The organism is Solimonas sp. SE-A11 (assembly GCF_030345715.1).
In the GTDB taxonomy this organism is placed as follows: Bacteria; Pseudomonadota; Gammaproteobacteria; order Nevskiales; family Nevskiaceae; genus Solimonas_A.
Window position 1 is genome coordinate 112,676 of sequence record NZ_JAUASX010000007.1, and the last position, 53,770, is coordinate 166,445.

The window sequence follows — 53,770 nt, forward strand, 5'->3', positions numbered from 1 at the left end:
CCGGGGCCTTGTCGTCCGAACGACTGCAGCCGCCCACGAGCATCACCGCGGCCGCCAGGCCGCCCACCAACCAGTTGCGCATGAATCTCTCCTCGAAATGCCGCAGGCTCTATGGGCCTGTCATGGTTCTGGCACGATCATAGCCGCTGGCCCCCGGCCGCGCCGTATAATTCGCGGCCCTCAGGCGAGATTCCCACATGCCCACCCGTATCTCCGGCCGTGCGCCGGACCAGCTGCGTCCGGTTTCGATCCAGCGCCAGTTCACCCGCCACGCCGAAGGCTCGGTGCTGGTCAGCTTCGGCGACACCCGCGTGCTATGCACCGCCAGCGTGGAGGAGCGCGGCCCGTCCTGGAAGAAGGATGGCGGCGGCTGGGTCACGGCCGAGTACGGCATGCTGCCCCGCGCCACCCACACCCGCAGCCGCCGTGAAGCGGCCCAGGGCAAGCAGTCCGGCCGCACCCAGGAAATCCAGCGCCTGATCGGCCGCTCGCTGCGCGCCTGCGTCAACCTGGAAGCCCTGGGCAACTACACCGTCACACTGGACTGCGACGTGCTGCAGGCCGACGGTGGTACCCGCACCGCCGCCATCACCGGCGCCTACGTGGCCATGGCCGACGCCATCAACGCCATGCTGAAGAAGGGCCAGATCAAGAAGAACCCGCTGTTCGGCCAGGTGGCCGCGGTCTCGGTGGGCATCTCCGGCGGCCAGCCGGTGCTGGACCTGGATTACGCCGAGGACTCCGGCTGCGAGTGCGACATGAACGTGGTCATGAACGAGGCCGGCCAGTTCATCGAGGTGCAGGGTACCGCCGAGGGCCACGCCTTCCGCCGCGAGGAGCTCGACGCCCTGCTGGACCTGGCCACGACCGGCATCCGGCAGCTGATCGAGGCACAGCGTCAGGCGCTGGGCGCCTGACGCCGGGAATGGAGAATCGGGAATCGTAAAAGACGCGCTCGCCGCCACATGCGGGTATCCTTATCCCGATTCCCGATTCCCGGCTTTTGACATGCCCACCGAAGTCGTCCTCGCCAGCCGCAACGCCGGCAAGCTGAAGGAAATGCAGGCGCTGCTGGCGCCGCTGGGCTGGGAACTGCGCCTGGTCACCGACTTCAGCGACGAGGAGCCGGAGGAATCCGCGCCGACCTTCGTCGAGAACGCGCTGATCAAGGCACGCCACGCCTCGAAGGTCTCGGGCCTGCCGGCCATCGCGGACGACTCCGGCATCGAGGTGGATTTCCTCAACGGCCAGCCGGGCGTGCATTCCGCCCGCTATGCCGCCCAGGGCGCTGGCGACCGCGCCAACAACCGCAAGCTGATGGGCGCGCTGGAAGGCGTGGCCGAGCAGGACCGCGGCGCGCAGTTCGTCTGCGTGATGGTGTTCCTGCGCCATGCCGCCGACCCCACGCCGCTGATCGCCCAGGGCGCCTGGCGCGGGCGAATCCTGCACGAGCCGCAGGGTGAAGGTGGCTTCGGCTACGACCCGCTGTTCTGGGTGCCGGGCCACGACCGCAGCGCCGCCCAGCTCGATCCGGCATTGAAGAATCGCGTCTCGCACCGCGCCCAGGCCGCGGCCGAGCTGCTCGACATGCTGAGAGATTGACTGAATGAACTCCGGTGCCGCCATCCCTGGCGCGACCTCGGATCCCGATCTACCCCCGGCCCGCACATCCATGTGCGGGCGATCGCCGGGCCAGACTGCCATTCAAGGCAGTCTGGCTATTCCGGCGATCCCCCTATCGCTGTACCTGCACTTCCCCTGGTGCGTCCAGAAGTGCCCCTACTGCGACTTCAACTCCCACGCCCTGCGCGGGGAAGCGCCGGAAGACGCCTACGTCGAGGCCCTGGTCCGCGACCTGGAGCATGAACTGGGCGAGCCGGAGCAACGCCCGCTGGTCTCGATCTTCATGGGCGGCGGCACTCCCAGCCTGTTTTCCGGCCGCGCCATCGGCCGCGTGCTGGAGGCCGTGTCGAAACGGCTGGCCTTTGCCCCGGACATCGAGATCACGCTGGAGGCCAACCCCGGCACCGCCGACGCCTCGCATTTCCGCGGCTACCGCGCGGCGGGGATCAACCGCCTGTCCATCGGCGTGCAGAGCCTGGATGCGGCGCAACTCAAGAAGCTGGGGCGCATCCACGATCCCGGCCAGGCGGTGGAGGCGCTGCGGCTGGCACGCGACGCCGGCTTCGACAACGTGAACCTGGACCTGATGTTCGCCCTGCCACAGCAAGCCGAGGCCCAGGCCCTGGCCGACCTGGACGGCGTGCTGGCGCTGCAGCCGGAGCATGTCTCCTGGTACCAGCTCACGCTGGAACCCAACACCGAGTTCGCCGCCCGCCCCCCGCCCCTGCCGGACGATGACGCCGTGGCGGCAATGTTCGACGCCGGCCAAGCACGCCTGGCCGACGCCGGCTACGCTCAGTACGAGGTTTCGGCCTATGCACGCCCCGGCCGGCGTGCCCGCCACAACCTCAACTACTGGGAATTCGGCGACTACCTGGGTATCGGCGCCGGCGCCCACGGCAAGCGCAGCGGGCCGGCGGGAGTCGCTCGCCGGGCACGCCACAAGCATCCCAAGCGCTACCAGGAGCACGCCGGGACGGAAGCCGCCGTGCAGGAGCAACGCCTGCTGTCCGCCGAGGAGATGCCGGTGGAGTTCATGCTCAATGTGCTGCGCTTGAACGCCGGCGTGCCGGCCAGCCTCTGGGAGGCACGCACCGGCCTGCCCCTGTCGGCGCTGAACGCGCCCATGGCCGAGGCCCGGCGCCTGGGCCTGATGGACCCGGACCCGGCCCTGCTGCGGCCGACGGCGCTGGGGCACCGGCATTTGAACCGGCTGCTGGAACTGTTCCTCTAAGTCAGCTCGGATAAGGAAGGTCGGAGGCCGCCATGCTCGAAGAAGCCATCGTCACCTGCCCATGCTGCTGGGAAGAAATCGTCCTCGAGATCGATCTCTCCGGCGGATCAGCGGTTTACACCGAGGATTGCTCGGTCTGCTGCCGGCCGATGACGGTGCGGGTCACGGTGGACGAGGAGGGCGGCTTCGAGGTGGGAGTGGAATCCGAGGAGGGCTGAAGGGCCGATTCTGTGGATAAGCTTGCCTCCACCGGCCCTTCCCTTTACACTGCGCGCCCTTTTAGTTTTGCCGGAAGCTGTGTCATGAAAGAAGGCATCCACCCCGAATACCGCCCGGTCGTGTTCCGCGACTCCTCCATCGGTCAGAACTTCATCATCCGTTCGACCGTGAAGACCAAGGACAAGATCACCGTCGACGGCCAGGAGTATCCCCTGGTGAACCTGGATACCTCCAGCGCCTCGCACCCGCACTACACGGGCAAGCAGAAGGTGGTGGACACCGGCGGTCGCGTGGGCAAGTTCAACGCCCGCTACGCGCGCAAGGCCTGAGCCGCATCGGCTTCAAGCAAGGCCGCCCTCTGGGCGGCCTTGCTGTTTGTATCGAGCAGCAACCCACGGCAGCTGAACCCTGCCGGGCTAAACCGTTGTTCCGGCCAGGTTCCAGCCGCCGTTCCCCCACGCGTATCCAGGCAGAAGGCACTGCGCGCATGAACGACACGCTGAAAAAGTCCGCACTGGACTATCACGAGTTTCCGATCCCCGGAAAGCTCGGCATCGCCATCACCAAGCCGTTCGAAACCGCGGCCCAACTGTCGCTGGCCTATACGCCGGGCGTCGCGGAACCCGTCCGCGAGATCCAGGCCGACCCCGAAAATGCCTACCGCTATACCGCCAAGGGCAACCTGGTGGCAGTGATCTCCAATGGCACCGCCGTGCTGGGCCTGGGAGACTGCGGCGCCCTGGCCGGCAAGCCGGTCATGGAGGGCAAGGCGGTCCTGTTCAAGAAGTTCGCCGACATCGACGTGTTCGACATCGAGGTGGACGCCAGGGAACCGAAGGACTTCATCGACACGGTGGCGCGCATCGCGCCGACCTTCGGCGGCATCAACCTGGAGGACATCGCCGCGCCCAGTTGCTTCGAGATCGAGGAAAAGCTGATCGAGCGCTGCGACATCCCGGTGTTCCACGACGACCAGCACGGCACCGCCATCGTGCTCTGCGCCGGCTTGCTGAACGCCCTGGAGCTGGTCGGCAAGAAGATCGAGGACGCCCGCATCGTCTGCCTGGGCGCCGGCGCCGCCGGCATTGCTTCCATGCGCCTGGCGGTGGACCTGGGCGCCAGGCGCGAGAACATGCTGCTGGTGGACCGCAAGGGCGTGATCCACCGCGACCGCGAGGATTTCTCCTCGTTGAACAAGGAAAAGCTGGAGTTCGCCTCGGCCGCCGCCGCGGAGCGCCGCAGCCTGGCGGGCGCCCTGGCCGGTGCCGACGTGTTCATCGGCGTGTCCGGCCCGGGACTGATGAAGCCGGAGTGGCTGATGCTGATGGCCGAAAAGCCGATCATCTTTGCCCTGTCCAACCCGGACCCGGAAATCCGGCCGGAGGACGCCCTGGCGGTACGCCACGACCTGATCATGGCCACCGGACGCAGCGACTACCCCAACCAGGTCAACAACGTCCTGTGCTTCCCCTTCCTGTTCCGGGGCGCCCTGGACGTGCGTGCGCGCTATGTCAACGCCGCCATGAAAACCGCCGCCGTCCGGGCCATCGCCGCCCTGGCGCGGGAGCCGGTTCCGCAGGAAGTGCTGGCGGCCTATGGGCAAAAGTCGCTATCCTTCGGCCCCGACTACATCATCCCCAAGCCGCTCGACCCCCGCCTGCGCGACCATGTCGCCCCGGCAGTGGCCCGTGCGGCGGTGAGCAGCGGCGCCGCCCGCCTGCCCTATCCCGCGCATTACCCGGCCTGAGGAAGACTCGTCACCAGGGAAACTCTGGGGAAGCGCGTGCCGGCACGGTTCTCGCTTCAGGATTCGCCACAAAAAGATTGCGGAGCAAGCATGAGCGACGTCAGCTACAGTCTGGTCAATAACGCCACCGGTGAGAAAACCGATCTTCCGGCCATCGGCGGCACCCTCGGCCCGGTCGGCCTCGACGTGGGCAAGGTCTACGACAAGCTGGACGTCTTCACCTACGACCCCGGCTTCAGTTCCACCTGCTCGACCAAGTCGGCCATCACCTACATCGACGGTGACAAGGGCGTGCTGCTGTACCGCGGCTACCCGGTGGCCCAGCTGGCCGAGCACTGCAACTTCATCGAGGTGGCCTACCTGATCCTGAACGGCGAACTGCCGAACAAGGAACAGCTCGCGGCGTTCGACATGAACATCCGCAAGCACACCATGATCAACGAGAACCTCAAGGGGTTCTTCGGCGGCTTCAACTACGACGCCCACCCGATGGCCATGCTGACCGGCATCGTCGGCTCGCTGTCCGCGTTCTACCACGACACCACCAACAACAAGGATGCGCGGCACCGCGAGATCTTCGCGCACCGCATGATCGCCAAGATCCCGACGATCGCCGCCGCCGCCTACAAGAAGTATTACGGCCAGCCGTTCGTCTACCCGCAGAACCACCTGGACTACTGCAGCAACCTGCTGCATATGATGTTCGCCGTGCCGGCCGAGCCGTACCACGTCGATCCGGTCGCCGCCAAGGCACTGGACGTGCTGTTCATCCTGCACGCCGACCATGAGCAGAACGCCTCCACCTCCACGGTGCGCATGGCCGGCTCCACCGGCACCAACCCCTACGCCGCGATCGCCTCGGGCATCGCCGCGCTGTGGGGCCCCGCCCACGGCGGCGCCAACGAGGCCGTGCTGAAGATGCTGGAGGAGATCGGCGACGTGAAGAACGTGCCGGCCTTCATGGCCAAGGTCAAGGACAAGGCCTCGGGCGTGCGCCTGATGGGCTTCGGCCACCGCGTGTACAAGAACTTCGACCCGCGCGCCACGATCATCCGCGAGCAGTGCCACAAGGTGCTCAAGCATCTGGGCAAGGACAGCGACCCGCAACTGGAACTGGCAATGAAGCTGGAAGAGATCGCCCTGTCGGACGACTACTTCAAGGCCCGCGCGCTGTACCCGAACGTGGATTTCTACTCGGGCATCATCTACAAGGCCCTGGGCATCCCGGTGAACATGTTCACGCCGATGTTCGCCATCGCGCGCACGGTCGGCTGGGTGGCCCACTGGATCGAGATGGTGGCGGATCCGTCGATGCGCATCGCCCGTCCGCGCCAGGTCTACACCGGCGCCGGCGACCGCAATGTCACTCCGATCGCCAACCGCTAAAGGATACGAATAGGCCTACTGCGCATCCCTTGGCCGGCTGAAGGAAAAAGCCCTCCGAAAGGAGGGCTTTTCGTTTTTGCGCCTCTGCGCTTTCGTTGAGGAAGTCAGGCTGCCTGCTGCGTGGCGATCAGTTTCTCCACCTGCCTCGGATCCAGGCGCCGGAACGGCTGGTTCTCCACCGGACTCAGCGGCGCGCGGCGCTGCTCGTTCTCGGAGAACACCGCCAGATCCACGCCCACCCCTTCCACCTCGAAGCAGGCCAGCGGGATGCGCTGCTCCTTGCCGTCCGGATAGCGATAGCGGCGCTCGTCCTGGTCGAAATCGATGCCGCGGTCGTGCAGGTAGATGTCGATGGCCTCCGGCTTGTCGGCAAAGGCATGCAGCTGCAGGCGGTGGGCCTCGGTGATGGCTCCGCTGACGGCACCGCCGACCAGGCGTGGCGAGAACTCGGCCAGCTGGCGCATTACGCGCAGCGCGGTGCGGCGCATGCGCCGCAGGCGGTCGTGATAGGCGTCGCCGCCGAAGAGCCGCTGGTATTCGATCACCGCCTGCTGCACCTGGGCATTGTCCGGCAGACCGGAGCGCGCCGGCAGGCCGAGGCGTTCGGCCGCCTTCTGCTTGGCCGAACGGTAGTCGGTCACCTGCTCTTCGCAGATGATCCGCGCGGCTTCCTGCACGATGCTGTATTGCACGGCGACACCCCTGGCCCGGTGACGGGCGACGATAGCCTCAAAACAGCTCTTCCACCCCTCCGGAGGACGAACGGCCCTCTTCATCCGCGGCCGGAGCATCGGCCGCCTCGGGGATGCGGTCCTGGGGCACGACCTCGAACACGGCGTCTGCCTCATCCCCGGCAAGCTTGCCACTGCGGCGGTCGATGCGCACGCTGACCAGGCCCGAGGGCCGCGGCAGCATGCCCTGCGGCACGTCCTTGAGGGCGACCCGCATGAAGTCCATCCACATCGGCAGCGCGGCACGGCCGCCGACCTCGCCCTTGCCCAGCGGGCCGGGCTGGTCGCGGCCGACCCAGGCGGTGGCCACCAGGGTCTTCTGGTAGCCGTTGAACCAGGCGTCGGTCTCGTCGTTGGTGGTGCCGGTCTTGCCGGCCAGGTCGTTGCGCCCCAGCTCGTTGAGCTTGGCGGCGGTGCCGCGCACGGTCACGTCGTGCAGGATGTCGGTGATCATCCAGACGGTCTGGGCATCGACCACGCGCGGCGCCCCATTCTCCGGGATATCGGGCGGCGGGGCTTCGTTTTCGTTGGCAGAAGGGTCGTCGGCCGCCTCTTCCGGCGGCGGCGGCAACTGCTCGCATTCGAAGCAGGCGATCTTCGGCTGGGCCTTGAACAGCAGCTTGCCGGCGCCGTCACGGATGCTGTCGATGAAATGCGGCTCGACCAGGTAGCCGCCATTGGCCAGCGTGGTGAACCCGCGCGCCATCTCCAGGGGCGTGAAATCGCCGGTACCCAGGGACATGGTCAGGTTGCGCGGCATGTGGTCCTTGGGCAGGCCGAAGCGCGCAATGTAGTCACGGGCATAGTCGACGCCGATCGCTTCGAGCACGCGGATCGACACCAGGTTGCGCGACTGCACCAGGGCCTCGCGCAGGGTCATGGGCCCCTTGAAGTCGCCGCCGTAGTTTTCCGGGCGCCAGTCCTTCTGGCCGCGGACGCTGAAGACCACCGGCGCGTCCAGGAAGATCGAGGCCGGGGTATAGCCCCGTGCCATGGCCGCCGCGTAGAGGAAGGGCTTGAAGCCCGAACCGGCCTGGCGCCGCGCCTGGGTCACGCGGTTGAACTTGCCCTGGAAGAAGTCGTAGCCGCCCACCAGGGCGACGATCGAGCCATCCCGTGGGTCCAGCGCCACCAGCGCGCCCTGGGCCTGGGGCAGCTGGCCCAGCACCCACTCCCGCCCCTCCTTGCCGCCCGCGCGGATGCGCAGCACGTCGCCCACCGCCGGCGCTCGCTTGGCGCTGAAGGCGGCCCATTTGAAATGCTGCGGCTCCAGGTCCACGTCGCCTTCGCGGGCGCGCAGGGTCAGCTTCTGGGGGGTATAGGACAGCACCACCACCGGCAGCAGGCCAGTGACCTGCGGCCGGGCATCGAGGGCATCCACCAGCTTCTGCTCCTCGCCGGGGGCGAGCAGTGCCGGATCGATCTTGGCCTCCGGGCCGCGCCAGCCATGGCGCTCGCTGTAGTCGTCCAGCGCCTTGCGCAGGGCGGCGTTGGCGGCCAGCTGGCGCCGGGAATCGATCGTGGTGGTCACGATGAAACCCTGGGTGTAGGCCGCCTCCTCGCCGTAGCGGGCCAGGATGTCCTGCCGCACCATCTCGGCGACGTAGTAGGCATCCACCTCGGCCTTGGCCCGATAGGGCTTGACCACCAGCGGCTCCTGCGCCGCCGCCTTGAACTCCTCGGCGGAGATGTAGCCCAGCTGGTGCATGCGGCGCAGCACGTAGTTGCGCCGCTCCTTGGCACGCTCGGGGTTCGCAATCGGGTTGTCGCGCGACGGAGCCTTCGGCAGGCCGGCGATGACCGCCGCCTCCGAAAGCTTCAAGTCATTGATATTTTTTCCAAAATAGATCAGGGCCGCGGCACCGACGCCGTAGGCGCGCTCGCCCAGGTAGATCTTGTTGAGATAGAGCTCGAGGATTTCCTCCTTCTTCAGCTCCTTCTCGATGTTCAGTGCCAGCAGGATTTCCTTGAACTTGCGTCCATAGGTGCGCTCGCTGGACAGGAAGACGTTGCGGGCCAGCTGCATGGTGATGGTGCTGCCGCCCTGGGACTTCTGGCCGGTCACGGCCAGCGCGAAGGCGGCTCGCGCCAGGCCCATCCAGTCCACGCCGGGATGGTCGAAGAAGCGGTCGTCCTCGGCCGCCAGGAAGGCCTGCACCACGCGCGGCGGAAACTCGTTGTACTTGAGCAGGGCGCGGCGCTCGGCGCCGAATTCGCCCAGCAGCTTGCCGTCTGCCGAATAAATCTTCAGAGGCAAGGCCAGCTGCAGCTCGCGCAGGCTCTGGACCGAAGGCAGTTCCGGCTCGAAATACGCCCGGGCGACCAGGAAGCCGCCCCAGAGCGCCAGGACGCCAGCCACCAGCAAGCCCGCCAGGACCGACAGCAACAGCTTCCACTTCATTGAATCCCTACCTTCGGGGGTGCCAAAAACCTACAGAAATGCATTCCAGCTTATGAAGCACTATCAGATAGTTGGAGCCACTACTTATAGTTGCATCGCAGAATGTTTGCGTTATAGTAAGGCTCAATGCGGGAGGAGTCACCACGATTCCTGCAAGGGAATTCGACACGATTCCCGCTGGGGGAATGTCAACGCGAGTCTGGTGAGGCGATATGTCCATAGTGCAATCGCTGTTAGGCGGGGGAGAGCAGGCGCTCATCGGTCTGGATATCAGTTCCAGTGCCGTGAAGTTGCTTGAGCTGTCGCGCAGGGGCGAAAAATTCCACGTAGAAACCTACGCGGTTGAGCCGTTGCCGGCCAATGCCGTCGCGGACAAGCAGATCTCCGATCCGAAGATCGTCGGAGAGGCCGTCATGCGCGCGCTCAGCCGCGCCGGCACCCGCACCAAGAACGCGGCCGTGGCCGTGGCCGGGGCCTCCGTCATCACCAAGGTCATCCAGCTCCCCAAGGGCCTGTCGGAAGACGACATGGAGGAGCAGATCAAGGTCGAGGCCGACCAGTACATTCCCTATCCCATCGAGGAAGTCAGCATCGACTTCGAAGTGATCGGCGATAGCGAAAAGGCCAAGGACAACGTCGACGTGCTGCTCGCGGCCTGCCGCAAGGAGCAGGTCGAGCAGCGCGCTGCCGCGCTGGAGATCGCCGGACTCAAGCCGACGATCGTGGACATCGAAAGCTACGCACTCGAAAACGCCTGCCAGTTCCTGCAGCACCAGATGCCGGACCGCGGCGTGCGCCGCACCATCGCCGTGGTGGACGTGGGCGCGACCACCACTTCCGTGCTGATCCTCCACGATCTCAAGACCGTCTACACCCGCGACCAGAGCTTCGGCGGCCGCCAGCTCACCGAAGACATCATGCGCCACTACGGCATGAGCCTCGATGAAGCCGGCAAAGCCAAGAAATTCGGCAATCTGCCGGATGACTACCAGACCGAGGTGCTGACGCATTTCATCAGCGACATGGCGCAGCAGATCGACCGCTCACTGCAGTTCTTCTTCTCCGCCGCCTCGCAGTACAACACCATCGACCAGATCATCCTCGCCGGCGGCTCCGCCCACATCGCGGGCATCGATGCCGCGATCCAGGATCGCCTGCGCATCCCGACCGTGGTCGCCAAGCCCTTCGCCGGCATGAGCGTGTCCTCCAAGGCCAAGCCGGCCGTGCTGGCCAAGGAAGAAGCCTCGCTGCTGATCGCCTGTGGCCTCGCCTACCGCGCGTTCGACGGAGAGGTCAAATGACGACGCGCATCAACCTACTCGACTGGCGCGCCGAGCGGCGCGCCAAGCGCAAGCAGCAGTTCCTCAGCACCCTGGGGCTGGGCGTACTGGCGAGCGCTGCCATCGTTGGCCTGGCCTGGAGCACCGTCAGCGGCGCGGTCTCCTCGCAGCAGGAGCGCAACACCTACCTGCAGCGCCAGATCGACGAGACCGAGCAGAAGATCAAGGAAATACAGGAACTCGAGAAGGTCCGTGACAATCTGCTGGCGCGCATGCGCGTGATCGAAGAGCTGCAGGCCAGCCGCTCGGCTTCGGTGCACTTCTTCGACGAAATCGTCAGCACTCTGCCGGATGGCGTCAGCATTCGCGCGATCAAGCAGACTCCCGAGGGCGTCACCATCGATGGCACTGCGGAGTCCAATGGCCGCGTTTCCACCTACATGAAGAATCTCGAGGCCTCGCGCTGGTTCCAGAACCCGATGCTGGTGGTGATCAAGACCAGCGAGCAGGAACAGCTGAGGCGCGGTGATTTCCAGCTTCGGGTCAAGGCCCTGAAAGCGCCCTCGGATGCTTCCTCCCCTGCAGGCAGTGAGAGGGGCGTGCAATGAACGTCCAGCAGATCATTGCGGAACTGCAGACGCTGGATTCCCGCAATCCCGGGGGCTGGCCGCTCTGGGTCCGCATTTCCGCCTCGGTACTTGGAGGACTGCTGGTCCTGATGCTGGGCACTTATGCCTTGGTAAAGCCCGTGTACGAAGAGCTCCAGGCCGAGGAAGCTCGTGAGTTGACCCTTCGCAAGCAATTCGAGGAAAACCAGGGCAAGGCCGCGGCGTTGGACGCCTTCAAGGCACAGTTGGCCGAGATGGAAAAGGACTTCGGCGCCATGCTCAAGCAGCTGCCGAGCAAGAGCGAGGTTGCCAACCTGCTCAACGACATTTCTCAGGCTCGCGTGGCATCAAGCCTGGAGGAGGAGCTGTTTCAACCTCAGCCAGACAGCCCTCGCGAATTTTATGCCGAAATCCCGAACAAGATCATCGTCACCGGCACCTATCACGAGATGGGTAATTTCGCCAGCGCGATTGCGGCTCTGCCGCGCATCGTGACCATCGACGATGTCGAGATCACGGTACCGCCCAAGAACGACAAGGCAAACTGGCCGGAGGGCACGCTCCGCATGCAGGCACTCGCCAAGACTTATCGCTATCTCGACGAAGAAGAAGTCGCAGAGGCCGAAAGCGCGGCGGCGGCGGCCTCGAAGGGCAAGAAGCCCACGAAGGCCAAGTAAGGACCCGGAGCCATGAAGCCAGAACCGCTCAAGAAACTCCGCCCAGCTATCGCATTCCTGTCGATCGTCCTGCTGAGTGCCTGCGGCAAGGGCATGAAGGACCTGGAAGCCTGGGTGGCCGAGGTCAAGGCCCGGCCGCCGGCGCCGATCGAGCCGATCCCGCAGATGAAGCAGTACGAGGCCTTCACGTACGAAGCAGCCGGACGGCGCGATCCTTTTGCCTCGATCCAGCCATCCCGCCAGGCCAGCAACAGCGGTATCAGACCCGACCTGAACCGCAACAAGGAACCGCTTGAGGAGTTCCCGCTGGACGGCCTGCGCATGGTCGGCACCATCGACTCCAAGGGCAAGGTATTCGCGCTGATCAAGGCACCGGACGGAGTCGTGCACCGGGTCTCGGTCAAGAATCATATGGGGCAGAACTACGGCGAGATCGTCTCCATTTCCGAGGCCGAAGTCGGTCTGATGGAACTGGTGGCAGACGGTTTCGGCGGATGGATTCAACGTCCGGCGTCACTGACGCTGGCGGAAACAAAAAGTAATTAGGGAGTGACTGGCGATGTTCAAGCTCAGTGAGATGACCAAAGCGGCCTTGAGAGCTGCCTTCGCGTCGGCAGCCCTGCTGCTGGCCGGAGGGGCGCAGGCCCAGGGCGCACGCGCCCTGCAGTCGATCGACTTCACGACCCAGGACAACGATCGTGTCCTGCTGACCATGACGCTCTCCGCGGCCGCTCCCGAGCCGGTGGTCTTCACCATCGACAAGCCGGCGCGGCTGTCGCTGGACCTGCCGGAGACGCAAGTCGCGCTTCCTGAGCGCTACAAGAAGGTCAACGTCGGCAACGTACGCTCCGTCGCCGCTGCCGAAGCCAAGGGCCGCACGCGCGTCGTCGTGGAACTGGGCCAACTCACTCCCTACAACCTGCGCGTCGAGGGCAACAAGGTCCTGGTGCAGTTGGACGGCTACGCTTCGGCCGCCACCGGCAGCGATGCCGCACCCAGCACGCCGGTGGCGCGCCTCGCACCTTCGGCGGCGCTTTCGTCTCAGGCCGAGCCCATCGGTTCCGCCCTGCGCGGCATCGACTTCCGCCGCGGGGAACGCGGCGAAGGCCGCGTCGTCGTGCAGCTCGCCAATACCCGTACCCCGGTGGACGTGCGTGAGGAAGGCGGCAAAGTCATCGCCACCTTCCGCGACGCAACCATCGCCGAGCGACTGCTCAAGCGTCTGGACGTGCTCGATTTCGCCACGCCGGTGAAGTTCGTCGACGCCCGTCGCGAAGGCGGCGACGTGGTGATCAGCGTCACCCCGGCCGCCGGCATCGAATACGAGCAGGCCGCCTACCAGACGGGCGACCAGTTCACGCTGGAAATCCAGGCGCTGACGCCGGAGAAGGTCGAGCAGAAGAAGAGGGAGCAGCCGCAGTTCACCGGCGAACGCATCAGCCTGTCGTTCCAGAACATTGACGTCCGCGCGCTGCTGCAGATCATCGCCGACGTGGCCGGCACCAACATGGTGGTCAGCGATGCGGTGCAGGGCGACATCGCCATGCGCCTGCAGAACGTTCCCTGGGACCAGGCCCTGGACATCATCCTGCGCACCAAGGGCCTGGGCATGCGCCAGCAGGGCAACGTCATGCTGGTGGCGCCGCTGCAGGAGCTGGCCACCCGCGAGCGCGTGGAACTGGAATCCGCCAAGCAGAAGAGCGAGCTCTCGCCGCTGCGCTCGGAGATCATCCAGCTGAACTACGCCAAGGCCACGGACATGTCGTCCCTGGTCCGGTCGGGCAGCGACAAGCAGTCCATGCTCAGCGAGCGCGGCCGCATGTCGGTGGACGAGCGGACCAACACCCTGATCATCCTGGAGACCCGTGAGAAGATCGAGGAGATCCGCAACCTGGTGTCGCGCCTCGATATCCCGGTGCGCCAGGTGCTGATCGAATCCCGCATCGTCATCGCCGACGACGACTACTCCAAGCAGCTCGGCGTGCGCTTCGGCGTCTCCACCGTGGCGCGCAATGGCAACAACGGGGTCGTCACGACCTCGGGCAGCAACGCCGCCACCAACACCACGGTCGGCAGCTTCCTGCAGAACGGCGGCTTCCCGGTGACCCTGGGCGCGCAGGCCGACCGCTACAACGTCAACCTGCCGGTCACCGACCCGGCCGGCTCCTTTGGCCTGGCGATCCTGGGTGCCGACTACCTGGTGGACCTGGAGCTGTCGGCACTGCAGACCGAGGGCCGCGGCGAGGTCGTGTCCACCCCGCGCGTCGTCACCGCCAACGGCAAGCAGGCCTCGGTGGAACAGGGCCGTGAAATCCCGTACCTCGAATCCGCCTCCAGCGGCGCAGCGACGATCTCCTTCAAGAAGGCGGTCCTGTCGCTGCTGGTCACCCCGCAGATCACGCCGGACGACCGCGTGGTGATGGACCTGGCCGTGACCAACGACAGCCAGGGCCAGAACGTGCCCACCGGCCTGGGCGGCACTGCCCCCGCCATCGACACCCGCCGCCTGAACACTCAGGTGCTGGTGCGCAGCGGCGAGACCGTGGTGCTGGGCGGCGTGTTCAACCAGGAAAGCAGCAACGACCAGACCAAGGTGCCCCTGCTGGGCGACGTGCCGATGCTGGGCCGCCTGTTCCGCAGCGACTCCAAGAGCTCCATCAAGCGTGAACTGCTGATCTTCGTCACGCCGAAGGTCCTGCAGGAAGGCCTGCGCGTCAACTGACGGCGACATCCCGGGGCCGGCAAGCCGGCCCCGGCGTTTCCGCGGCACGCCGACTCTCTCCGCCGCATGAACAAGAAAGCGAGCATCTTCCTGGTCGGCCCCATGGGCGCCGGCAAGACTACCGTCGGCAAGCGGCTGGGGGAAACGATGTCGCTGGAGTTCATCGACAGCGACCACGAGATCGAGTTGCGGACCGGTGTCGACATCCCCTACATCTTCGAGAAGGAAGGCGAGGCGGGCTTCCGGCGCCGTGAAAAGGCCGTGATCGCCGACCTGACGCTGCGCAGTGGCATCGTCCTGGCCACCGGGGGCGGCAGCGTGCTGGACCCGGACAACCGCCAGTGCCTGGCCGGACGCGGCTTCGTCGTCTACCTGCATGCCAGCGTCGAACAGCAACTGGCCCGCACGGCACGCTCCGACAACCGCCCCCTGCTGAAGAACAGCGCCGACCGCCGCGAGGTTCTGGCGAAGCTGTTTGCCCAGCGCGACCCCCTGTATCGGGAAATCGCCGACCTGGTCCTGGACACCGACGAACGCAGCGCCAAGGCACTGGTCAAGGAAATCCAGGACCAGCTGGCAGGACCGGAAAGCTGATCGCGGGCCGCTCCCCAATGCTGCGCGGCTGTGCATAATAGGGAAAGTACCGTCAGGAATAGCCCCGTCGGACCGAGGGAGGGAGCCATGCGCATCGGAGTCGTTGTGGACGCCACCTGCGATCTGCCGCATGAATTCCTGCGGGAGCACAAGGTCGGCGTACTGCCCATCGCCATCCAACTGGGCGACGAGGTGCTCAACGACACCCGCGATCCCGACACCACGATCCGCTTCTACGCCGAGCAGCTCGCGTCCAAGGGCCTGGACGCCCACAGCGTCCCCTTCACCGCCGAGCAGATCCGCGAGAAATTCCTGACGGACATCGTGCTGGACTACGACTACGTCTTCTGCGTGACGATCACCGCCACGCGCAGCGCCATCTTCGAGAACGCCACCAAGGCCTCGTTCGCGATCCTCAACGACTACAAGAACGCGCGCGCGCGCCAGGGCGTCAGCGGCCCATTCGCGCTGCGCGTGGTCGACAGCAAGAGCATGTTCTGCGGCACCGGCGTGCTGGCGGCCGAGGCGGCCAAGCTGGCCCGCGCCGGGGTCGGCGCCAACGAGATCCGCAAGCGCCTGGACGAACTGCGCGAGAACGTCGTCGGCTACATGGTGCCCAACGACCTGTATTACATCCGCAACCGCGGCATCAAGAAGGGCGAGAAGAGCATCGGCCTGCTGACCTATGCGATCGGCTCGGCACTGGACATCAAGCCGGTGATCCTCTGCTATCGCGGCGAGACCCAGCCGGTGGCCAAGGTGCGTGGCTACAAGCAGGCCGTCGAGCGGATGTTCCGCCATGTGGCCGGCGAGATCCGGCGCGGCATCGGCACCCAGCACCTGTGCATCAGCTACGGGGGGCCGCTGGACCAGGTCGCCGCCCTGCCCGGCTATGACGACCTCGCCAAGGCGGCTCGTGAGCACAGCATCGAGATCCTCGTCAGCATCATGTCCGCGACCGCCGCGGTGAACACCGGCGGCGGCTGCGTGGCCGTGGCCTGGGGCGGAGAGCTGAACCCCTTTACCTAGCGGCAGCTTTTCCCTCGCGGCATTCGCAGCAGGAGCGTTCCGGCATGCGCAGCATCGCGTTGTACAACCTCAAGGGCGGCGTCGGAAAAACCGCCGCCTCGGTCAACCTGGCCTACCTCGCCGCGGCTCACGGCGTGCCCACCCTGCTCTGGGACCTGGACCCGCAGGGTGCCTCCAGCTGGTACTTCCACGGCGCATCGGAAGAACAAAAAGCCAAGAAGGTCTTCGAGGGCAGCACGCCCGCAGGGCGCCTGGTGAAGCCCTCGCCCTACAAGCACCTCTCCCTGATCCCGGCGGACCTGTCCTACCGCTACCTCGACATCATCCTGAAGAAGGTGGAGCCGCCGCGCGAGGCCCTCAAGCGCCTGTTAAAGCCCTTCTCGGAACAGTACGCACTGGCCGTGCTGGACTGCCCGCCAAGCCTCTCGCACCTCGCCGACAGCATCTTCGCCGCCGCCGACCGCGTACTGGTGCCGGTGGTGCCGACCTGGCTGTCGCTGCGCGCCCTCGAACAGGTGCAGGCCTACTTCAAGGCCGAGGGTTTCGATCCGAAAAAGATCCGGCCGTTCTACTCGATGGCCGACCGGCGCCGCTCGCTGCATCGCGAGCTGCTGGAAAATCCGCCGGCCGCCATGGCGCGACGCTACTCCGCCGTGGTGCCTTATGCCTCGCCCGTGGAGCGCATGGGCGAGCACCGCGCACCGCTGGCCGCCTTCGCGGGCTCGGACGATCCGGCACTGCTGGCGTATGCGGAGTTGTGGCTGGAGCTGCAGAATGACCTGGCACTTTGAGGCGAGGAGTCGCCAGCAAGCTGGCTCCTACAGCGGAATCGGAAACTGCGGCCCTGTAGGAGCCGGCTTGCCGGCGACAGAAGGGTCAGTCCCCGACCGAATCAGCCAACTGGCTCACAACGGCCACGCGCTCGGCCAGCTCTTCGGCACTGCCGGTCGTCACCGTCGCATGCCCCACCTTGCGCTGCGGCTTGGGGGTCTTGCCGTAGTGGTGGATGTGCAGGCCCGGGATCGCCGCCAGCTTCTCGTTGGCCGGGGCGTCGCCGATGAAATTGATCATCGCCGAGCGCCCGCGCAGGCCGGTATCGCCTAGCGGCAGGCCGGCGATGGCGCGCAGGTGGTTCTCGAACTGCGAGCAGACCGCGCCCTCGATGCTCCAGTGCCCGGAGTTGTGCACGCGCGGCGCGATCTCGTTGGCCAGCAGTCGGCCGTCGGCCACGAAGAACTCGAAGGCCAGCACGCCGACATAGCCCAGGTGCTCCACCACGCGGCGGGCATAGTCCTCGGCCTCGGCCTGCAGCGGATCGCTGGCCTGCGGGATCGCCACGCGCAGGATGCCGTCGCGGTGCACGTTCTCCACCACCGGGTAGAAGCGCATCTCGCCGGTCTTGCCGCGCACCGCCAGGCAGGATAGCTCCCGCTGGAACGGTACGAAGGCCTCCAGGATCAGCGGCTGGCCACCCAGGCGACTCCAGGCGGCGTCCAGGTCTTCCGGCTTGCGCAGCACGGCCTGGCCCTTGCCGTCATAGCCCAGGCGACGGGTCTTGAGCACCGCCGGCAGGCCGATGTTCTTCACCGCCAGTTCCAGCGCCTCGCGCGTGGCCACCGGCATGTAGCGCGGCACCGGTACCTTGAGCTTGTCGAACAGCTGCTTTTCGGACAGGCGATCCTGGCCCACCGTCAGCGCCACCGGCGCCGGCAGCAGCGGGATGCGGCTGGCCACGAACTCGGCAGTCTTGGCCGGCACGTTCTCGAATTCGTAGGTGGCGATGTCTACCGCCACGCAGAACTCGGCCAGGGCGCGCTCGTCCTCGTAATCCGCGTGGATGTGCTCGCCCAGCGGCGCGGCGCAGGCCTCGGTGGCCGGGTCCAGGAACACGAAGTCGAAGTCCAGCGGATAACCCGCCAGGGCCAGCATGCGTCCGAGCTGACCCGCTCCCAAAATACCGATCTTCATGGCAGCTTCAGCGGCTCGTCGTTCAGGACCTTGGCGGTCTGTTCAGCCCGGAAGCGATCCAGGCGCTTGGCCAGGGCGGCGTCGGTGGTGGCCAGCACGGCGGCGGCCAGCAGGGCCGCGTTGGTGGCGCCGGCCTTGCCGATGGCCAGCGTGCCCACCGGGATGCCGGCCGGCATCTGCACGATCGACAGCAGGGAGTCCTGGCCGCTGAGGGCCTTGGACTGCACCGGCACGCCGAAGACCGGCAGGCGCGTCTTGGCGGCGCACATGCCCGGCAGGTGGGCGGCGCCGCCGGCACCGGCAATGATCACCCGGAGCCCGCGGCCCACAGCGCTGTCGGCGTATTCGAAAAGGAGGTCGGGGGTACGGTGCGCGGAGACGACACGCGCCTCGTAGGGCACGCCCAGGTCTTCCAGCATCTGGACGGCGTGCGCCATCGTCTCCCAGTCGGACCGGGAACCCATGATGACGCCGACCAGCGGCTTAGCTTGCTTCTTGGCCACTTTCTCTGCCTGTACGGCGGGAAAGTGGCGGATTATGGCAAAAACCGTGGGCGGGAGTACTACCACCGGTCCGGCCGGCGCCGAAACAACCCGGCGCCGGCGGAAACGGGTCCTGGATCACTGGGTCAGCAGATCGAAATCCGCGTTCACCGTGGCGGTGTACTTGATCTCGCCCGGCTCCAGGCCCATCTGGCTGTTGCCGCTGTCGAAAGCCTCGGCCTTGGCCATGCCGCGAGCCATCATCGGCATCGGCGGCTGGGAGTAGCCCTCGCTGGCGTTCAGGGCGTAGATGCTGCCCAGCTTCACCTTCAGCGTGTCGGCCAGCAGCTGCGCCTTGCCGCGGGCGTCGTCGGTGGCCTTGACCAGGGCCTGGCGCGACAGCTCGCGGGCATTGGAGGCCTCCAGCACCGGCGGCGAGACGTTGTTGACGCCCACTTGGGTGGCGCGCAGCACGTAGTCACCCAGCTTGTTCAGGTCGGTCACCGTCACCGTGATGTCGCGGCGGGCGCGGTAACCGGTCAGGCGGTTGCGGCGGGACTTGTCGTCCCAGACGTATTCCGGGGTCAGGCTGATGCCGGCGGTGGAGATGTCGGCATCCTTGGCGCCCAGCTGGCGCGCCTCGGCCACATAGGCCCGCACGACCTTGTTGACCTCGGCCTCGGCGGCCTTCGGGTCGGCATTGATGGTATCGATGGCCACGTTCAGCTTGGCGCGATCCGGCCGTACCGCGACCTCGCCCTGGCCGCTGACATTGACGCTGCGCCGCTGCGGCGGCTGGTCGGCCCAGGCGGTGGCACTGGCCAGCAGGGGCAGGGACATCAGGGCAACGGCGAACTTGTTCATTTTTCGTTCTCGGGCAAGGGGGTAGATGCGCCTCAGACGGGGGGAGCTTAAACTAAGTTCCTTGTCCCCCGAGTTGTCATGAGTCAGACCTACGAACCCGTCACCCTGTCGCGCGACGTCATCGGCATCCTGATCCCCCAGGGCACCAAGGTCGAGCTTCCGGAAGGCGCCAATGGCGCCATCACCCAGGCCCTGGGCGGCAGCTTCACCGTCCAGGTCGAGGGCCACCTGTTCCGTATCGACGGCAAGGACGCCGACGCCATCGGCAAGGAAGTGCTGCGCGGCCCCGACATCTCCCCCGATGCCAGCGACGAAGAGCTCGAAAAGGCCATCTGGGACCAGATGCGTACCTGCTTCGACCCGGAAATACCGGTCAACATCGTCGAACTGGGGCTGATCTACGAGAGCAAGCTCGAGCGCACGGACGATGGACAACGCCGCGCGAAGATCCGCATGACGCTGACCGCGCCCGGCTGCGGCATGGGCGACATCCTGGTCGACGACGTCAAGACCAAGGTCACTGCCCTCCCGGGTGTGGCGGAGGCCGACGTGGAGCTGACCTTCGATCCGCCCTGGGACCAGTCGATGATGTCCGAGGAGGCCCGACTCGCCACCGGGATGTTCTAGGAACCGCCCCATGTCCGACACGCTCACACAGGGCATCCGCATCATCGTGCGCCCGCAGTACGTGGCCGACCAGTCCGATCCGGCCGCCAACCACTGGCTGTTCGCGTACCACATCACCATCCGCAACGAGGGCGAGCGCACCGTGCAGCTGCTTTCCCGCCACTGGGTCATCACCAACGGCGAGGGCCACGTGGAGGAAGTGCGCGGCCCCGGCGTGGTCGGCTACCAGCCCGTGCTGCAGCCCGGCGAACAGTTCCAGTACACCAGCGGCTGCCCCCTGGGCACGCCGGTGGGCACCATGCACGGCGAGTTCAACATGGTCGTATCGGAGACCAGCGAGTCCTTCGACGCGATGATCAACCCGTTCACGCTGGCGGCACCGCGGGCCCTGAACTAGCGGTATCCCTGTAGGAGCGGCTGTCAGTCGCTCCTACGAGCCCTGGTTTACGCAGAACCGATCTTGCCCCGCCGCAACTTCAGCGCCGTCCCCAGCTCCGCCACCCAGTAGCGCAAGAAGGACCCGAACACGCCCAGGTCCAGCCGCGGCGGCTTGCCGTCGGCCAGCCGGTAGAGTTGGTGGTAGTACCAACCCTGCCCGCCCAGCACGTTGATCAGCTTCAGCAGCAGCACCGGCGAGGTCGGCGACAGCAGGCCGCTGTCGGCCATCACCAGCTGCTTCTCGTAGGTGGGCGTCTGCTTCATCGCGCCGCTGAGCAGCTGCCTGGGCACATCCGGATGCGTGCACAGCGGGCGCCCCAGGCCGATCACGTCCACGTCGCCGCCCTGCAACGCCAGCTCCATGCCGTCCGCGGTGCGGAAGCCGCCCGTCACCATCAGCGGCATGCGTGCCACCTTGCGGATCGCCTCGGCATAGTCGAGGAAATAGGCCTCGCGCAGCTTGGTGGACTCGCGGCGCGGCGTCGCATCCTCGGCACGGCCTTCGAATCCCAACAGGCGCGGCTGCTCGTAGGTACCGCCGGAAATTTCCAGCAGGTCCACCCCTTCGCCGTTGAGCAGTTGCACCACTTGCAGGCAGTCCTCGTGACTGAAGCCGCCCTTGCGGAAGTCGTCGGAGTTCAGCTTGATGCCGATGGGGAAGTCGGCCCCCACCGCCTTGCGCGTGGCACGCACCGCCTCAATGAGAAAACGCGAGCGGTTCTGGATGCTGCCGCCCCAGGCGTCCGTGCGGCGATTGGTCACCGGCGACAGGAAGGAGCTCAGCAGGTAGCCATGCGCGGCGTGAATCTGCACGCCGGTGAAGCCGGTCTCGCGCGCCGTGACGGCCACCCGGGCAAAGCGCTGGATGAAATCGAGAATCTCCTCCTCCGCCAGTGGGCGGGGGCGGCCGTAGCCACCGAGCAGGTCCAACTGCACGTCGGAAGGCCCCATGGGGTAGCTGACCACGTAGCGCGGCGACTGGCGCCCGGCGTGCGAGACCTGCATCCACAGCTGGTTCCCGGCCACCGTGCCGGCCCGGGCCCAGGCGCGCAGCTCGTCCAGCCCGCCGTTACCGTCGATGGCGACATTGCCCGGCCGCTCCAGCACGCGGCGATCGATCATCACGTTGCCGGTGATCAGCAGCCCCGCTCCACCCTCGCTCCAGCGCCGGTACAGCGTGGCATGGCGCGGCGTCGCCCGCAGCAGCGGATCCGCCAGGCCCTCGGTCATCGCCGCCTTGCACAGGCGGTTGGGCAGCGTCACGCCGCAGGGAAGCTTGAAGGGCTGGGCCAGCAGGGCGGTCATCGTGGAATCTCCTCGTTACATACCAAATAGTATGTAACTGCTCCCCAGGATGGCAAGTCGATCCCTGTCACCCCGCGGAGTGGGTGGTAGTCTGCGGGTATCGTTCGTCAAAGGCCCGAGATCGCTTCGATGAGAGCCGCAATCCTGCTTGCCGTCGCACTGCTGGCGGCCTGCAGCACCCTGGATCGTCGCAGCTACTACCAGCCGGTCGCTGAGCCGGCGCAGCTGTCGGGGCCGGAGCGCCTGCCCTGTGGATTCGCGAACCTGGGGGGAGGCCCCACCACCTACGAGCACGACGATGGTGTCTCCAGGTTCTCCATTTCCGCAGGCCAGGATGTACATCCGTATCTGTTCGGGCCCTGGTTCATTTCCGTCATCCCCGTATTCCCGATCACCTGGATCGCCGAGCTTTTCATCGATGACCGCCTGGTGGTCCACCTTGTGCGTCATGAGGGCGGAGTGGATCCTCTGGGGGCCCGCTTCGTTGCACGCATCGGCGACAAGGATCTGCCGGCTCAAACCAGGATGCTCGGCCGGGACCGGATGGAACTGACCTTTCCCGTCAGGGATTCCGAGACGAAGGACTTCGTTCTCATGGGAGAACTGGACGGGAAGCCGCTGCTGAGCCTGCCATTCAAGCGGACCGCCCGATGGGCGTGGACCCAGTGGACGCCCAACTGCTGAACAGCCGTTGATCCCCGCGTGCGATCCCTTGCCGCCCCTCAACTGCGGTTGCCGCGTGGCGCCCAGCGGTTAATCTAGCGCTCCCCAGCACAGCCGAGAGCCGGACCATGACGCAGCTCCAGAACATCCCCGTGAAGAACATCGACGGCTCGGCCGCCAGCCTGGCCGACTACGGCGGCAAGGTGCTGCTGGTGGTCAACGTCGCTTCCAAGTGCGGCCTCACGCCGCAGTACGCTGGCCTGGAGAAGCTTTACCAGGGCCAGCAGGCGCAGGGGCTGGAAGTGCTGGGCTTTCCGGCCAACAATTTCATGGGGCAGGAGCCCGGCGCAGACGCCGAGATCAAGGATTTCTGCTCCACCACCTACGACGTGCACTTCCCTCTGTTCTCCAAGATCTCGGTCAAGGGCGCGGACCAGCATCCGCTCTACGCCGCGCTGACCGGCGCGCAGCCCAAGGCCGTGGGCGCCGAGCCCTTCCGCGAGAACATGAAGCGCTACGGCATCGACGCGCCGGATGACGGCAACGTGATGTGGAACTTCGAAAAGTTCCTGGTCGGCCGCAACGGCGAGGTGGTGGGCCGCTTCGCGCCGGACGTGACGGCGGAAGACCCGCGCCTGGTGGCGGCGGTCGAGGCGGAACTGGCGAAGAAGGCCTAGTAGAAAGCCGCGGGGAAGCGCTGTCTCAACCACAGCGCCGGCCCCAGGATCACGGCGGACACCACCGCGTCCAGCACGATCCCCGCCGGGAACCCGGCCTGCCCGCACAGCCAGGCATCCAGCGGCGCCCAGCACAGCACGCTGAGGATCAGCGCGTCGCAGCCCCAGCGCTCTCGGCGCAGCACGCCATGGCGCACCACGAAGAAGGCCAGCATGCCCCAGGCGGCAAGGGTGGGGCCAAATACGCGCGACCAGAAGCGCGCCGCCTCGGCGGACTCGGCATAGGGCATCTGCGCCAGCACGCCGGGCATCCAGGGCAAGGCGAAGGGCATGGCAAGGCCCAGGGCGACATGGCCGGCGGCGAGCAGCAGCAGCAACTGGCCCAGGCGACGCTCGGCCCCGCTCATTTCTGGCAGCCGGGGCAGAAGCAGGACGAACGCTGGCCGATCACCAGGCGCTTGATCGCCGTGCCGCAGACCAGGCAGGCCTCGCCCTCGCGGCCGTAGACGTAGAGCTTCTGCTGGAAGTAGCCGGATGCACCATCCGCCCCCGCGAAGTCGCGCAGCGTGGTACCGCCCTGCTCGATCGCCGCCGCCAGCACCTCGCGGATCTTCTCCGCCAGCAGCTGGTACTGCACACGCGTGACACGGCCGGCAGCGCGGCCCGGACGCAGGCCGGCGCGGAACAGCGCCTCGGCGGCGTAGATGTTGCCGGCGCCCACCACCACGCGCCCATCCATGACGAAGTTCTTCAGCGGCGCGCTGCGTCCGCGCGACAGCGCGAACAGGTAGTCGCCGCTGAATTCCTCGGAGAAAGGTTCCGGCCCCATGCCGGCGAGCAGTTCATGCGTGGCTTCCGCAGCCACCCAGAGCAGCACGGCGCCGAAGCGCCGCGGGTCGTGGTAACGCAGCAGCACGCCGCCTTCCAGCTCGATATCGACATGGTCGTGCTTGCGCAGCGGGTGTCCCGGCTGCAGGACCAGCAAGCGGCCGGTCATGCCCAGGTGCACGATCAGGCGATCGCCGTTGTCCAGGTGCAGCAGCAGGTACTTGCCGCGGCGCGAGGTGGACTCGATGCGCCGGCCGCGCAGCAGCGCCGGCAGGTTCTTCGGCACCGGCCAGCGCAGGCGCGCATCGCGCACCGTGACCTGCCCGATGCGACGGCCCAGGACGTGCGGCTCGACGCCGCGGCGTACGGTCTCGACTTCGGGCAGTTCCGGCATGGGGTCAGCGCCGGTTACAGCTTCGGCAGGGCCGGCGTGGCGCCGGCCGGCGGCGCGACAGCCGCCTTGCGCAGCTGCAGCAGTTCGGTCTCCAGCGCCTTCGACAGCACGTAGCGCACCTTCAGGTCCGGATTGGCCAGCACCACCTGCGGATCGCGCTCGGCGACGATGAGGCGCAGCTCGCGGCCGTCCTTGAGCGTGATCTTCACCGTCTCGCCCTGCGAACCCTCGGGCAGGTCGGCGGCCATCCACATGGCGCGTGCATCCTTCCAGGCATGGGCCAGCTTCTGCGGCGCGTCGGCGCTGATGTCCGGCTGCAGCGGCGCGGCATCCCAGCGCTTGCCGTCGGCCCCGAGCACCACGCTGACTCCGGAGGGCAGCTCGATCTTCACGATCTCCGCATCCGCCGGCACCGGCGGCTTGGCCACCAGGTCGGAATAGTCGGCGTCCAGCGCAGCGCTGGGCGGATCATCCACCAGCGCCACTTCGCCACCGGTCAGCACATAGCGCCGCGCCTCGATCGGCTCCTGCGCGCCGAAGTCCAGCGCCTCGTCGTTGAGCGTGATGCGGTAAGCCGGCGGCGCGAGGCCGAGATCGGCCAGCTTCACCTCGGCCAGCGGCAGCTTGCGCTTGGCGCCCAGCGCGGCGAGGTTGGTCAGCGCCGAAACCTCCAGCTCGTCGGTGTCGGCCTTCACCGGCTCCACGATCCTCCAGGCGCTGCCCTGCTTCTCCAGCACCACCTTCGGGTGGCCCGGATGCTCCAGCGCGATGCGCGTCAGTGCATCGGGCTTCAGCGCCGTCAACGGTACCGCCGGCTCTTCCTTCTTCTGGCTGAAGTACACGCCGGCGCCGAGACCGGCGACGGCGACCAGCAGCAGCAGGTTCAGATGCGTGCGTTTCATCGATTCGGCTCTGCTCAACGACGGCGGCGGATCATCCAGCGCGCCACGCCCCAGCCCAGCAGGCCCAGCGGCAGCAGCAGCACGAACACGGCGGCGATGGTGGTCAGCGCCCAGCCCGGCAGCAGCAGCGAGGTGTCCGGCGCCTTGGGCACGTCCACGTTCAGCTGCGCGTCGCGAGAGGCCAGCCACTGCACCAGGTTCAGGCCCAGCTGCTGGTTGCCCACTTCGCCCAGGTAGGCGTTGGCCAGGAAGTCGGCGTCGCCGATGGCGGCGACACGCTGCGTCACCGTCTTGTCACCCTCGCCCTTGCGCTCGCGCGTCAGGGTCAGGCCGACGGTCAGCGGGCCGTGGATGTCCTTGTCATCCAGCGCGACGCTGCCGCCGCTGATGTCGCCGGTCTCCAGCCAGGCGGCCTCGGAGCTGATCAGCAGCGGCGCCAGCGACCAGCCGGCGGCGGGGTTGCCTACCAGCGAGCGCGCGAAGGGGAACAGGGTGATCTGGTCGAAGCCCTGCGTCACCGGGTTCTTCGGGTAGCCCACCGCGGCGAAGAAGCCCGGGTGGCCGGTGCCGATCACCTGGTACTCCGGCATGATCGCCACGCCTTCCTGCCAGGCGATGCCCAGGGCCTGGGCCAGCGGGTCGATGCCGGCAGGAGCTTCCGGATCGGCCAGCCACAGCAGGTTACCGCCGCGCTCGACGTATTCCTTCAGCTGCTGCGCTTCACCCGCCAGTGGTTGCTTGCCCGGCGAGGCGATCACCAGCACGCTGGTGTTATCGGGGATGCGCCCTTCCTTGACCAGGTTGAGGCCGCGGACCTTCAGCCCCTTGTCGCGCAGCACCTGCGCGAAACGGCCCAGCGCCGCCGGATTCTCCGGATCATTCCAGCCACGCTCGTCGTGGCCTTCCAGGAACACCACCCACTGCTCGCCGCCATAGGCCAGTCGCTGCAGCGTGCTGGTCACCACCGGCTCGGTGGTGGCGCGCAGGCTCTCGCGGCGGCCCTGATAGTCCACCACGATCTCGCCCATCGACGAGATGTTGTACTCCTTGACCTTCTGCGGATTGGCGGAGGGATCGATGAACTCGATGCGGATGTCGGCCTTGGCGCGGGTATAGCGCCCCATGTCGGTCTCGATCGAGCGCCGCACGTCGGCGCCCGATGGCGCGAACACGGTGATGACGATCGGGCCCGGCATGGCCTGGAGCTGCTTGAGGCTGGCCTCGGTCAGCGTGTTGCGGTTGCCGGCGGTCCAGTCGAACTCGGTCTTGTAGCGTGCGCTGAGCACGCCGATCAGCACAATGGCGGCCAGGAACAGCAGGCCGCTGATGATTTGCTGGATGAGGGTCTGTTTCCTGGTCATGGTCTTGTTCTTAGTTGCGTTCCATGTCGAGGCGCTGGACGGTCAGCCACAGGAACAGGCCGCTGAACAGCAGGTAGTAGACGATGTCGGCACTGTTGAAAATGCCGCGACGCAGGCTGTCGTAGTGCCCGATCAGGGAGAGGTAGTTGAAGACGTCGCGGAACGGGATGCTGTCGTTGTAGCCCAGGATGTTGAGCAGCCAGATCACCAGCAGCAGGCCGAAGCTGCCCACCGCCGCGATGGTCGGCTCGCGCGTCAGCGATGACACGAACAGGCCCGCGGAGGCGAAGGTCATCATCATCAGGAACAGGCCCAGCAGGCCGGCGGCCACGCGGCCCCAGTCCAGGTTGGTGCTCCAGTGCAGCGACAGCGGCATGGCCGCCATCAGCACCACGATGGCCAGGATGAACCCGAGCACGCCCAGGAACTTGCCGAGCACGATCTCGGTGATCGACACCGGCGCCGAGGTCAGCAGCACCAGCGTGTTGCCCTTGCGCTCCTCGGCGAACACCCGCATGGTCATCAGCGGCATCACCAGCAGCAGCAGGATGGTGGCGAAGCCGTACAGCGAACCGGCAACGTAGTCGGACACGCCGATGGTGTCGTCCGGCTGCATGCCGGCGTTGTTGGCATAGTCCACCAGCAGGTTGATGAACACGAAACCCATGATGAACTGCACCACCGCCAGCACGGCCCAGGCCAGCGGCGACAGGAAGATGCGCTTCAGCTCGGTGCGCGCGATATTGAGGATGTTGCTCATGCGGCCTCCGCCAGCGCAGCGTCGCGCGAGGTCAGTTCCACGAAGATCTCTTCCAGCGTCTGCGCTTCGGCGCGCAACTCCAGCAGGCCCCAGCCGCCTTCGACGGCCGTCTTGGCGATCGCCTCGCGCGGATCGGCGTTGCCTTCCACCTCGATGCGGTAGCGGCCCTCGCCCAGCGCCAGCACCCGGCGCACGCCGGCCAGTGTCTCCAGCGTGCGCGCGTCCGGCAGCTGGCGGAACACAGCGGCGATTGCGCCGAAGCCTGCGGACTTCGCCGAAGCCACCGGCTCGTTGTACACCGCGCGGCCGCGGTTGATGATCATCACGCGCGAACACACCGCCTGGATCTCCGGCAGGATGTGCGAGGACAGGATCACCGAATGGTTGCGGCCCAGCGCCGCGATCAGCGAGCGGATCTCGCGGATCTGGATCGGGTCCAGGCCCACGGTGGGCTCATCGAGGATGATCACCGGCGGGCGGTGGATGATGGCCTGAGCCAGGCCCACGCGCTGCTGGTAGCCCTTGGACAGATTGCCGATCAGGCGGCGGCTGACATCCGTCAGGCCGCAGTCGCGCTTGGCCGAGGCCACGGCCTCGGGGCGCGCCTTGCGCGCGATACCATGCAGGCTGGCGCAATAATCCAGGTACTCGTCCACGGTCAGCTCGCCGTAGACCGGCGGCTGCTCGGGCAGGTAGCCCAGCGCGCGCTTGGCCGCCTTGGCGTCCTCGCGCAGCGACTTGCCGCCGATCAGCACCTCGCCCGCGCTGGGCGCGAGGTTGCCGGTCAGCATCTTCATGGTGGTGGACTTGCCGGCGCCGTTGGGACCGAGCAGTCCGAGGATCTCCCCCTTGCGCAGGGTCAGGTGGAGGCCGTCGACGGCAAGCGTCGGGCCGTAGCGTCGCGTCAGTGCGCGCGCCTCGATGAGGACTTCGCTTTCCATGGTCTCTTTCTAGGAATGTTGAACCGGGTGTGCCGGGCGCCGCTATGACTGGCGGCCCCAGACCGGAGTTCCGCGGGGTCGAGGACCGGCCGGCTACAGGCCGGCGTAAAGATTCTCGCCCCCGGGGGGCCGGCGACGGTAGCGTTTGTAGCTCCACCAGTACTGTCCCGGCAAGTGGCGGATCACATCCTCGATGCCACGGTTGAGCGCCGACAGGCCAGCTTCCCCGTCCTGCGCCACCCCTTCCGGGGCCTGCCGCAGATGGAAACGGAAGCCGCGCCCGCCCGGCAGGCGCTCGGCGTAGCAGAACCACACCGGCAGGCCGATGCGCCCGGCCAGCTTGGACACCAGCACCGTGGTATGCGCCGGGATACCGAACAGCGGCGCGAAGCCGCCCGAGCCCGGCGGCGGATCGTGGTCCGGCAGCACGCCGATCTTGCCGCCGGACTTGAGCTGCTGCAGCAGCGCCTTGACCCCCGCCGCGCTGGTCGGCACCAGGGTCGCGCCCAGGCGGCTGCGGCCCTCCAGGATCAATTCGTCCATCACGCCCTTCTGCGGCTTGTACAGCGAGGCAATGCCGCCCTGGGCGGCGCAGAGCATGCCGGCCAGCTCCCAGGAGCCGATGTGCGGGCACAGGATGATGGCGCCCTGGCGCGAGACCTCCAGCAGCTCGCGGGCGGCGTCGGGGGCGGCGATCCAGCCCTGCAGGCGGCGCTCCGGGCCGAACCAGATCGCCGGCGCCTCGAGCACGGCCTGCATGGACTGGACTAGACTCTCCCGGGCCAGTTGCCGGCGCCGCGCGGCGTCCAGCTCCGGCAGGCAGCGCTCCAGGTGCCGCAGGGTCACGGCCTTGAGGTTGTTGGGCAACCACCACAGCAGCGTACCCAGCGCAGCACCGAGGGCATGCAGCAGCGGCAGCGGCAGGCAACCGAGCGCCTTGAGCAGGAACCGGGTCAGGGATTTCATCGCCACATTATGATTGGACTGCTGCAGCGCGTCAGCGAAGCCTCCGTGACGGTCGACGGCGAGGTCATCGGCCGCATCGGCCCCGGCCTGCTGGTGCTGGTCGGCGTGCAGCCGGAGGACACCGAGGCCCGCGGCGAGCGCCTGCTGGAACGCCTGCTCGGCTACCGCGTCTTCGAGGATGAACAGGGCCGCATGAACCGCTCCCTGCGCGACACCGGCGGCGGCCTGCTGCTGGTCAGCCAGTTCACTCTGGCGGCGGACACCCGCAGCGGCACCCGCCCTGGCTTCTCCACCGCCGCCCCCCCGGACATGGCCCGCGACCTGTTCGCCTGGTTGGTGCACCGCGCCCGCCACCTCCACCCCGAGGTCGCCTGCGGCCGTTTCGGCGCCGACATGAAGGTGGCCCTGATCAACGACGGCCCGGTGACCTTCCGACTGGAGGCCTAGGGCCCGGTCCTGCCCCCAAGGGCGGCCCGGCCGGCCCAAAGGGAACCGCCGTTCACCTGTCTCCAGCCCGGCGAACAGGGGGCCATCCCTGGCGGGACACCACTTCCAGAACCCACCCCCGGCCCGGCCATCCATGGCCGGGCGTTCGGCGGGACGAATGTCCACTGGACATTCGCCTTTTGCCCGCCTCACCCGCCGGCTTTGAGTTTGCTGCACTGCGGGGTATCCTTGTCGCCCCTTTTCGCCAGCCGGCGTCAATGAACGCACGTAAAGCCAGCGTCACGCGCGACACCCGCGAGACCCAGATCCGAGTCGAACTGAACCTCGACGGTAGCGGCGAGTCCCGCTTCCAGACCGGCGTCCCGTTCCTGGATCACATGCTCGACCAGATCGCCCGCCACGGGCTGATCGACATCGTCGTGGAAGCCACCGGCGACCGGCACATCGACGACCACCACACGGTGGAAGACATCGGCATCACGCTCGGCCAGGCCTTCGACAAGGCCGTGGGCGACAAGAAGGGCATCTTCCGCTACGGCCACGCCTACGTCCCGCTGGACGAGGCCCTGTCGCGCGTCGTGATCGACCTCTCCGGCCGCCCTGGCCTGGAGTACGGCGTGGAGTTCCCGCGCGCCCGCATCGGCGAGTTCGACGTGGACCTGTTCCGCGAGTTCTTCCAGGGCTTCGTGAACCACGCCAAGGTCACGCTGCACATCGACAACCTCCGCGGCCGTAACGCGCACCACATCATCGAGACCGTGTTCAAGGCTTTCGGCCGCGCGCTGCGCATGGCCGTGGAGCGCGACACCCGCCTCGGCGACGTCATGCCGTCCACCAAGGGCACTCTGTAACAAGCCTCCAGGGATCAAGATGGCGTCCGTCGGTATCATCGATTACGGCATGGGCAACCTGCACTCGCTCGGCAAGGCGCTGGAGCGCGTTGCCGGCGGTACGCGGGTGGTCACCTCCTATGACCCGGAAGTACTGCTCAAGTGCGACCGTCTGGTCCTCCCCGGCGTGGGCGGCGTGCGCGAATGCATGCGCGAGCTGCAGCGCCTGGAACTGAACCAGATGGTGATCGAGGCGGCCCGCAAGAAGCCGATGCTCGGTATCTGCCTGGGCATGCAGGTCTTCCTGGAGTGGAGCGACGAAAACGGCGGCGTGCCGGCCCTGGGTCTGTTCCCGGGCAAGGTCACGCGCTTCCCGGACCCGCCGGAAGACGGTGGCGCCGACCGCCTCAAGGTGCCCCACATGGGCTGGAACCGCGTGCACCAGACCCGTGCGCACCCCCTCTGGGAGGGCGTGCCGGATGACGCCTGGTTCTACTTCGTGCACAGCTACCATGCCGAGCCGGCCTGCCCCGACCACGTCCTGGGCACCTCCGACTACACCAAGACCTTTGCCTGCGCCCTGGCGCGGGACAACCTGGTCGCCTTCCAGTTTCACCCCGAGAAGTCGCAGAACGCCGGGATGACGCTGCTGGCCAACTTCGTCCAATGGGACCCCTGAGCGCGTAGACACGGCTTGCGCCCGGCTAGGGTTGGTGGCAGAGTTTTTCCACACCGATCCAGGCCGCACGCTCAAAACGACGCCCCCAACGGTCTCTCTCCTCCGCTATCCCACCTGATGGTTCTCACAGCTCATGCTGTTGATTCCTGCGATTGATCTAAAGGGCGGCAAGTGCGTGCGTCTGCGCCAAGGCCGAATGGACGACGTCACCGTCTTCTCCGATGACCCTGTGGCCATGGCCCAGAAATGGGTCGACGAGGGCGCCGAACGTCTGCACCTGGTGGACCTGGACGGCGCCGTGAAAGGCGAGCCGGTCAACATCAAGGTGGTGGAGCAGATCGCCGCGGCGATCAGCATCCCCGTGCAGATCGGCGGCGGCATCCGCGACGAGGAGACCGTTCAGCGCTACCTCAACGCCGGCGTGCAGTACGTCATCATCGGCACCAAGGCCGTGAACGCCCCGCACTTCCTGCACGACCTCTGCCTGGAGTTCCCGCGCCACATCATCGTGGGGCTGGACGCCAAGGACGGCCGCGTGGCGCTCAACGGCTGGACCAAGGTCACCGGCCACGACGTCATCGAGACCGCGATCCACTGCGAGCGCGACGGCGTCGAGGCGATCATCTACACCGACATCGGCCGTGACGGCATGATGCAGGGCTTCAACGCCCAGGCCACCCGCAACCTCGCCGCCGCGATCAAGACCCCGGTCTTCGCCAGCGGCGGCGTCAGCACCATCGACGACATCCACCGCCTCAAGGAAATCGAGGGCGAGGGCGTTGCCGGCGCCATCATCGGCCGCGCGCTCTACGAGGGCACGCTCAAGCTCGCCGACGCCGTCAAGGTCGCACGAGGCTGAAATGCCGGGAATCGGGAATGGAGAATCGGGAATGGTAGAAGCCTGGCGAGGTCGCCGGCCTACCTCCTCGGCCCCGCTTGAACGATTCCCGACTCCCGATTCCCGATTCCCGTCTTAACGTTCCCATGCTCGCCAAACGCATCATCCCCTGCCTCGACATCGACCGTGGGCGCGTGGTCAAGGGCGTCAAGTTCGAAGACGTGCAGGACGCCGGCGATCCGGTCGAAGTGGCGCGCAAGTACGACGCCCAGGGTGCCGACGAGCTGGTGTTCCTGGACATCACCGCCAGCGTCGACGACCGCCCCACCCTGTTCCAGACCGTGGAAGCGGTGGCCAGCCAGATCTACATCCCCCTGACCGTGGGCGGCGGCGTGCGCAGCTGCGCCGACGTGCGCGCCCTGCTCTCGGCCGGTGCCGACAAGGTCAGCATCAACACCTCCGCCGTCGAGAACCCGGACTTCGTCACCGAGGCCGGCGACCGCTACGGCGTGCAGTGCATCGTCGTGGCGATCGACGCCAAGCGCGTCAACAAGAAGAAGGAACCGCCGCGCTGGGAGGTCTTCACCCACGGCGGCCGCCGCGCCACCGGCCTTGATGCCATCGAATGGGCCAAGACCATGGTGCGCAAGGGCGCCGGCGAACTGCTGGTCACCAGCATCGACCGTGACGGCACCAAGAGCGGCTACGACAACGAGCTGCTGGCCGCCATCTCGGCCTCCGTCAGCGTGCCCCTGATCGCCTCCGGCGGCGTGGGCGACCTGGAGCACCTCTACCAGGGCCTGGCCACCGGCGGCGCCGATGCCGTGCTGGCCGCCAGCATCTTCCACCAGGGCACCTACACCGTAGGCGAGGCCAAGCAGTATCTCGCAGGCAAGGGCGTCCGGATTCGTCTCTGAGCGACAAGGGTTACACTGTCGCCATCCTGTAACCCTGGACCGCTAGCCTGATGAACCCCGGCGACGTATTGACCCAGCTGTACGCCACCCTGGAGGCCCGCAAGACCGCGGACCCGCAGGGCTCGTACATCTCCAGCCTGTACGCCAAGGGCACCGACGCGATCCTCAAGAAAGTCGGCGAGGAAGCGGCGGAGACCATCATCGCGGCCAAGAACCCGGAGCCCGCAGCGCTGGTCTATGAACTGGCGGACCTGTGGTTCCACAGCCTGGTGCTGATGGCGCACAAGGACCTCCCGCTCACCGCGTTGACCGACGAACTCGCCCGGCGCTTCGGGCAATCCGGGCTGGCCGAGAAGGCCTCCCGCAGCAAGTAGACCTACGAGGATAGCAACATGGGTTCCTTCAGCATCTGGCACTGGCTCATCGTCCTGGCCATCGTCCTAGTCATCTTCGGCACCAAGAAGCTGCGCGGCGCCGGCGGCGACCTGGGCGGCGCCATCAAGAACTTCAAGCAGGCCATGAAGGAAGGCGAGGAAGACGCGGCCAAGACTCCGGCCCAGCTCGCCGAACAACAGAAGCAGCAGAACGCCTCCGAGCACAACACCAAGGTCTGAGCCTGCCCGCGGCATAGGCCCTGAACCATGTTCGACGTCGGTTTTTCCGAGCTGCTGGTCTGCTTCCTGATCGCCCTGGTGGTGCTCGGCCCCGAGCGCCTGCCCAAGCTGGCGCGGACGGTCGGTCGCTGGAGCGGCCAGGCCAAGGTCTACATGCGCAACCTCACCACCGAGCTGGATCGTGAGTCGCGACTGATGGAGCTCAAGAAGCAGGTCGAGGAAGCCCAGAAGCTACTGGCCGAGCAGGCGCAGGAAGCCAAGGCCGGCGTCCAGAACATGATGAAGCCGGCCCAGGAGTCCCTCCAGGACGCCCGGACCGAGGTCGAGAAGCTGACCAAGGACAACGACCCGCGGCCATGAGCGACACGGGCGCCCCGCAGGACACCGAACAACCGCTGATCGCCCACCTGCTGGAGCTGCGGCAGCGCCTGCTGTACGCCGTCATCGGCGTCATGGTGATCGCCCTGCCGCTGATGGTGATCTGGGCCAAGGACGTCTACGCCCTGCTGGCCAAGCCGATGCTGGACAACCTGGCGCCCGGCGTGACGATGATCGCCACCGAGGTCGCCTCGCCCTTCTTCACCCCGATCAAGTTCGCCGGCGTGCTGGGCCTGATCCTGGCCATGCCCTGGGTGCTGTGGCAGATCTGGGCCTTCGTCGCCCCCGGCCTGTACAAGAGCGAGCGCCGCCTGGTGGCCCCGCTGATGGCCTCCAGCACCCTGCTGTTCTACGCCGGCATCGCCTTCGCCTACTTCCTGGTGCTGCCCACGGTGTTCCACTTCACCGTCGGCGTCGCCCCCGAGGGCGTGGCGGTGACGCCGGACATCAGCAAGTACCTGGACTTCGTCCTCACCATCTTCGTCGCCTTCGGCCTCGCCTTCGAGACGCCGGTGGCGCTGGTGCTGCTGGTGAAGACCGGCTTCGTGACGCCGAAGCAGCTGACCGACAACCGCGAGTACGTCTTCGTCGGCGCCTTCGTGATCGGCGCCGTCTTCACTCCGCCGGACGTGGTTTCGCAGCTGATGCTGGCGATCCCGGTCTACCTGCTGTTCGAGGTCGGCATCATCGCCGCGCGCTGGATGGTGCCGGGGACCGAAGCGGTGGATGCGCAGCGCGAGGCGCAAGAGAAAGCGGGCGAGTAAATTCCCCGTAGCGCGGGCGCACAGCTTTGCGCCTTTTCAGTGTCCCTGAACCGTTCATCCCGAATGCCGCGCCCTCGATACGACCCGCCATGGCGGATCACTCGGGACCACCGGACCGGCGTATCGAGGGACGCGCCGAAGCAGGGGTGTCGGCGCCACCGCTCGGCTGGTCCGCGAAAGCTTTCGCCCCTCACCCCAACCCACCCGGAAGCGGGGAGAGGGAGCAAGAGACGGGAGTCAGGTCGTACTGGTGCTGCGCATCTTCTGACGCCCTGCCCTCACGCTCCGCGCCAGACTCTCCAGCGCCGGTCGCAGGATCACGTACATCAGCGGCACCACCACCAGCGCGCTGATCGCCCACACCAGGCTGCCGCCCACCGCGATCACTCCGTAGTCCAGCACGAACTGCTTCGGGCTGTGGGCGAAGCGTTCGGCCAGTTCCGCCACATCCAGCAGCGGTGCCGGCTCGCTGCCGAGCAGCCGCTCGCCAGCACGGTAATAGGGGTATAGCAACAGGATATGCACCGGCGCCAGCAGCGCGTTGACCAGCTGCATCAGCGGCTGGTTGAGCCGCAGCGCCCAGGCACAGACCGCGCACAGCGCCGTGGTGACGCCGAAGATCGGGAAGACGCTGAGCAGGGCGCCCAGCGACACGGTGAAGGCGATACGCTGCGGCGTGACGCCCTGCGTCAGCTGCGCCATCACCACCCGCTTCACGCGGGCGCGCCAGCCTTCCTTGGTCATGCGCTGTCGGGACGCAGCAGGACCTCGCGCGCACCCGCGCGCGGCGGCAAGGTCCACAGCACCTTCAGCATGTAGGCCGCCATGGCGATGTTGCCCAGCAGCAGCACGGCCGGCAGCCAGGCGATGCGCGCCACCACGCTGCGTTCGCGGTAGGCGATCCACAGCCAGAACCACAGGAAGCCGAAGTAGGCGTCGAACAGCGTGGCGATGGTCCAGGGGTTGTAGCCGGCCCGGGGGTTGTCCATCAGGTCCTGGATCGCGGGGACGATGCTGACGATGCCGGAGGCCCAAACCGAGACGCCGACCAGGCCGGCCAGCACCACCAAAGACCACAGGAACAGCCCGCCGCGCACGCTCATGACCTCTACCCCTTTTCCAGCGTCACCTGCATCAGGTCGATGCGCTCCACCCGGAAGCCGCATTCGCAATAGGCCAGATAGTAGCGCCACATGCGCAGGAAGCGCTCGTCGAACTGCGAGACCACCTGGTCGCGCACGGCCAGCACGTTGCGGTGCCAGTAGGCCAGGGTGTCGGCGTAGTCATGGCCGAAGTAGCGCGGCTCCCTCGCCTGCAGGCCGGCTTTCTGCGCCAGGTCCATGAAGCGCTGCGGCGGGCACAGCATGCCGCCGGGGAAGATGTACTTCTGGATGAAATCGCGCTTGGTCAGGTATTGCTCGAAGATCGACTCGTCGATGGTGATGCCCTGGATCGCGGCGCGGCCGCCCGGCTTCAGGGCCTTCTCGATGGCGGCGAAGTAGCCCGGCCAATATTCCGCACCCACCGCCTCGTACATCTCGATCGACACCACGCGATCGTACTGGCCCTGGATGTCACGATAGTCGCGCAGCTCGAACTGCACGCGGTCGGCCACGCCGGCCAGCTCGGCGCGGCGGCGCGCTTCCTTGAGCTGCTCGTCCGACAGCGTGATGCTGGTGACGCGGCAGCCGGAATGCTGCGCGGCGTAGATCGCGAAGCCACCCCAGCCCGAACCGATCTCCAGAAGGTGGTGCTCCGGCCGCAGGTCCAGGCGCTCGTACATCAGCCGGAACTTGTTGAGCTGGGCGTCATGCAGCGTCTGGTTGGGCTCGGCGAACATGGCCGACGAATAGGCCATGGTGTCGTCCAGCCAGAGCTTGTAGAAGTCGTTGCCCAGGTCGTAGTGGTACTGGATGTTCTCGCGCGAGCCGGCACGGGTGTTGGCGCGGCGGCGATGCTGCCACCAGCCGTACACCTTGCCCAGCCAGTTCACCTCGAACGGGCCCTTGTAGTAAGGCTCGTTGAGATACATCACCGCCAGCAGTGGCGCCAGGTCCGGCGAGTCCCAGCAGCCATCCAGGTAGGCCTCGCCGAAGCCCACCTCGCCGCCGCTCAGCACGTGCGTCATGAAGCGCTCGTTGCGGATGTTGAGCACGCCGCGCAGCTCCGTGCGCTCCTGGCCGCGGAACAGGCGCCGCTCGCCGTTGGGCAGGTTCACTTCCAGCTGCCCATAGTGCAGCCCGCGCAGCATGTACATCATCAGCCGTAGCCGCAGGCTCAGCCGTGACGAGGCGGCCTGTGGCGCCAGCGCCGCGGGCAGGTCTGGCGAGAAGCCATCGCGCCCCAGCACGAGTCCCAGCGGATCGTCGAGTCCGTCCTGCTTGTCTTCGGGTTTCTGGCTCATGGTGCTCGGTTCGCTTCTTCGTTCTTGTTTCAGGTCAGGTCCTGCGGCAGCGGTGCCGGCTTGGATCGGTAGCCGGCCCCGCGCAACCACAGCTTCAATGCTTCCCAGTGGATGCCGGCCACCACCTTCACCGCCATCCAGGGCATGCGCAGCACTTGCCGCAGCAGGGCCGCATCGGACAGCTCGCGGCGCTCCGCCGCCAGCGTGGCGTCCATCACCGGTACGCCGTCGCGGCTCTCGTGAATCGCCACGCGCAGGCGCTCGCCCGGCTCGCCCAGCTGGAAGCGGTACTGGCCCGCGCGATCCAGGAAGGGCGAGACATGGAAGCACTTGTCCTTGTCATGCACCTGTTCATACGGCATCGGCGCGCCGCCGGATGCGAGCAGGTAGCTGTGCCGCTCGCCGAAGGTGTTGCGCACCTCGGCGATCACTGCGCGCAGGGAGCCGTCGCGGTACTCGCAGTACCACAGACTGATCGGGTTGAAGGCCCAGCCGAATATCCGTGGCAGGGTCAGCAGGCGGATGCGCCCGCCGTCCGGCTCGATGCCATGGCGGCGCAGGCAGTCCTCCGCCCAGGGCCGCAGGCCGCGGCCATCGCCGTAGTCGCGCGTACGCAGGCTCAGCAGGTTGAAGCGGTCCAGCGAGAAGAAGCGCAGGCGCTGCTGCATCTCTGGCAGCCGGTCGATGTCCACCAGCAGGTAGAACACGCGGTAGACGAAGCGATACAGCGGCGCGATACGGCGCCGGTGCATGACCCGGGCGGGGTACAGCCAGCCGGCCTGATCCACGTCCATCGGCTACCCCGCGATCCCCGCCGCCGCTGCCGGCAGCCCCGGGGCCGAGGATGCCGTCCCCGCATGGGATTCATCAAGGCGGGCCCACTGGGGCAGGCAGTCCCGGTCCAGGCCCGCCACCGCGCGCAGGCCGGAGCGCAGGCCGTCCTCGTGGAAGCCGTAGCCGGTCCAGGCGCCGGCGAACCACAGCCCGCCACGGCCCTGTATCTCGGGCAGCCGACGGTGCGTCATGCTGCTGGCGGCGCCGTAGTGGGGGTGGTGATAGAGCGTGTCGTAGATTACCCGCTCGGCCGGCACCTCGCGGGTGGGGTTGAGCGTGACGATATAGTTCACCGGGCCGGGGATGCCCTGCAGCAGGTTCATCCAATAGCTGCCGGAGATCGGCCGGTCGTGCACCTCGTCGCGGTCGTTGATGTAGTTCCAGGACGCCCAGGCGGCGCGGCGACGCGGCAGGAAGGACTCGTCGGTGTGCAGCACGCAGCGGCTCGCGTTGTAGGGAATGCCGCCGAGGATCTCCCGCTCGTCCGCCGCCGCGTCGGCCAGCAACGCCAGGGCCTGGTCGGAGTGCGTGGCGCAGACCACGCGCTCGTAGGTCTCGGCGCCGACCGCCGTGCTCACCTCCACGCCGCCCGCGCCGCGGCGCAGTCGCGTGACCGGCGCATTGCTGCGCAAGCGGCCCGGGAAGCGCTCCAGCAGCTTCTTCAGGTACTGGTGCGAGCCGCCCACCACGGTGTGCCAGACCGGCTGGCCGGTGGCGGTGAACAGAGAGTGCGAGTCGAAGAAGCGCATGAAGTCCGCGGCGGGATATTCCATGGCCTTCTGCGGCGAGCAGCTCCAGATCAGGCCGGCCATCGGCAGCAGGTAGCGGCTGGCCAGCTCCGGCGAATAGCCCGCGTCGCGCAGGTAGTCGCCCAGCGAGCCTTGGGGCAGCACGCCGCCGCGCAGCAGGGCGTTGGCATTGCGGTTCAGCTTCAGGATGTCCAGCAGCATGCGCACATGCTTCCAGCGGAACAGGTTGGAGGGCTGGGCGAACACCGTCCACAGCCGGTCGCTGCCGGTCCACTCGTAGGCACCGCCGCCCAGCGACACGCCGAAGGACATGCTGGTGGGCCGGGTCTGCACCTCCAGCTCACGGAACAGCGCCGTCAGGTTCGGGTAGTTGATGCCGTTGTAGACGATCCAGCCGGTGTCCACCGGTTGAACCCCCTCCGGCGTCGGCACCAGGATAGTGTTGGTATGGCCGCCGCAGCGCCCGTCCTGCTCGTACAGGGTGACGTCATGGCGGCGCGCCAGGAACGAGGCGGCGCTGAGCCCGGAAATGCCGGAACCGACGACTGCGATCTTCATTGCGGGGAGGCTGGTTTCTGTTGAGTCTGCTGTGCATTGTCCTTACGCGGGAAATCGCTACCGGGATGCAGTCCTCAACGGGGGGCACCCAATAGCGGTTTCAGGGTCGGCCAGACCGCGTCCAGCAGCTTGGGCTGGGCGGCGGCGGAGGGGTGGATGCCGTCGTCCTGGAAATTCACCGGGTCCAGGGCGATCGGCATCAGGAAGAACGGCACCACCGGGGTTTTCGTGGCCTGGCCCAGCTCGGTGAAGGTCTTGGTGAAGCTTTCGCCATAGGCCGGGCCGTAGTTGGCCGGAATGCGCATCTCGAACAGCACCGGCCTGGCGCCCGCATCGCGGGATAGTTGCAGCATCTTGTCCAGGTTGGCGCGCAGGTTCCTCACCGGCAGGGCGCGCAAGCCGTCGTTGGCGCCCAGTTCCAGCAGAACGATTGCCGGCTGGTGCTGTCCCAGTGCTGCCGGCAGGCGGGCGAGGCCGCCGGCGCTGGTCTCGCCGCTGATGCTGGCGTTGACCACCACGTGGGGATAGCCTTCCTTTCGCAGCCGCTGTTGCAGCAGTGCCACCCAGCCCTGGGAGGCCTGGATGCCGTAGGCCGCGCTGAGACTGTCCCCGAACGCCAGGATTTTCGGTGCCTGAGAAGGTGCCTGGGCGGTCGCCGCGCCGCCCCACAGACACAGGACCAGAAAGACATACCGCATGAAAGCCGTCATCGCCCGCGATCTCCGGAAAACTGTCGTCAGCGGCGCCGCGCCGCTCACCATTCTGACCGGAATCAGCTTCGAAGTTTCCGCCGGCGAGTCGGTGGCCATCGTCGGCCAGTCCGGCTCCGGCAAGACCACGCTGCTTTCGCTGCTGGCCGGGCTGGATCTGCCGACCGAGGGCGACATCCTGCTCGACGGCCAGTCGCTGGCGGCCCTGGACGAGGACGCCCGCGCCGGGCTGCGCGCCGGCCGCGTCGGCTTCGTGTTCCAGTCCTTCCAGCTGCTGGCGGGCTTCACCGCGCTGGAGAACGTCATGCTGCCAGCCGAGCTGGCCGGCCTGCCCGACGCCGCCGGCCGCGCACGCCGGGCGCTGGACGAGGTGGGCCTGGCGGCGCGCCTGGACCATTACCCGCACCAGCTCTCCGGCGGCGAGCAGCAGCGTGTGGCGCTGGCCCGCGCCTTCGCTGGCCAGCCCAGGATCCTGTTCGCCGACGAGCCTACCGGCAACCTCGACACCGCCACCGGCCAGAAGATCATCGAGCTGATGTTCGAGCTCAACCGCGCGCACGGCACCACGCTGATCCTGGTCACGCACGACCCGGCACTGGCGGCGCGCTGCGGGCGTACGCTGACGCTGCGTGAGGGGCGCCTGAATGGCTGACGTGAAGCGGCGCTCAGGGCTCGCTGCGGCCGCGGTGCTGGTGCAGCGCCACCCACAGCATCACGCCGAAGGTCCCGGCCAGCATCAGGCTCTCGGTCAGCCCGTCCAGCGGGTGCTCGTCGGCACCCACCAGGCCGAAGGCCAGCAGCGCCAGGAACAGGTGCGCGGCGAACACCCGCAGCGAGGCACGGCCCAGCAGCCCCAGCGCGGCGCCGCCGACGCGGCGCAGCAGCTGCGCCAGCCATGGCAGGGCCAGGCCGGTGGTGACCGCCAGCACGGCGAAGTTGGCCAGGCGCATCGGCCCGAGCAGCACCTTGTCGAACAGCACCGGATGCTGCAGGCGCAGCAGCTCCATCGGCAGCAGTGGCTCCAGCAGGCGGTGATACCAGGCCAGGTAGACCAGCGCGGTACCCACGGCGGCCAGGCGCAGGCTGCGCCGCGGCAGCTGCGCGGCCAACCGACCGCTCACCGCCAGGTGTCCGGTCCACAGGCCGAACACCCACAGCAGCTGCCAGGCGAAGTCGTCGAAGAAGCCCAGCGCCGGCAAGGGCAGCGAGGGCACGCTGTCGCCGGTGAGATGGTTGAAGCCGTCCAGCAGCAGGGCGCGCCCCCCACACTGCGCGAACACCCAGACCAGGCTGCTGAGCAGCAGCACCCGGCCCCAGCCGTGGCGCCGCGCCTGCACCAGCCAGAACGGTGTCAGCAGCAGCTGCACGATGTAGGTCGGCAGGATATCCAGCAGCGGCGGCTGGTACAGCAGCAGCGGCGCGGCCCACAGCGCCGCCGTGGGCTGGTCGAAGTAGAAGCTCAGCAGGTTGCGCAGCATCGGGCGGCCACCGTAGTAGCCGATCGCCGCACCCACCGTGAACAGGAACAGCAGCAACAGCAGATGCCAGCGATACAGCTCGGAGGCACGCTCGCGCAGCCGCGTGCGCATCCAGTCCTCGCCGCGCCAGTCGATGGCGCGCCAGTAGACCATGCCCGCGACCAGGCCCGACAGGAACACGAAACCCTCGGCCGCCGAGACGAAGCCGAAAGCCTGGCTGCTGTACGCGGACAGCCGCGTCGGCAGGTGGGTCAGCGTCATCAGGATCAGCAGCAGCCCACGCAGGGTGTCGAGTTCGTAGCGTCTTTGCATCGGCAGGAATGGAGCGGGGTGGCGGCTGGGCGCGGTCCCGCAGGGGCTCGTCAGGCCGGGAGTATGGCCGCTGCGGGCCGCACAACCAAGCCTGCGGCCCGTGATCGGTGCCTCCGTTGCTGTACCGGAGCGCGCGCATGAGCCCGGCTTTCGGATTCGCCCTGCGCCGCCTGCGCCGCGGCTGGAAGAGCGGCGAGCTGCTGATCCTCACGCTGGCGCTGGCCATCGCCGTGGCGGCGCTATCAGCCGTAGGCCTGTTCACCGACCGTGTGCGCAGCGCCATCGACAGCCAGACCGGCGACACCCTGGGTGCCGACCTGTTGTTCAGTTCGCGCAACCTGCTGCCGGACACGCTGCAGCAGCAGGTCGCCGCCAGCGGCGCGCGCACCAGTTCCTTCGTGCAGTTCCCCAGCGTGGTGCTCAACGGCGAGTCCACCGCGCTGGCCTCGATCAAGGCGGTGGCCGCGGGCTACCCGCTGCGCGGCGAGCTGCGCCTGTCCGACCTGCCCTTCGACCCCGCGCGGCCGGCGCAGGGCATCCCGGCCCCGGGCGAGGCCTGGGCCGACGCGCGCCTGTGGCAGGAGCTGGGCCTGAAGGCCGGCGACAGCGTGCAGGCTGGCAGCTCGCACTTCCGTATCGTCGCCGTACTGGAGAGCGAGCCCGACCGCGGCAACGGCTTCTCGGACCTCGCGCCCCGGCTGATGATCAACCACGCCGATCTGGCCGCCACCGGCCTCACCGGCCCCGGCGCACGCGCGCAGTACACGCTGATGGCCGCGGGCCCGACGCAGCCGCTTGAAGCGCTGCGCGCCATGAAGTTGCCCGAGGGCGTGCGGCGCATCGCTCCGCAGGAGGCGCGTCCGGAAATCCGCAACGCGCTGGATCGCGCCGGCCAGTTCCTCGATATCGCGGTGCTGGCGGCCACGCTGCTGGCCGCCGCCGCGGTGGCGCTGTGCGCGCACCAGCATGGCGGCAAGCTGCGCGATGAAGTCGCCCTGCTCAAGTGCCTGGGCGCGCGCAGCGGCTTCCTCGGCCGCGCACTGCTGCTGCAACTGTTGCTGCTGGGCCTGGTCGGCGGCCTGGCCGGCGCCCTGCTGGGCTTGGCGGCACAGGAGGTGGTGGCACGGTTGCTCGGCGAGCTGGTGCAGATCGCCCTGCCGGCGCCCTCGCTGCAACCGCTGCTGCTGGCCTGGGGCCTGGGCCTGCTGATGCTGCTGGGCTTCGCCGCGCCGCCGGTGCTGCAGGCGCGCTCGGTGCCGCCGCTGCGCGTATTCCAGCGCAATGCCGGCGGTAGCGTGCTGACCGGTGCGATCTGGCTGGCCGCCAGCGCCACCGTCGTCGCCCTGCTGTGGCTGCAGACCGGCGACCCCGAGCTCGCCGCCGCGGTGCTGGTGGGCGCCGGCGTGGCGCTGGCGCTGCTGGCCCTGCTGGCCTGGCTGCTGGTGCTGGCGCTGGCGCCGCTGAAGCGCGCCGTGGGCAGCTCCTGGCGCTTCGGCCTGGGCAATATCGCGCGCCGCCGCGGCGCCACGGTGGCGCAGGTGGTGGCGCTGGGCCTGGCGCTGCTGGCCCTGCTGCTGGTGTCGGTGGTGCGCCAGGACCTGCTGGTGAGCTGGCAGGACAAGCTGCCGCCGGACACGCCCAACCAGTTCCTGATCAACATCCAGCCGGCGCAGCGCGACGCGCTGCAGCAGTTCTTCACCGAGCGCGGCTACGCCGACGTCAAGCTCTGGCCGATGGCGCGCGCGCGCCTGACCGCGCTCAACGGCACGGCGGTCACGGCGGACTCGTTCTCCGATCCCGAGACGCAGCGCTGGATCAACCGCGACTTCAACCTGTCCTGGTCCACCACGCTCAACGACGACAACCAGTTGCTCGAGGGCGAGTGGTGGGGCGAGGCCGGGCGAGGCCAGCCCTGGATTTCGGCCACCGACTATGCCGTCGAGCGCCTCAACCTGAAGCTTGGCGACCGCATGACGCTGGACTTCGCCGGCACGCCGGTGGAGCTGACCGTGCGCAGCTTCCGCAAGGTGGACTGGGGCAGTTTCCGCCCCAACTTCTTCCTGCTGGTGCCGCCGGGGGTGATCAGCGACGTCAACGGCCAGTACATCGGCAGCTTCTACCTGCCACCGGAGCGGCGCGTGCTGCTGCGCGAACTGGTAGCGCAGTTCCCCAACGTCACCGTGCTCGACATCGAAGCGGCGATGAAGCAGGTGCGCGGCATCGTCGACCGCGTGGTGCGCGCGGTGGAATTCATCTTCCTGTTCACGCTGCTGGCCGGGCTCACCGTGCTGCTGGCGGCCATCGAGGGCACCCGCGCCGAGCGCGTGCGCGAAACCGCGCTGCTGCGCACCCTGGGCGCGCGCAGCGCCACCATCACCAAGGGCCTGCTGGCGGAGTACGCGCTGCTGGGCCTGCTGGCCGGCCTCGTGGCGGCGATCGTGGCGCAGGGCGTGGCCTGGGGGCTGGCGGCGGGGGTCTTCGATATCCCCTACGGCCTGCGTCCGGCGCTCTGGGGTATCGGCGCCGGGGTCGGCATGCTGCTGGTGGCCGCCATGGGCTGGCTGTCGCTGCGGGGGGTCCTGCGCACCCCGCCGCGGCAGGTACTGGGCTAACCCCACCACGGAGGGGTAGGACCGCATACGGGGTTCCGGTATTCCTATGGCCACAAGCCAAGGAACACCCGAACCCCATGAACAAGCTACGCAAACATGCCATCGCCTGCGCCGCGATGCTGCTCTCGGCAAGCATGATGGCTGGCTGCGACAACAACGACGATGACGGCTCTTCCGGAGGCAGCGGTGGTGGCGGCGCCGTAACCATCATCGCCGTCAACGACTCCGGCGAGATGATCCGCTTCAGCAGCGCCACGCCGGGCACGGTGACGCAGCTCACGCTGGCCGGCCTGCGCGCTGGCGAAAGCATCGTCAGCATGGATTACGATCCCTTCACCGGTGTGCTGCACGCCGTGGGCGATGCCGCCGCGGGCGGACCGCGCCTGGTGACGATCGCCATCTCCGGCACCACCGCCACGCTGACCAATGTCAGCGACTTCAATTTCACCCTGACCCCGACCGGCCAGTACGACATCGACTTCAATCCCTCCGCGGTGGAGCGCTTCCGCTACGTCGACAGCGGGCGCGAGAACGGGAGGATCAATTCCGCCAGCGGTGCCATCGCGGGCACCGATGGCACGCTCACCTATGCCGCCACCGACGCCAACTCCGCGGCGACCCCGCAGATCGCCGGCCTGGCGTACAACAACAATGTCAGCGTCGGCGGCACGCGGCCGGCCGCCACGGCGACCACGGCCTACGGCATCGATGTTTCCGGTGATCGCCTGGTGACGGTAGGCAGCGTCAACGCCACGCCGGACTCGCCCAACACCGGCACGCTGCACACGGTGGGCGCGCTGGGCGTGGACATGTTCCTGGCGCCCTTCGACATCAGCGCGGGCAACCAGGGCTTTGCCGCCAGCTTCCTGCCCGGTGGCACCAGCCCGCGCCTGTTCTCGATCAACCTCGCCACCGGCGCGGCGACCGATGTCGGAGCGATCGCGACCCCGGCCGGCGGTGGTGGCGGCACGATCCGCGCCCTGGCGATCCAGCCCTAAGGATGGTCCGCGGGAGGCCGGGACCGGCGGGCCCCGGCCTCTCTGCGTTTTCCGCCCCTGGACCGGTGGGGTTTCGGCCCCTTTCGGTATCCCTGGTCAAAATTGAGCCGCTGTCGGCCAAAAGCGGCTAAAATTGCCGCCCCTTTGCTCCGCCCGTCCTGAATCCAGGGAGTTTTAACCGATGAAGAAGCCCGTCAAGGTCGCCATCACCGGCGCCGCCGGCCAGATCGCCTACTCGCTCATTTTCCGCGTCGCCTCCGGCTCCCTGCTGGGCCCGGACCAGCCGGTCATCCTGCAGCTGCTCGAAGTGCCGGTGCCGGAAGTGCTGGAAAAGCTGAAGGGCACGGTGATGGAAGTCGATGACTGCGCCTTCCCGCTGGTGCACAGCGTCGAGATCCACTCCGATCCGATGTCGGGCTTCGAGGGCACCGATTACGCCCTGCTCGTCGGCGCCCGCCCGCGCGGCCCCGGCATGGAGCGCAAGGACCTGCTGACCGCCAACGGCGGCATCTTCGGCCCCCAGGGCAAGGCCCTGGCCGCCAAGGCCTCCAAGGACGTGCGCGCGCTGGTCGTCGGCAACCCGGCCAACACCAATGCCCTGATCGCGGCCACCGCCGCTGCCAAGGGCGGCCTCGATCCGAAGCAGATCCACGCCATGGTGCGGCTGGACCACAACCGCGCCGTCAGCCAGCTCGCCACCAAGACCGGCGTGCACGGCAACAACATCGAGAAGGTCATCATCTGGGGCAACCACAGCTCCACCCAGTACCCGGACATCAGCCACACCACCGTCGGTGGCAAGGCTGCCAAGGACCTGGTCGACCAGAACTGGATCGAGAAGGACTTCATCCCGGTCGTGCAGCAGCGCGGCGCCGCCATCATCAAGGCGCGTGGCCTGTCGTCGGCCGCCTCGGCCGCCTCGGCCGCCGTCGACCACATGCACGATTGGGCCCTGGGCTCCAACGGCAAGTGGGTGTCCATGGGCGTGCCCTCGGACGGCAGCTACGGCATCAAGCCGGGCATCGTCTACGGCTACCCCTGCATCTGCAAGAACGGCCAATACGAGATCGTGCAGGGCCTGAGCGTGGACGAGTTCTCGCGCGCCCGCATGACGATCACCGAGAACGAGCTGCGCGAAGAGCGCGCCGCGATCGAAGAGCTGCTCGCCTAAAAGCGCTGCACCCGTGGTGAAGAAGGCCGCCTCCGGGCGGCCTTCTTTTTTGCACCGGCCTGCAGATAGGCACCCAGCATGTCGGCCAGCGCGCCGATGATCTCGGAACGCTGCAGCACCGGGCTCTCCAGGCTCAGGTAGTAGGCCACGGTGTAGTGCAGCGAGTTGATCGCCACGAACAGCGCCGCCGGCAGGTTCTCCACCTGGTACTGCTCGTGGTGGCGCAGCAGGTAGACGCGGCAGGCCTCGGTCATGTGCTGCTCCAGCGCGCGGAAGGTGCTGCGCGTGCGCAGCCGGTCCCAGTGTCGCGTCAGCTCGCGGCGGCAGGGGTCGTTCTCCACCACCTCGAACACCGCCTCGAGGATGCCGCGCGTGATATCGCGGGCATCGGCGTCGATCAGCGCGCGCAGCCGCCCGTCCACCACTGCCAGCAGCTCCGCCGCGTGGCGCTGCAGCAGGGCCTCGACCAGGGCGTCCTTGTCGTCGAAGTACTGGTACAGCGAGCCGATGCTGACGCCGGCCGCCTCGGCCACGTGGTTGGTGGTGAGGTTGTCCAGGCCGCGCTCGACGATCACCCGCGCGGCGGCGTCCAACAGGGTGGCCACCATGTCGCGCGAACGCTGCTGCACCGGCCGCTTCCGCATGGTCCCTCCCGACGCGAGTTGAATGCGAGTAAATGCTCGCAATAGGGTAGCCCATCGCCACTTCCTGGCAAACCTGCGAGACCTGCCATGGCCGAAGGCTCCGCCCGCCCCGCCATCCCGCGCCGCCATGGCGCCGACCTGGAGACCGGCCGCCGCATGGCCGGGCCGCTGCGCTGGCTGATCCGCGGCAACCCCGAGCCCAGCCCGACGCAGTGGCAGGCCATCGGCGAGTCCCTGAACCAGGGCGACCCGGCGATGGACCAGCTGGTGGACTGGATGGCCGCCGAGGGCCTGCGCCACACCAAGCCGCTGTTCGACCGCGCGCTGGACCAGGGCATCGCCGCCCTGCCCGACGCGCCGGAGCCGCTGCGCCGCTTCTTTGTCGCGGTGGAGGCCCGCCCGGCCTGGGTGAAGCCGGCGCTGCTGGCAGAGGGCGCCCGCGCCTGCGGCATCTCCGGCCTCACCGGCATGGACGTGCTGCGCGACTTCGGCCTGATGGCCGGCTACCAGGCTGGCGCCATCAATCGCAGCCTGGTGCTGACCGGCGCGCTGCAGAAGGGCGCGCAGCGCCGCGTGGCCGAGACCACCAAGTGGTGGATCGACGCCACCCGCCCCGGCGGCATGGAGCGCGGCGCGCCGGGCTGGCGCAGCACGCTGCAGGTGCGCCTGATCCACGCCATGGTGCGTCGCCACCTGCAGCGCCACCCCGAGTGGGACGCCGGGCAGTACGGCCTGCCGGTGAACCAGGGCGACATGCACGCCACCTACCTGGCCTTCAGCGTGATCTTCCTGTTCGGCCAGCGCCTGCTGGGCGTGCCGCTGACGGCGCGCGAGGGCCACGCCGCGATGCACCTGTGGAAGTACATCGGCTGGCTGATGGGCATCGACGAGCACTGGCTGGGCGACGGCGAACAGGCCGGGCGCATCGCGCTGTACCAGAACCTGCTGGCGCAGGCGCCGCCGGACGAGACCAGCCGCCAGCTCGGCCGCCCATTGGCGGACGAGCCCCTGCAGCGCCGCTACCGCCGGCTGGCCTGGCTGCAGGGCCGCTGGAACCGCGCCAAGCACCTGTCCATCGCCCGCGCCTTCGTCGGCCGCCGCGGCATGGACGCGCTGGGGCTGCCGGAGGGCGTGCTGCCCTGGTACCCGCTGCTGACCATCGGGCCCAGGCTGGGCTGGCACCTGGCGCATCGGCTGCTGCCCGGCGGCCGCGAGCGGCTGGTGCGGCGCGGGCTGAAGGTGCAGGAAGAATACCTGGAGGTGCTGTTCGGGGATGGGGAGAAGGAACTGACCAGACCGATGGACGGACATTGAAGGTTCTGGCGTTTCCGTTCGTCCTGAGCCTGTCGAAGGGTGAGGTGGATCAGGCAGATGTCCAGTGGACATCTGCCCCGCCGAATGCCCGGCCAAGGATGGCCGGGCCGGGCTGAGATAGGCGAGCCCAGGTCGCGCCATGGATGGCACTCCCCCTTCGCTCCTCAGGGCGAATGGCTTCTGCCTCTTCAGGTGACCCGGATCGCTGACTGCACCTCTGCATGCTGCTATTTTCCCCCCATGCAGATCTTCCACTTCAACAACGGCGAGCCGCCCCGCATCCTGCCGCCGGACGCGCCCCTGCCGGAGACCGGCCTGATCTGGGCCGACTTCCTCCGTGACGAGGCCGAGGGCTGGGAATGCTGGGCGGAGCCGGTGGTGGGCGTGGCGATCGAGCCGCAGCACGTCAGCGACAGCATGAACCCCTATCACCCGTCGTTCTTCGACGGCACCTCGGAGTACGACATGCTCGTGTTCCAGGGCCTGGGGCCCAACGACGATCCCTTTCCGGTGGAGACGCGCACCGCCGCGTTCTTCCTGTTCCGCCGCGTGCTGATCACGGTGCGCGCGGAGGACAACGTCAGCTTCCATGTCGTGCAGCAGCGCATCCGCGACGGCCGCATGCGGAGCGCGGAGTCGGTGCTGAGCCTGGCCCATGCCGTGCTCGACGTGATGGTGGACCGCTACCTGAAGGTGCGCGAGCCGATGGAGCAACGCTTCTCGGTGCTGCAGGATGAGCTGCTGGACCCGGACAGCCGCATGAGCGACTGGCGCGCGCTGCTGCGCGGCCGCCGCGTAGCGCGGCAGATGGAGGCGCTGGCCGAGAGCCAGCTGGAGGCCCTGGACTCCTGGCGCCGCAATTCATTCCTCGACTGCAGCCCGCACGACGAGGTGAAGATCCGCGACCTGGTGGAACACGTGAACCGCGTGCTCAACCACGCTTCCGGCCAGGAGCGCGATATCGAGGCCGCCGTGCAGCTGCATTTCGCCATCGCCACCGGGCGCACCAACCGCATCGTGCAATTCCTGACCGTGCTGTCGGCGATCTTCTTCCCGCTGACGCTGATCACCGGCATCTACGGCATGAACTTCGAGCACATCCCCTGGGCGGGAGCGCGCTACGGCTTCGAGGCGATGCTGCTGTTCCTGCTCGTGATGGGCCTCGCGCTGCTGTATATCTTCCGGAAGCGCCGGTATCTTTAGCGCCCCGGAACGGCATGTCGCCCAAATCCTTTGCTTTTGCAACTAAATACAACATTTAATCACGCAATGCCCGCGTGATCCTTGCCATGTCCCCCGCTCCCGCCTCCATCCTGCTGCCCGCCGCCACCCCGGCCGAGCTGCTGGCGCGCCTGGAGTTCGGCCGCGCCGACGGCGGCGCGGCCGAGCGCCTGCGCTTCCCGCTGCAGTCCCTGGCGGGCGAGGCCACCGAGGACTGGCTGGCCGGCGGCCCGGTGGAGACGCTGGTGGCGGAGCCAGGCCTGCAACTGCGCCGCAGCGGCGATTACCTGTTCGGCCTGTTCAGCGTGCCGGCGGCGCAGTCGGTGGACATGGAGCGCGCCGGCTACCTCGCCTACGGCCGCCTGCTGCGGCTGCTGCGCGAGCGCGGCTACCCGCATGCGCTGCGCCTGTGGAACTACTTCCATGAAGTGACCGGCGGCGACGGCGACGACGAGCGCTATCGGCGCTTCTGCGTCGGCCGTTACGACGCCATCGCCGCGCCGGGCTTCGAGCAGCAGCTGCCGGCCGCCACGGTGATCGGCAGCTTCGTGCCGGGCCTGCAGGTCGGCTTCCTGGCCGGCAAGCGCGCAGGCATCCCGGTGGAGAATCCGCGCCAGGTCAGTGCCTACCGCTATCCGCGCGAGTACAGCCCGCGCGCGCCCAGCTTCGCGCGCGCCACACTGCTGGATCGTTTGCTGCTGGTCTCCGGCACCGCCAGCGTGGTCGGCCATGCCACGCAGCATCCCTACGACGCGCCCGCGCAGTTGCGCGAGACGGTGGATAACCTGCGGGCACTGCTGGCGGAAGCGCAGCGGCAGCACTTTGCCGCTGAGCCGGCACTGCGCTGGCAGCCGCGGGCGCTGCGCCTGTACGTGCGCGATGCCGCGCAGGCCGCGTCGCTGCGCGCGCTGGCGGAATCCCTGCTGGGCACGCCGCTGCCGCTGTCCGTGCTGCACGGCGAAATCTGCCGCCGCGATCTCGAGGTGGAGATCGAAGGCGTGTTCGAAGCGGTCTGAGCCGCAGGGGTCAGCCGCTCTTCACGCGCTGCACGGCATCCAGCCAACCGGCATAGAGCTGGTCGGCCTTGTTCACGTCCAGCGTCGGGCTGAAACGGCGCTCGACGCCCCACAGCGCGGAGATCTCGTCCAGGGACTGGTACACGCCGACCTGCAGGCCGGCGAGGAAGGCGGCGCCCAGCGCGGTGGTCTCCACCGTCTGCGGGCGGATCACGGGAATCTTCAGCATGTCGCTGAGGAACTGCGTCAGCCAGTCGTTGACCACCATGCCGCCGTCCACGCGCAGCTCGGTGGGCACGATGGAGTCCTGCGACATGGCGTTCATCAGGTCGCGCGTCTGGTAGCAGACCGACTCCAGCGCGGCACGCACGATGTGCGCGATGCCGGAGTCGCGCGTCAGGCCCAGCACGGCGCCGCGGGCCTGCGGGTCCCAGTAGGGCGCGCCCAGGCCGGTGAAGGCCGGCACCAGGTACACGCCCTGGGTGTCGGGGATCGACTTGGCCAGGGCCTCGGTCTCGGCCGCGCCGCGGATCAGCTGCATGGCGTCGCGCAGCCACTGCACCGCGGCGCCGGCGACGAAGATCGCGCCTTCCAGCGCATAGGTGGTCTGGCCGTTCAGGCGATAGGCCACGGTGGACAGCAGGCGGTTGCGCGAGCGCACGAACTCGCTGCCGGTGTTGAGCACCATGAAGCAGCCGGTGCCGTAGGTGGACTTGATCATGCCCGGCGAGAAGCAGGCTTGGCCGACCGTGGCGGCCTGCTGGTCGCCGGCGATGCCGCCGATGCGGATCGCGCCACCGAACAGCTCCGGCAAAGTGCTGCCGTAGTCGGCGGCGCTGTCGCGCACCTCCGGCAGCAGCGCGCGCGGCACCTTGAAGAAGGCCAGCAGCTCCTCGTCCCAGTCCTGCGTGCGGATGTTGAACAGCGCGGTGCGCGAGGCGTTGGTGGCGTCGGTGGCGTGCAGCTGGCCGCCGCTGAGGTTCCACAGCAGCCAGGAATCAATGGTGCCGAAGGCCAGCTCGCCGGCCTCGGCGCGGGCGCGGGCGCCGGGCACCTGGTCCAGGATCCAGGCGATCTTGGTGGCGGAGAAATACGGGTCCAGCAGCAGGCCGGTCTTGTCCGACAGCCAGTTGGAGCGCGACTCGTGCTGCTTGCAGAAGTCGCTGGTGCGGCGGTCCTGCCAGACGATGGCGGGATGGATCGGCTGGCCGCTGGCGCGCTCCCAGACCACGGTGGTCTCCCGCTGGTTGGTGATGCCGATGGCGGCGATGTCCCCGGCCGCCAGCTTGGCGTCGGCCAGCGCGCCCTTCACGCAGGCCAGGGTGTCCTGCCAGATGCGCAGGGCGTCATGCTCCACCCAGCCAGGCTGCGGATAGGACTGCGGCAGTTCCTGCTGCGAGACGCCCAGCTTGCGGCCCTGCCGGTCGAACACGATGGCGCGGGTGCTGGTCGTGCCCTGGTCGATGGCGAGAAGGGCGGTCATGGAGGGGCTCCGGCGGGCTGCATGGGCCGGGAAGCGTAGCAAGCCGGGGGACGGAAGCAACCGCCAGGGAACCCCCGGGGGCCGGGCGGGTCTAGAATGCCGCGCCGCTGCCGCAGGGCGCGGGGAGCTTCAGACAGGATTCCGGGGATCATCACCATGCTTTCACGCGCCGCCGCACCGGCCTCGCTGCTGGCCGCCACGCTGCTCGCCGCCTGCGGCAGCGGCGCCGGCAGCGGCGATGCCAACCTCGCCAAGGACCTGGGCAGCGACGCCCCGCGCCTGGCCCTGGAAACCCGCGCGATCCGCTTCCACGCCCCGGCCAATGGCGCCACCCCGGCCGCCGCCGTCATCAGCGGCGCCATGAGCCGCCAGGCCAGTCCGTTGTTTCTGAGCATCGAGCACGGCGAGACCGCCATCGCCGGCGTGGACCTGCCGCGCATCGACGGCCTGCAGGCCAGCGGCCAGGTGATCCCGCGCCATCCGCTGAGCCTGGGCGAGGGCGTACACCGCGACAGCATCGTGCTGCGCGCCTGCGCCGATTCCGACTGCACGCGGCAGTATCCCGGCAGCCCGGTCACCATCCCGGTGGAATACGTCGTCGGCATCCCGGTCACGCCCGGGCGGGTGCGGGTGGAGACGGTGGAAGGCCGCAGCCCGCCGCCACAGGCCCTGCGGCTGGACTACCACGGCGGCAGCGCCTCCTGGAGCAGCCGCGTGGACTACCAGGGCGCCTCCGGCGGCTGGCTGAGCGTATCGCCGGCCAACGGCGGCAGCCTGCCCGCCACGCTGCAACTGGGCTTCGCCGCGCAGCGGCCGCAGACCGACGGCAGCTTGCGCTATCACAGCGCCACGCTGAGCTTCCAGGTGGGCGCGCAGGGCGAGCACCGCGAGGTGGGCATCGAATACACCGTGCTGCCGCTGCTGTCGGCCGAGGCCGCCGCGGCCTTCGGCGTCAGCGAGTCCGCGCCTGCGGCGGGACAGGCGCGCCGCGTCGACGTGCGCTCGCGCGATCCGGAGCGCGACGTGCCCTGGAGCGCTTCGCTGGAAGAGCCGGCCCCGTGGCTGCAGTTGTCGCAGTCCGAGGGCCGGACCGGCGATGCCTCGCAGCTCGAATACCGCCTGAACGCAGACGCCATTGCCGACCTCCCCAACGGCAACTACTACACCACCATCGTGATCGAGTCCGCGGCCGACGGCGTGTCGCCGGTCCGCATCCCGGTGGAGCTGACGCTGGACCGCCCCTTCCTGCGCAGCGCGGCGCCGTACCTGCTGCCGGCCGGGCGCGCGGCGCGCGTAGTGCTGTCCGGCGCCTACTTCGACCAGCTGGACATCCAGGGCCTGCAGGTCGGCACACAGCAGGTCACGACGCTGG

General features: G+C 67.9%; 59 protein-coding genes (2 of these 59 cut by a window edge). 36 read left to right on the forward strand and 23 right to left on the reverse strand.

All coding sequences use genetic code 11. The features are described from left to right. Positions 1–82 carry the 5' end (the start) of a penicillin acylase family protein gene (locus tag QT386_RS10005; RefSeq protein WP_289273612.1) on the reverse strand. The gene continues 2,408 nt to the left of window position 1, outside the view, so the window shows 82 of its 2,490 coding nt (coding positions 1–82); it begins with the start codon at positions 80–82; its stop codon lies off the left edge, out of view. A gap of 115 nt (positions 83–197) precedes the next feature. On the opposite strand from QT386_RS10005, the gene rph reads away from it, so the two are divergent. From rph to QT386_RS10040, 7 genes are all read left to right on the forward strand, one after another. Then, a complete protein-coding gene (rph, locus tag QT386_RS10010; RefSeq protein WP_289273613.1) occupies positions 198–917 on the forward strand; it encodes a ribonuclease PH in 720 nt (239 codons plus the stop codon). Between the two features lie 91 nt (positions 918–1,008). Further along, on the forward strand, positions 1,009–1,602 hold the full coding sequence (gene rdgB / locus QT386_RS10015; RefSeq protein WP_289273614.1) for an RdgB/HAM1 family non-canonical purine NTP pyrophosphatase: 594 nt from the start codon (positions 1,009–1,011) through the stop codon (positions 1,600–1,602). Between the two features lie 70 nt (positions 1,603–1,672). Beyond that, a complete protein-coding gene (hemW, locus tag QT386_RS10020) occupies positions 1,673–2,857 on the forward strand; it encodes a radical SAM family heme chaperone HemW (RefSeq protein ID WP_289273615.1) in 1,185 nt (394 codons plus the stop codon). A gap of 32 nt (positions 2,858–2,889) precedes the next feature. Continuing rightward, on the forward strand, positions 2,890–3,075 hold the full coding sequence (locus QT386_RS10025) for a CPXCG motif-containing cysteine-rich protein (protein ID WP_289273616.1): 186 nt from the start codon (positions 2,890–2,892) through the stop codon (positions 3,073–3,075). 84 nt (positions 3,076–3,159) lie between these two features. Continuing rightward, positions 3,160–3,405, forward strand: a complete 246-nt coding sequence (locus QT386_RS10030; protein ID WP_289273617.1) for a type B 50S ribosomal protein L31 — start codon at positions 3,160–3,162, stop codon at positions 3,403–3,405. 158 nt (positions 3,406–3,563) lie between these two features. Continuing rightward, positions 3,564–4,823, forward strand: coding sequence for a malic enzyme-like NAD(P)-binding protein (locus QT386_RS10035; protein ID WP_289273618.1), 1,260 nt, complete (start codon positions 3,564–3,566; stop codon positions 4,821–4,823). A 90-nt stretch (positions 4,824–4,913) separates the two neighbouring features. After that, entirely contained in the window at positions 4,914–6,209 is a 1,296-nt protein-coding gene (locus QT386_RS10040; protein ID WP_289273619.1) for a citrate synthase, read from the forward strand. Between the two features lie 104 nt (positions 6,210–6,313). Here QT386_RS10040 and QT386_RS10045 read toward each other — a convergent pair whose 3' ends face one another. Further along, complete coding sequence (locus QT386_RS10045; RefSeq protein ID WP_289273620.1) at positions 6,314–6,901, reverse strand: hypothetical protein; 588 nt, start codon at positions 6,899–6,901, stop codon at positions 6,314–6,316. 37 nt (positions 6,902–6,938) lie between these two features. Then, complete coding sequence (locus tag QT386_RS10050; protein WP_289273621.1) at positions 6,939–9,341, reverse strand: penicillin-binding protein 1A; 2,403 nt, start codon at positions 9,339–9,341, stop codon at positions 6,939–6,941. Positions 9,342–9,553: 212 nt separating this feature from the next. On the opposite strand from QT386_RS10050, the gene QT386_RS10055 reads away from it, so the two are divergent. From QT386_RS10055 to QT386_RS10090, 8 genes are all read left to right on the forward strand, one after another. After that, positions 9,554–10,642 carry a pilus assembly protein PilM gene (locus tag QT386_RS10055; RefSeq protein ID WP_289273622.1) on the forward strand — a complete coding sequence of 363 codons (1,089 nt, stop codon included), beginning with the start codon at positions 9,554–9,556 and terminating at the stop codon, positions 10,640–10,642. Continuing rightward, complete coding sequence (locus QT386_RS10060) at positions 10,639–11,229, forward strand: PilN domain-containing protein (protein WP_289273623.1); 591 nt, start codon at positions 10,639–10,641, stop codon at positions 11,227–11,229. The genes QT386_RS10055 and QT386_RS10060 overlap by 4 nt, the downstream gene beginning before the upstream one ends. After that, on the forward strand, positions 11,226–11,906 hold the full coding sequence (locus tag QT386_RS10065) for a type 4a pilus biogenesis protein PilO (protein ID WP_289273624.1): 681 nt from the start codon (positions 11,226–11,228) through the stop codon (positions 11,904–11,906). The genes QT386_RS10060 and QT386_RS10065 overlap by 4 nt, the downstream gene beginning before the upstream one ends. 12 nt (positions 11,907–11,918) lie before the next feature. Then, positions 11,919–12,452, forward strand: coding sequence for a pilus assembly protein PilP (locus QT386_RS10070; RefSeq protein WP_289273625.1), 534 nt, complete (start codon positions 11,919–11,921; stop codon positions 12,450–12,452). Positions 12,453–12,465: 13 nt separating this feature from the next. Beyond that, on the forward strand, positions 12,466–14,628 hold the full coding sequence (pilQ, locus tag QT386_RS10075) for a type IV pilus secretin PilQ (protein ID WP_289273626.1): 2,163 nt from the start codon (positions 12,466–12,468) through the stop codon (positions 14,626–14,628). A gap of 66 nt (positions 14,629–14,694) precedes the next feature. Continuing rightward, positions 14,695–15,222, forward strand: a complete 528-nt coding sequence (gene aroK / locus QT386_RS10080; RefSeq protein WP_289273627.1) for a shikimate kinase AroK — start codon at positions 14,695–14,697, stop codon at positions 15,220–15,222. 87 nt (positions 15,223–15,309) lie between these two features. Continuing rightward, on the forward strand, positions 15,310–16,251 hold the full coding sequence (locus QT386_RS10085) for a DegV family protein (protein WP_289273628.1): 942 nt from the start codon (positions 15,310–15,312) through the stop codon (positions 16,249–16,251). A gap of 44 nt (positions 16,252–16,295) precedes the next feature. Beyond that, a complete protein-coding gene (locus tag QT386_RS10090) occupies positions 16,296–17,042 on the forward strand; it encodes a ParA family protein (RefSeq protein ID WP_289273629.1) in 747 nt (248 codons plus the stop codon). Between the two features lie 85 nt (positions 17,043–17,127). Here QT386_RS10090 and QT386_RS10095 read toward each other — a convergent pair whose 3' ends face one another. The 3 genes from QT386_RS10095 to QT386_RS10105 all read right to left on the reverse strand — a co-directional run bounded on the left by QT386_RS10095 (position 17,128) and on the right by QT386_RS10105 (position 19,565). Next, complete coding sequence (locus tag QT386_RS10095; protein WP_289273630.1) at positions 17,128–18,219, reverse strand: 5-(carboxyamino)imidazole ribonucleotide synthase; 1,092 nt, start codon at positions 18,217–18,219, stop codon at positions 17,128–17,130. Continuing rightward, positions 18,216–18,683, reverse strand: a complete 468-nt coding sequence (purE, locus tag QT386_RS10100; RefSeq protein ID WP_289273714.1) for a 5-(carboxyamino)imidazole ribonucleotide mutase — start codon at positions 18,681–18,683, stop codon at positions 18,216–18,218. Before purE ends, QT386_RS10095 begins: the two co-directional genes overlap by 4 nt. 156 nt (positions 18,684–18,839) lie before the next feature. Next, positions 18,840–19,565, reverse strand: a complete 726-nt coding sequence (locus QT386_RS10105; protein WP_289273631.1) for an SIMPL domain-containing protein — start codon at positions 19,563–19,565, stop codon at positions 18,840–18,842. A 78-nt stretch (positions 19,566–19,643) separates the two neighbouring features. Here QT386_RS10105 and sufT point away from each other — a divergent pair, with 78 nt between their 5' ends. Next, complete coding sequence (gene sufT, locus QT386_RS10110; protein ID WP_289273632.1) at positions 19,644–20,192, forward strand: putative Fe-S cluster assembly protein SufT; 549 nt, start codon at positions 19,644–19,646, stop codon at positions 20,190–20,192. 10 nt (positions 20,193–20,202) lie between these two features. After that, the gene (apaG, locus tag QT386_RS10115) at positions 20,203–20,589 is read left to right on the forward strand and encodes a Co2+/Mg2+ efflux protein ApaG (protein WP_289273633.1); all 387 of its coding nucleotides are present in this window, start codon (positions 20,203–20,205) and stop codon (positions 20,587–20,589) included. Positions 20,590–20,636: 47 nt separating this feature from the next. On the opposite strand, the gene QT386_RS10120 is transcribed toward apaG, so the two are convergent. Next, positions 20,637–21,935 (reverse strand): NADH:flavin oxidoreductase/NADH oxidase family protein, encoded by a 1,299-nt coding sequence (locus QT386_RS10120; protein WP_289273634.1) that lies wholly within the window; start codon positions 21,933–21,935, stop codon positions 20,637–20,639. Between the two features lie 129 nt (positions 21,936–22,064). Here QT386_RS10120 and QT386_RS10125 point away from each other — a divergent pair, with 129 nt between their 5' ends. Both QT386_RS10125 and QT386_RS10130 read left to right on the forward strand, forming a co-directional pair. Continuing rightward, complete coding sequence (locus QT386_RS10125; RefSeq protein ID WP_289273635.1) at positions 22,065–22,619, forward strand: hypothetical protein; 555 nt, start codon at positions 22,065–22,067, stop codon at positions 22,617–22,619. A 107-nt stretch (positions 22,620–22,726) separates the two neighbouring features. Further along, positions 22,727–23,275, forward strand: coding sequence for a glutathione peroxidase (locus tag QT386_RS10130; RefSeq protein WP_289273636.1), 549 nt, complete (start codon positions 22,727–22,729; stop codon positions 23,273–23,275). On the opposite strand, the gene QT386_RS10135 is transcribed toward QT386_RS10130, so the two are convergent. From QT386_RS10135 to QT386_RS10165, 7 genes are all read right to left on the reverse strand, one after another. Further along, entirely contained in the window at positions 23,272–23,682 is a 411-nt protein-coding gene (locus QT386_RS10135; protein WP_289273637.1) for a hypothetical protein, read from the reverse strand. The genes QT386_RS10130 and QT386_RS10135 overlap by 4 nt on opposite strands. After that, positions 23,679–24,497 (reverse strand): bifunctional DNA-formamidopyrimidine glycosylase/DNA-(apurinic or apyrimidinic site) lyase, encoded by an 819-nt coding sequence (gene mutM, locus QT386_RS10140; protein WP_289273638.1) that lies wholly within the window; start codon positions 24,495–24,497, stop codon positions 23,679–23,681. Before mutM ends, QT386_RS10135 begins: the two co-directional genes overlap by 4 nt. A 14-nt stretch (positions 24,498–24,511) precedes the next feature. Next, a complete protein-coding gene (locus QT386_RS10145) occupies positions 24,512–25,399 on the reverse strand; it encodes a DUF4340 domain-containing protein (protein WP_289273639.1) in 888 nt (295 codons plus the stop codon). Positions 25,400–25,413: 14 nt separating this feature from the next. After that, complete coding sequence (locus QT386_RS10150; RefSeq protein ID WP_289273640.1) at positions 25,414–26,760, reverse strand: GldG family protein; 1,347 nt, start codon at positions 26,758–26,760, stop codon at positions 25,414–25,416. 10 nt (positions 26,761–26,770) lie between these two features. Next, the gene (locus tag QT386_RS10155) at positions 26,771–27,520 is read right to left on the reverse strand and encodes an ABC transporter permease (RefSeq protein WP_289273641.1); all 750 of its coding nucleotides are present in this window, start codon (positions 27,518–27,520) and stop codon (positions 26,771–26,773) included. Further along, the gene (locus QT386_RS10160; RefSeq protein ID WP_289273642.1) at positions 27,517–28,461 is read right to left on the reverse strand and encodes an ABC transporter ATP-binding protein; all 945 of its coding nucleotides are present in this window, start codon (positions 28,459–28,461) and stop codon (positions 27,517–27,519) included. Before QT386_RS10160 ends, QT386_RS10155 begins: the two co-directional genes overlap by 4 nt. A 93-nt stretch (positions 28,462–28,554) precedes the next feature. Further along, positions 28,555–29,427, reverse strand: coding sequence for a lysophospholipid acyltransferase family protein (locus QT386_RS10165; protein ID WP_289273643.1), 873 nt, complete (start codon positions 29,425–29,427; stop codon positions 28,555–28,557). Positions 29,428–29,436: 9 nt separating this feature from the next. Between QT386_RS10165 and dtd the strand changes: the two genes are divergently transcribed. The 9 genes from dtd (at position 29,437) to tatC (ending at position 34,894) form a co-directional block, all read left to right on the forward strand. Further along, positions 29,437–29,874, forward strand: a complete 438-nt coding sequence (dtd, locus tag QT386_RS10170; protein ID WP_289273644.1) for a D-aminoacyl-tRNA deacylase — start codon at positions 29,437–29,439, stop codon at positions 29,872–29,874. A 257-nt stretch (positions 29,875–30,131) separates the two neighbouring features. After that, complete coding sequence (hisB, locus tag QT386_RS10175; RefSeq protein ID WP_289273645.1) at positions 30,132–30,725, forward strand: imidazoleglycerol-phosphate dehydratase HisB; 594 nt, start codon at positions 30,132–30,134, stop codon at positions 30,723–30,725. Between the two features lie 19 nt (positions 30,726–30,744). Continuing rightward, positions 30,745–31,383: an imidazole glycerol phosphate synthase subunit HisH gene (hisH, locus tag QT386_RS10180; protein ID WP_289273646.1), complete on the forward strand. Its 639-nt coding sequence runs from the start codon at positions 30,745–30,747 to the stop codon at positions 31,381–31,383. 133 nt (positions 31,384–31,516) lie between these two features. Next, a complete protein-coding gene (gene hisA, locus QT386_RS10185; protein WP_289273647.1) occupies positions 31,517–32,242 on the forward strand; it encodes a 1-(5-phosphoribosyl)-5-[(5-phosphoribosylamino)methylideneamino]imidazole-4-carboxamide isomerase in 726 nt (241 codons plus the stop codon). Positions 32,243–32,367: 125 nt separating this feature from the next. Next, a complete protein-coding gene (gene hisF / locus QT386_RS10190; protein ID WP_289273648.1) occupies positions 32,368–33,138 on the forward strand; it encodes an imidazole glycerol phosphate synthase subunit HisF in 771 nt (256 codons plus the stop codon). A gap of 50 nt (positions 33,139–33,188) precedes the next feature. Further along, entirely contained in the window at positions 33,189–33,512 is a 324-nt protein-coding gene (locus QT386_RS10195) for a phosphoribosyl-ATP diphosphatase (RefSeq protein WP_289273649.1), read from the forward strand. A gap of 18 nt (positions 33,513–33,530) precedes the next feature. Beyond that, positions 33,531–33,752, forward strand: a complete 222-nt coding sequence (gene tatA, locus QT386_RS10200) for a Sec-independent protein translocase subunit TatA (protein WP_289273650.1) — start codon at positions 33,531–33,533, stop codon at positions 33,750–33,752. A gap of 27 nt (positions 33,753–33,779) precedes the next feature. Then, the gene (gene tatB / locus QT386_RS10205; protein ID WP_289273651.1) at positions 33,780–34,112 is read left to right on the forward strand and encodes a Sec-independent protein translocase protein TatB; all 333 of its coding nucleotides are present in this window, start codon (positions 33,780–33,782) and stop codon (positions 34,110–34,112) included. Next, complete coding sequence (tatC, locus tag QT386_RS10210; RefSeq protein WP_289273652.1) at positions 34,109–34,894, forward strand: twin-arginine translocase subunit TatC; 786 nt, start codon at positions 34,109–34,111, stop codon at positions 34,892–34,894. Before tatB ends, tatC begins: the two co-directional genes overlap by 4 nt. Before the next feature lie 237 nt (positions 34,895–35,131). Here tatC and QT386_RS10215 read toward each other — a convergent pair whose 3' ends face one another. The 6 genes from QT386_RS10215 to QT386_RS10240 all read right to left on the reverse strand — a co-directional run bounded on the left by QT386_RS10215 (position 35,132) and on the right by QT386_RS10240 (position 40,137). After that, entirely contained in the window at positions 35,132–35,638 is a 507-nt protein-coding gene (locus tag QT386_RS10215; protein ID WP_289273653.1) for a DUF2062 domain-containing protein, read from the reverse strand. Next, entirely contained in the window at positions 35,635–35,997 is a 363-nt protein-coding gene (locus QT386_RS10220; RefSeq protein ID WP_289273654.1) for a DUF1475 family protein, read from the reverse strand. Before QT386_RS10220 ends, QT386_RS10215 begins: the two co-directional genes overlap by 4 nt. A 5-nt stretch (positions 35,998–36,002) precedes the next feature. After that, complete coding sequence (locus QT386_RS10225) at positions 36,003–37,298, reverse strand: cyclopropane-fatty-acyl-phospholipid synthase family protein (protein ID WP_289273655.1); 1,296 nt, start codon at positions 37,296–37,298, stop codon at positions 36,003–36,005. Between the two features lie 29 nt (positions 37,299–37,327). After that, positions 37,328–38,092: a DUF1365 domain-containing protein gene (locus QT386_RS10230; RefSeq protein WP_289273656.1), complete on the reverse strand. Its 765-nt coding sequence runs from the start codon at positions 38,090–38,092 to the stop codon at positions 37,328–37,330. Positions 38,093–38,095: 3 nt separating this feature from the next. After that, on the reverse strand, positions 38,096–39,439 hold the full coding sequence (locus tag QT386_RS10235) for an NAD(P)/FAD-dependent oxidoreductase (protein ID WP_289273657.1): 1,344 nt from the start codon (positions 39,437–39,439) through the stop codon (positions 38,096–38,098). A gap of 74 nt (positions 39,440–39,513) precedes the next feature. After that, entirely contained in the window at positions 39,514–40,137 is a 624-nt protein-coding gene (locus tag QT386_RS10240; protein ID WP_289273658.1) for an arylesterase, read from the reverse strand. On the opposite strand from QT386_RS10240, the gene QT386_RS10245 reads away from it, so the two are divergent. After that, the gene (locus tag QT386_RS10245) at positions 40,136–40,801 is read left to right on the forward strand and encodes an ABC transporter ATP-binding protein (protein WP_289273659.1); all 666 of its coding nucleotides are present in this window, start codon (positions 40,136–40,138) and stop codon (positions 40,799–40,801) included. The two genes, QT386_RS10240 and QT386_RS10245, sit on opposite strands and share 2 nt — an antisense overlap. A 13-nt stretch (positions 40,802–40,814) precedes the next feature. On the opposite strand, the gene opgC is transcribed toward QT386_RS10245, so the two are convergent. Beyond that, on the reverse strand, positions 40,815–41,939 hold the full coding sequence (opgC, locus tag QT386_RS10250; protein WP_289273660.1) for an OpgC domain-containing protein: 1,125 nt from the start codon (positions 41,937–41,939) through the stop codon (positions 40,815–40,817). 137 nt (positions 41,940–42,076) lie between these two features. Here opgC and QT386_RS10255 point away from each other — a divergent pair, with 137 nt between their 5' ends. The 3 genes from QT386_RS10255 (at position 42,077) to QT386_RS10265 (ending at position 46,720) form a co-directional block, all read left to right on the forward strand. Next, a complete protein-coding gene (locus QT386_RS10255; RefSeq protein ID WP_289273661.1) occupies positions 42,077–44,551 on the forward strand; it encodes an ABC transporter permease in 2,475 nt (824 codons plus the stop codon). 77 nt (positions 44,552–44,628) lie between these two features. Beyond that, a complete protein-coding gene (locus QT386_RS10260) occupies positions 44,629–45,549 on the forward strand; it encodes a DUF4394 domain-containing protein (RefSeq protein ID WP_289273662.1) in 921 nt (306 codons plus the stop codon). Positions 45,550–45,730: 181 nt separating this feature from the next. Further along, complete coding sequence (locus QT386_RS10265) at positions 45,731–46,720, forward strand: malate dehydrogenase (protein ID WP_289273663.1); 990 nt, start codon at positions 45,731–45,733, stop codon at positions 46,718–46,720. Here QT386_RS10265 and QT386_RS10270 read toward each other — a convergent pair. Continuing rightward, positions 46,717–47,364 carry a TetR/AcrR family transcriptional regulator gene (locus QT386_RS10270; protein WP_289273664.1) on the reverse strand — a complete coding sequence of 216 codons (648 nt, stop codon included), beginning with the start codon at positions 47,362–47,364 and terminating at the stop codon, positions 46,717–46,719. The genes QT386_RS10265 and QT386_RS10270 overlap by 4 nt on opposite strands. 87 nt (positions 47,365–47,451) lie before the next feature. Here QT386_RS10270 and QT386_RS10275 point away from each other — a divergent pair, with 87 nt between their 5' ends. The 3 genes from QT386_RS10275 (at position 47,452) to QT386_RS10285 (ending at position 50,915) form a co-directional block, all read left to right on the forward strand. Next, on the forward strand, positions 47,452–48,678 hold the full coding sequence (locus QT386_RS10275; RefSeq protein WP_289273665.1) for an oxygenase MpaB family protein: 1,227 nt from the start codon (positions 47,452–47,454) through the stop codon (positions 48,676–48,678). A gap of 240 nt (positions 48,679–48,918) precedes the next feature. After that, complete coding sequence (locus tag QT386_RS10280; protein WP_289273666.1) at positions 48,919–49,881, forward strand: magnesium transporter CorA family protein; 963 nt, start codon at positions 48,919–48,921, stop codon at positions 49,879–49,881. Between the two features lie 86 nt (positions 49,882–49,967). After that, complete coding sequence (locus QT386_RS10285) at positions 49,968–50,915, forward strand: hypothetical protein (protein ID WP_289273667.1); 948 nt, start codon at positions 49,968–49,970, stop codon at positions 50,913–50,915. Positions 50,916–50,925: 10 nt separating this feature from the next. Here the strand turns inward: QT386_RS10285 and glpK are convergent, their stop codons facing one another. After that, positions 50,926–52,398, reverse strand: a complete 1,473-nt coding sequence (gene glpK / locus QT386_RS10290; RefSeq protein ID WP_289273668.1) for a glycerol kinase GlpK — start codon at positions 52,396–52,398, stop codon at positions 50,926–50,928. Between the two features lie 156 nt (positions 52,399–52,554). Here glpK and QT386_RS10295 point away from each other — a divergent pair, with 156 nt between their 5' ends. After that, positions 52,555–53,770, forward strand: partial view of a hypothetical protein gene (locus tag QT386_RS10295; protein WP_289273669.1) — the 5' portion only. 977 nt of this gene lie beyond the right edge of the window; only the first 1,216 of its 2,193 coding nucleotides appear in the window; the start codon lies at positions 52,555–52,557; its stop codon lies off the right edge, out of view.

What these genes read in the sequence shown, in the direction of transcription:
- QT386_RS10060 (WP_289273623.1), top strand. Translation starts at nt 10,639, where the DNA reads ATGACGACGCGCATCAACCTACTCGACTGGCGCGCCGAGCGGCGCGCC.
- QT386_RS10130 (WP_289273636.1), top strand. Translation starts at nt 22,727, where the DNA reads ATGACGCAGCTCCAGAACATCCCCGTGAAGAACATCGACGGCTCGGCC.
- QT386_RS10065 (WP_289273624.1), top strand. Translation starts at nt 11,226, where the DNA reads ATGAACGTCCAGCAGATCATTGCGGAACTGCAGACGCTGGATTCCCGC.
- QT386_RS10165 (WP_289273643.1), bottom strand. Translation starts at nt 29,427, where the DNA reads ATGAAATCCCTGACCCGGTTCCTGCTCAAGGCGCTCGGTTGCCTGCCG.
- hisF (WP_289273648.1), top strand. Translation starts at nt 32,368, where the DNA reads ATGCTCGCCAAACGCATCATCCCCTGCCTCGACATCGACCGTGGGCGC.
- QT386_RS10280 (WP_289273666.1), top strand. Translation starts at nt 48,919, where the DNA reads ATGCAGATCTTCCACTTCAACAACGGCGAGCCGCCCCGCATCCTGCCG.
- QT386_RS10255 (WP_289273661.1), top strand. Translation starts at nt 42,077, where the DNA reads ATGAGCCCGGCTTTCGGATTCGCCCTGCGCCGCCTGCGCCGCGGCTGG.
- QT386_RS10135 (WP_289273637.1), bottom strand. Translation starts at nt 23,682, where the DNA reads ATGAGCGGGGCCGAGCGTCGCCTGGGCCAGTTGCTGCTGCTGCTCGCC.
- QT386_RS10160 (WP_289273642.1), bottom strand. Translation starts at nt 28,461, where the DNA reads ATGGAAAGCGAAGTCCTCATCGAGGCGCGCGCACTGACGCGACGCTAC.
- QT386_RS10030 (WP_289273617.1), top strand. Translation starts at nt 3,160, where the DNA reads ATGAAAGAAGGCATCCACCCCGAATACCGCCCGGTCGTGTTCCGCGAC.
- QT386_RS10275 (WP_289273665.1), top strand. Translation starts at nt 47,452, where the DNA reads ATGGCCGAAGGCTCCGCCCGCCCCGCCATCCCGCGCCGCCATGGCGCC.
- QT386_RS10095 (WP_289273630.1), bottom strand. Translation starts at nt 18,219, where the DNA reads ATGAAGATCGGTATTTTGGGAGCGGGTCAGCTCGGACGCATGCTGGCC.
- QT386_RS10050 (WP_289273621.1), bottom strand. Translation starts at nt 9,341, where the DNA reads ATGAAGTGGAAGCTGTTGCTGTCGGTCCTGGCGGGCTTGCTGGTGGCT.
- rph (WP_289273613.1), top strand. Translation starts at nt 198, where the DNA reads ATGCCCACCCGTATCTCCGGCCGTGCGCCGGACCAGCTGCGTCCGGTT.
- hisB (WP_289273645.1), top strand. Translation starts at nt 30,132, where the DNA reads ATGAACGCACGTAAAGCCAGCGTCACGCGCGACACCCGCGAGACCCAG.
- QT386_RS10040 (WP_289273619.1), top strand. Translation starts at nt 4,914, where the DNA reads ATGAGCGACGTCAGCTACAGTCTGGTCAATAACGCCACCGGTGAGAAA.
- QT386_RS10055 (WP_289273622.1), top strand. Translation starts at nt 9,554, where the DNA reads ATGTCCATAGTGCAATCGCTGTTAGGCGGGGGAGAGCAGGCGCTCATC.
- QT386_RS10085 (WP_289273628.1), top strand. Translation starts at nt 15,310, where the DNA reads ATGCGCATCGGAGTCGTTGTGGACGCCACCTGCGATCTGCCGCATGAA.
- QT386_RS10070 (WP_289273625.1), top strand. Translation starts at nt 11,919, where the DNA reads ATGAAGCCAGAACCGCTCAAGAAACTCCGCCCAGCTATCGCATTCCTG.
- QT386_RS10145 (WP_289273639.1), bottom strand. Translation starts at nt 25,399, where the DNA reads ATGAAACGCACGCATCTGAACCTGCTGCTGCTGGTCGCCGTCGCCGGT.
- QT386_RS10260 (WP_289273662.1), top strand. Translation starts at nt 44,629, where the DNA reads ATGAACAAGCTACGCAAACATGCCATCGCCTGCGCCGCGATGCTGCTC.
- apaG (WP_289273633.1), top strand. Translation starts at nt 20,203, where the DNA reads ATGTCCGACACGCTCACACAGGGCATCCGCATCATCGTGCGCCCGCAG.
- mutM (WP_289273638.1), bottom strand. Translation starts at nt 24,497, where the DNA reads ATGCCGGAACTGCCCGAAGTCGAGACCGTACGCCGCGGCGTCGAGCCG.
- QT386_RS10125 (WP_289273635.1), top strand. Translation starts at nt 22,065, where the DNA reads ATGAGAGCCGCAATCCTGCTTGCCGTCGCACTGCTGGCGGCCTGCAGC.
- glpK (WP_289273668.1), bottom strand. Translation starts at nt 52,398, where the DNA reads ATGACCGCCCTTCTCGCCATCGACCAGGGCACGACCAGCACCCGCGCC.
- hisH (WP_289273646.1), top strand. Translation starts at nt 30,745, where the DNA reads ATGGCGTCCGTCGGTATCATCGATTACGGCATGGGCAACCTGCACTCG.
- QT386_RS10215 (WP_289273653.1), bottom strand. Translation starts at nt 35,638, where the DNA reads ATGACCAAGGAAGGCTGGCGCGCCCGCGTGAAGCGGGTGGTGATGGCG.
- hemW (WP_289273615.1), top strand. Translation starts at nt 1,673, where the DNA reads ATGTGCGGGCGATCGCCGGGCCAGACTGCCATTCAAGGCAGTCTGGCT.
- rdgB (WP_289273614.1), top strand. Translation starts at nt 1,009, where the DNA reads ATGCCCACCGAAGTCGTCCTCGCCAGCCGCAACGCCGGCAAGCTGAAG.
- QT386_RS10230 (WP_289273656.1), bottom strand. Translation starts at nt 38,092, where the DNA reads ATGGACGTGGATCAGGCCGGCTGGCTGTACCCCGCCCGGGTCATGCAC.
- hisA (WP_289273647.1), top strand. Translation starts at nt 31,517, where the DNA reads ATGCTGTTGATTCCTGCGATTGATCTAAAGGGCGGCAAGTGCGTGCGT.
- QT386_RS10155 (WP_289273641.1), bottom strand. Translation starts at nt 27,520, where the DNA reads ATGAGCAACATCCTCAATATCGCGCGCACCGAGCTGAAGCGCATCTTC.
- tatA (WP_289273650.1), top strand. Translation starts at nt 33,531, where the DNA reads ATGGGTTCCTTCAGCATCTGGCACTGGCTCATCGTCCTGGCCATCGTC.
- QT386_RS10240 (WP_289273658.1), bottom strand. Translation starts at nt 40,137, where the DNA reads ATGCGGTATGTCTTTCTGGTCCTGTGTCTGTGGGGCGGCGCGGCGACC.
- QT386_RS10235 (WP_289273657.1), bottom strand. Translation starts at nt 39,439, where the DNA reads ATGAAGATCGCAGTCGTCGGTTCCGGCATTTCCGGGCTCAGCGCCGCC.
- QT386_RS10270 (WP_289273664.1), bottom strand. Translation starts at nt 47,364, where the DNA reads ATGCGGAAGCGGCCGGTGCAGCAGCGTTCGCGCGACATGGTGGCCACC.
- sufT (WP_289273632.1), top strand. Translation starts at nt 19,644, where the DNA reads ATGAGTCAGACCTACGAACCCGTCACCCTGTCGCGCGACGTCATCGGC.
- QT386_RS10195 (WP_289273649.1), top strand. Translation starts at nt 33,189, where the DNA reads ATGAACCCCGGCGACGTATTGACCCAGCTGTACGCCACCCTGGAGGCC.
- purE (WP_289273714.1), bottom strand. Translation starts at nt 18,683, where the DNA reads ATGGGTTCCCGGTCCGACTGGGAGACGATGGCGCACGCCGTCCAGATG.
- QT386_RS10285 (WP_289273667.1), top strand. Translation starts at nt 49,968, where the DNA reads ATGTCCCCCGCTCCCGCCTCCATCCTGCTGCCCGCCGCCACCCCGGCC.
- QT386_RS10105 (WP_289273631.1), bottom strand. Translation starts at nt 19,565, where the DNA reads ATGAACAAGTTCGCCGTTGCCCTGATGTCCCTGCCCCTGCTGGCCAGT.
- QT386_RS10220 (WP_289273654.1), bottom strand. Translation starts at nt 35,997, where the DNA reads ATGAGCGTGCGCGGCGGGCTGTTCCTGTGGTCTTTGGTGGTGCTGGCC.
- QT386_RS10245 (WP_289273659.1), top strand. Translation starts at nt 40,136, where the DNA reads ATGAAAGCCGTCATCGCCCGCGATCTCCGGAAAACTGTCGTCAGCGGC.
- QT386_RS10090 (WP_289273629.1), top strand. Translation starts at nt 16,296, where the DNA reads ATGCGCAGCATCGCGTTGTACAACCTCAAGGGCGGCGTCGGAAAAACC.
- tatB (WP_289273651.1), top strand. Translation starts at nt 33,780, where the DNA reads ATGTTCGACGTCGGTTTTTCCGAGCTGCTGGTCTGCTTCCTGATCGCC.
- QT386_RS10150 (WP_289273640.1), bottom strand. Translation starts at nt 26,760, where the DNA reads ATGACCAGGAAACAGACCCTCATCCAGCAAATCATCAGCGGCCTGCTG.
- QT386_RS10120 (WP_289273634.1), bottom strand. Translation starts at nt 21,935, where the DNA reads ATGACCGCCCTGCTGGCCCAGCCCTTCAAGCTTCCCTGCGGCGTGACG.
- QT386_RS10225 (WP_289273655.1), bottom strand. Translation starts at nt 37,298, where the DNA reads ATGAGCCAGAAACCCGAAGACAAGCAGGACGGACTCGACGATCCGCTG.
- tatC (WP_289273652.1), top strand. Translation starts at nt 34,109, where the DNA reads ATGAGCGACACGGGCGCCCCGCAGGACACCGAACAACCGCTGATCGCC.
- QT386_RS10265 (WP_289273663.1), top strand. Translation starts at nt 45,731, where the DNA reads ATGAAGAAGCCCGTCAAGGTCGCCATCACCGGCGCCGCCGGCCAGATC.
- aroK (WP_289273627.1), top strand. Translation starts at nt 14,695, where the DNA reads ATGAACAAGAAAGCGAGCATCTTCCTGGTCGGCCCCATGGGCGCCGGC.
- QT386_RS10035 (WP_289273618.1), top strand. Translation starts at nt 3,564, where the DNA reads ATGAACGACACGCTGAAAAAGTCCGCACTGGACTATCACGAGTTTCCG.
- opgC (WP_289273660.1), bottom strand. Translation starts at nt 41,939, where the DNA reads ATGCAAAGACGCTACGAACTCGACACCCTGCGTGGGCTGCTGCTGATC.
- QT386_RS10025 (WP_289273616.1), top strand. Translation starts at nt 2,890, where the DNA reads ATGCTCGAAGAAGCCATCGTCACCTGCCCATGCTGCTGGGAAGAAATC.
- pilQ (WP_289273626.1), top strand. Translation starts at nt 12,466, where the DNA reads ATGTTCAAGCTCAGTGAGATGACCAAAGCGGCCTTGAGAGCTGCCTTC.
- dtd (WP_289273644.1), top strand. Translation starts at nt 29,437, where the DNA reads ATGATTGGACTGCTGCAGCGCGTCAGCGAAGCCTCCGTGACGGTCGAC.